At 33.3% G+C, this 57,671-nt stretch carries 55 protein-coding genes and 1 tRNA gene (1 of these 56 running past the window's edge); 14 read left to right on the top strand and 42 right to left on the bottom strand.

All coding sequences use genetic code 11. The features are described 5' to 3' along the window. Positions 1-197 precede the first annotated feature (197 nt). The 17 genes from ACODSB_RS09940 to ACODSB_RS10020 form a co-directional block, all read right to left on the bottom strand. Positions 198-282: transfer RNA gene (locus tag ACODSB_RS09940), tRNA-Ser, on the bottom strand. Positions 283-422: 140 nt separating this feature from the next. Beyond that, the gene (locus ACODSB_RS09945; protein WP_053471131.1) at positions 423-821 is read right to left on the bottom strand and encodes an acyl-CoA thioesterase; all 399 of its coding nucleotides are present in this window, start codon (positions 819-821) and stop codon (positions 423-425) included. 5 nt (positions 822-826) lie between these two features. After that, the gene (ribB, locus tag ACODSB_RS09950; protein ID WP_488936913.1) at positions 827-1,957 is read right to left on the bottom strand and encodes a 3,4-dihydroxy-2-butanone-4-phosphate synthase; all 1,131 of its coding nucleotides are present in this window, start codon (positions 1,955-1,957) and stop codon (positions 827-829) included. Positions 1,958-1,959: 2 nt separating this feature from the next. Then, complete coding sequence (locus tag ACODSB_RS09955; RefSeq protein WP_488936914.1) at positions 1,960-3,417, bottom strand: LptF/LptG family permease; 1,458 nt, start codon at positions 3,415-3,417, stop codon at positions 1,960-1,962. 8 nt (positions 3,418-3,425) lie between these two features. Continuing rightward, positions 3,426-4,052, bottom strand: coding sequence for an outer membrane lipoprotein periplasmic chaperone LolA1 (gene lolA1 / locus ACODSB_RS09960; protein ID WP_488936995.1), 627 nt, complete (start codon positions 4,050-4,052; stop codon positions 3,426-3,428). A gap of 73 nt (positions 4,053-4,125) precedes the next feature. Continuing rightward, the gene (locus tag ACODSB_RS09965; protein ID WP_488936915.1) at positions 4,126-6,573 is read right to left on the bottom strand and encodes a DNA translocase FtsK; all 2,448 of its coding nucleotides are present in this window, start codon (positions 6,571-6,573) and stop codon (positions 4,126-4,128) included. A gap of 13 nt (positions 6,574-6,586) precedes the next feature. Beyond that, entirely contained in the window at positions 6,587-6,961 is a 375-nt protein-coding gene (locus ACODSB_RS09970; RefSeq protein WP_053471127.1) for a diacylglycerol kinase, read from the bottom strand. A gap of 13 nt (positions 6,962-6,974) precedes the next feature. Beyond that, the gene (gene tpx, locus ACODSB_RS09975; protein ID WP_488936916.1) at positions 6,975-7,472 is read right to left on the bottom strand and encodes a thiol peroxidase; all 498 of its coding nucleotides are present in this window, start codon (positions 7,470-7,472) and stop codon (positions 6,975-6,977) included. A 371-nt stretch (positions 7,473-7,843) separates the two neighbouring features. Beyond that, complete coding sequence (locus ACODSB_RS09980; RefSeq protein WP_042566605.1) at positions 7,844-8,101, bottom strand: DUF6952 family protein; 258 nt, start codon at positions 8,099-8,101, stop codon at positions 7,844-7,846. A 105-nt stretch (positions 8,102-8,206) separates the two neighbouring features. Then, positions 8,207-8,515: a thioredoxin family protein gene (locus ACODSB_RS09985; protein WP_007805605.1), complete on the bottom strand. Its 309-nt coding sequence runs from the start codon at positions 8,513-8,515 to the stop codon at positions 8,207-8,209. Positions 8,516-8,677: 162 nt separating this feature from the next. Next, the gene (locus tag ACODSB_RS09990; RefSeq protein WP_053471125.1) at positions 8,678-9,316 is read right to left on the bottom strand and encodes a peroxiredoxin; all 639 of its coding nucleotides are present in this window, start codon (positions 9,314-9,316) and stop codon (positions 8,678-8,680) included. 125 nt (positions 9,317-9,441) lie between these two features. Beyond that, positions 9,442-11,055 (bottom strand): glycoside hydrolase family 3 protein, encoded by a 1,614-nt coding sequence (locus tag ACODSB_RS09995; RefSeq protein ID WP_488936917.1) that lies wholly within the window; start codon positions 11,053-11,055, stop codon positions 9,442-9,444. A gap of 2 nt (positions 11,056-11,057) precedes the next feature. Next, on the bottom strand, positions 11,058-11,504 hold the full coding sequence (locus tag ACODSB_RS10000; protein ID WP_488936918.1) for a GNAT family N-acetyltransferase: 447 nt from the start codon (positions 11,502-11,504) through the stop codon (positions 11,058-11,060). A 193-nt stretch (positions 11,505-11,697) separates the two neighbouring features. Then, a complete protein-coding gene (locus tag ACODSB_RS10005; protein ID WP_053471121.1) occupies positions 11,698-12,039 on the bottom strand; it encodes a tetratricopeptide repeat protein in 342 nt (113 codons plus the stop codon). A 21-nt stretch (positions 12,040-12,060) separates the two neighbouring features. Then, positions 12,061-13,380 carry an MFS transporter gene (locus ACODSB_RS10010; RefSeq protein WP_053471120.1) on the bottom strand — a complete coding sequence of 440 codons (1,320 nt, stop codon included), beginning with the start codon at positions 13,378-13,380 and terminating at the stop codon, positions 12,061-12,063. Continuing rightward, positions 13,367-14,938, bottom strand: a complete 1,572-nt coding sequence (locus ACODSB_RS10015) for a glycoside hydrolase family 10-like protein (RefSeq protein ID WP_488936919.1) — start codon at positions 14,936-14,938, stop codon at positions 13,367-13,369. The genes ACODSB_RS10010 and ACODSB_RS10015 overlap by 14 nt, the downstream gene beginning before the upstream one ends. 255 nt (positions 14,939-15,193) lie before the next feature. Further along, entirely contained in the window at positions 15,194-16,402 is a 1,209-nt protein-coding gene (locus ACODSB_RS10020; RefSeq protein ID WP_488936920.1) for an anhydro-N-acetylmuramic acid kinase, read from the bottom strand. 480 nt (positions 16,403-16,882) lie between these two features. Here ACODSB_RS10020 and ACODSB_RS10025 point away from each other — a divergent pair, with 480 nt between their 5' ends. The 3 genes from ACODSB_RS10025 (at position 16,883) to ACODSB_RS10035 (ending at position 19,920) form a co-directional block, all read left to right on the top strand. Continuing rightward, positions 16,883-17,437: a LemA family protein gene (locus ACODSB_RS10025; protein WP_256637273.1), complete on the top strand. Its 555-nt coding sequence runs from the start codon at positions 16,883-16,885 to the stop codon at positions 17,435-17,437. Continuing rightward, positions 17,437-18,393, top strand: a complete 957-nt coding sequence (locus tag ACODSB_RS10030; RefSeq protein WP_488936921.1) for a DUF3137 domain-containing protein — start codon at positions 17,437-17,439, stop codon at positions 18,391-18,393. The genes ACODSB_RS10025 and ACODSB_RS10030 overlap by 1 nt, the downstream gene beginning before the upstream one ends. Positions 18,394-18,681: 288 nt before the next feature. Further along, on the top strand, positions 18,682-19,920 hold the full coding sequence (locus tag ACODSB_RS10035; RefSeq protein WP_488936922.1) for an AIPR family protein: 1,239 nt from the start codon (positions 18,682-18,684) through the stop codon (positions 19,918-19,920). On the opposite strand, the gene ACODSB_RS10040 is transcribed toward ACODSB_RS10035, so the two are convergent. Both ACODSB_RS10040 and ACODSB_RS10045 read right to left on the bottom strand, forming a co-directional pair. Beyond that, positions 19,867-20,343 carry an REP-associated tyrosine transposase gene (locus ACODSB_RS10040; RefSeq protein WP_488936923.1) on the bottom strand — a complete coding sequence of 159 codons (477 nt, stop codon included), beginning with the start codon at positions 20,341-20,343 and terminating at the stop codon, positions 19,867-19,869. The genes ACODSB_RS10035 and ACODSB_RS10040 overlap by 54 nt on opposite strands. A 188-nt stretch (positions 20,344-20,531) precedes the next feature. Further along, complete coding sequence (locus ACODSB_RS10045) at positions 20,532-20,765, bottom strand: hypothetical protein (protein ID WP_488936924.1); 234 nt, start codon at positions 20,763-20,765, stop codon at positions 20,532-20,534. A gap of 280 nt (positions 20,766-21,045) precedes the next feature. On the opposite strand from ACODSB_RS10045, the gene ACODSB_RS10050 reads away from it, so the two are divergent. Then, positions 21,046-21,297 carry a hypothetical protein gene (locus ACODSB_RS10050; protein WP_073487221.1) on the top strand — a complete coding sequence of 84 codons (252 nt, stop codon included), beginning with the start codon at positions 21,046-21,048 and terminating at the stop codon, positions 21,295-21,297. Between the two features lie 265 nt (positions 21,298-21,562). Here the strand turns inward: ACODSB_RS10050 and ACODSB_RS10055 are convergent, their stop codons facing one another. Beyond that, on the bottom strand, positions 21,563-22,246 hold the full coding sequence (locus ACODSB_RS10055) for a hypothetical protein (protein ID WP_488936925.1): 684 nt from the start codon (positions 22,244-22,246) through the stop codon (positions 21,563-21,565). A 353-nt stretch (positions 22,247-22,599) separates the two neighbouring features. Here ACODSB_RS10055 and ACODSB_RS10060 point away from each other — a divergent pair, with 353 nt between their 5' ends. Together ACODSB_RS10060 and ACODSB_RS10065 are read left to right on the top strand one after the other, a co-directional pair. After that, a complete protein-coding gene (locus ACODSB_RS10060) occupies positions 22,600-25,506 on the top strand; it encodes an FAD-binding and (Fe-S)-binding domain-containing protein (protein ID WP_488936926.1) in 2,907 nt (968 codons plus the stop codon). 324 nt (positions 25,507-25,830) lie between these two features. Further along, positions 25,831-27,762: an amino acid permease gene (locus tag ACODSB_RS10065; RefSeq protein WP_488936927.1), complete on the top strand. Its 1,932-nt coding sequence runs from the start codon at positions 25,831-25,833 to the stop codon at positions 27,760-27,762. A gap of 182 nt (positions 27,763-27,944) precedes the next feature. Here the strand turns inward: ACODSB_RS10065 and ACODSB_RS10070 are convergent, their stop codons facing one another. Next, complete coding sequence (locus ACODSB_RS10070; protein WP_488936928.1) at positions 27,945-29,177, bottom strand: aminotransferase class I/II-fold pyridoxal phosphate-dependent enzyme; 1,233 nt, start codon at positions 29,175-29,177, stop codon at positions 27,945-27,947. A gap of 437 nt (positions 29,178-29,614) precedes the next feature. Here ACODSB_RS10070 and ACODSB_RS10075 point away from each other — a divergent pair, with 437 nt between their 5' ends. The 3 genes from ACODSB_RS10075 (at position 29,615) to ACODSB_RS10085 (ending at position 32,605) form a co-directional block, all read left to right on the top strand. After that, a complete protein-coding gene (locus tag ACODSB_RS10075) occupies positions 29,615-30,073 on the top strand; it encodes an Lrp/AsnC family transcriptional regulator (protein WP_053471104.1) in 459 nt (152 codons plus the stop codon). 423 nt (positions 30,074-30,496) lie between these two features. Then, on the top strand, positions 30,497-31,900 hold the full coding sequence (lpdA, locus tag ACODSB_RS10080) for a dihydrolipoyl dehydrogenase (protein WP_488936929.1): 1,404 nt from the start codon (positions 30,497-30,499) through the stop codon (positions 31,898-31,900). A gap of 162 nt (positions 31,901-32,062) precedes the next feature. Beyond that, positions 32,063-32,605: a lipocalin family protein gene (locus ACODSB_RS10085; protein ID WP_488936930.1), complete on the top strand. Its 543-nt coding sequence runs from the start codon at positions 32,063-32,065 to the stop codon at positions 32,603-32,605. Positions 32,606-32,660: 55 nt separating this feature from the next. On the opposite strand, the gene ACODSB_RS10090 is transcribed toward ACODSB_RS10085, so the two are convergent. Then, entirely contained in the window at positions 32,661-33,035 is a 375-nt protein-coding gene (locus ACODSB_RS10090) for a DoxX family membrane protein (protein ID WP_053471099.1), read from the bottom strand. 211 nt (positions 33,036-33,246) lie between these two features. Beyond that, positions 33,247-34,140 (bottom strand): DUF4349 domain-containing protein, encoded by an 894-nt coding sequence (locus ACODSB_RS10095; RefSeq protein ID WP_488936931.1) that lies wholly within the window; start codon positions 34,138-34,140, stop codon positions 33,247-33,249. 184 nt (positions 34,141-34,324) lie between these two features. Here ACODSB_RS10095 and ACODSB_RS10100 point away from each other — a divergent pair, with 184 nt between their 5' ends. The 3 genes from ACODSB_RS10100 to ACODSB_RS10110 all read left to right on the top strand — a co-directional run bounded on the left by ACODSB_RS10100 (position 34,325) and on the right by ACODSB_RS10110 (position 39,289). Then, positions 34,325-35,611, top strand: a complete 1,287-nt coding sequence (locus ACODSB_RS10100; RefSeq protein WP_488936932.1) for an anthranilate synthase component I family protein — start codon at positions 34,325-34,327, stop codon at positions 35,609-35,611. Between the two features lie 277 nt (positions 35,612-35,888). Further along, a complete protein-coding gene (gene tilS / locus ACODSB_RS10105; protein ID WP_488936933.1) occupies positions 35,889-37,199 on the top strand; it encodes a tRNA lysidine(34) synthetase TilS in 1,311 nt (436 codons plus the stop codon). Between the two features lie 23 nt (positions 37,200-37,222). Beyond that, positions 37,223-39,289 (top strand): protein-disulfide reductase DsbD family protein, encoded by a 2,067-nt coding sequence (locus ACODSB_RS10110; RefSeq protein WP_488936934.1) that lies wholly within the window; start codon positions 37,223-37,225, stop codon positions 39,287-39,289. Positions 39,290-39,669: 380 nt separating this feature from the next. Here the strand turns inward: ACODSB_RS10110 and ACODSB_RS10115 are convergent, their stop codons facing one another. Further along, the gene (locus tag ACODSB_RS10115) at positions 39,670-40,986 is read right to left on the bottom strand and encodes an ammonium transporter (protein WP_053471095.1); all 1,317 of its coding nucleotides are present in this window, start codon (positions 40,984-40,986) and stop codon (positions 39,670-39,672) included. Between the two features lie 316 nt (positions 40,987-41,302). Here ACODSB_RS10115 and ACODSB_RS10120 point away from each other — a divergent pair, with 316 nt between their 5' ends. Together ACODSB_RS10120 and ACODSB_RS10125 are read left to right on the top strand one after the other, a co-directional pair. Next, positions 41,303-42,274 carry a Gfo/Idh/MocA family protein gene (locus ACODSB_RS10120; RefSeq protein WP_488936935.1) on the top strand — a complete coding sequence of 324 codons (972 nt, stop codon included), beginning with the start codon at positions 41,303-41,305 and terminating at the stop codon, positions 42,272-42,274. 80 nt (positions 42,275-42,354) lie between these two features. Beyond that, entirely contained in the window at positions 42,355-43,890 is a 1,536-nt protein-coding gene (locus ACODSB_RS10125; RefSeq protein WP_488936936.1) for a YifB family Mg chelatase-like AAA ATPase, read from the top strand. A 123-nt stretch (positions 43,891-44,013) separates the two neighbouring features. Here ACODSB_RS10125 and abc-f read toward each other — a convergent pair whose 3' ends face one another. The 18 genes from abc-f to ACODSB_RS10215 all read right to left on the bottom strand — a co-directional run. Next, positions 44,014-45,603, bottom strand: a complete 1,590-nt coding sequence (gene abc-f, locus ACODSB_RS10130) for a ribosomal protection-like ABC-F family protein (RefSeq protein ID WP_488936937.1) — start codon at positions 45,601-45,603, stop codon at positions 44,014-44,016. 151 nt (positions 45,604-45,754) lie between these two features. Next, complete coding sequence (locus tag ACODSB_RS10135) at positions 45,755-46,123, bottom strand: nuclear transport factor 2 family protein (RefSeq protein WP_488936938.1); 369 nt, start codon at positions 46,121-46,123, stop codon at positions 45,755-45,757. A 40-nt stretch (positions 46,124-46,163) separates the two neighbouring features. Next, positions 46,164-46,988 (bottom strand): hypothetical protein, encoded by an 825-nt coding sequence (locus ACODSB_RS10140; RefSeq protein WP_488936939.1) that lies wholly within the window; start codon positions 46,986-46,988, stop codon positions 46,164-46,166. 136 nt (positions 46,989-47,124) lie between these two features. After that, positions 47,125-47,811, bottom strand: coding sequence for a GNAT family N-acetyltransferase (locus tag ACODSB_RS10145; protein WP_488936940.1), 687 nt, complete (start codon positions 47,809-47,811; stop codon positions 47,125-47,127). 1 nt (position 47,812) lies between these two features. Beyond that, positions 47,813-48,682 carry an alpha/beta hydrolase gene (locus ACODSB_RS10150; RefSeq protein ID WP_488936941.1) on the bottom strand — a complete coding sequence of 290 codons (870 nt, stop codon included), beginning with the start codon at positions 48,680-48,682 and terminating at the stop codon, positions 47,813-47,815. Between the two features lie 84 nt (positions 48,683-48,766). Next, entirely contained in the window at positions 48,767-49,270 is a 504-nt protein-coding gene (locus ACODSB_RS10155) for an SRPBCC family protein (protein ID WP_488936942.1), read from the bottom strand. Positions 49,271-49,314: 44 nt separating this feature from the next. Next, positions 49,315-49,815 carry an SRPBCC family protein gene (locus ACODSB_RS10160; protein ID WP_488936943.1) on the bottom strand — a complete coding sequence of 167 codons (501 nt, stop codon included), beginning with the start codon at positions 49,813-49,815 and terminating at the stop codon, positions 49,315-49,317. Next, on the bottom strand, positions 49,805-50,131 hold the full coding sequence (locus ACODSB_RS10165) for an ArsR/SmtB family transcription factor (RefSeq protein ID WP_053471085.1): 327 nt from the start codon (positions 50,129-50,131) through the stop codon (positions 49,805-49,807). The genes ACODSB_RS10160 and ACODSB_RS10165 overlap by 11 nt, the downstream gene beginning before the upstream one ends. A gap of 142 nt (positions 50,132-50,273) precedes the next feature. Then, on the bottom strand, positions 50,274-51,461 hold the full coding sequence (locus ACODSB_RS10170) for a hypothetical protein (RefSeq protein WP_488936944.1): 1,188 nt from the start codon (positions 51,459-51,461) through the stop codon (positions 50,274-50,276). 215 nt (positions 51,462-51,676) lie between these two features. Further along, a complete protein-coding gene (locus ACODSB_RS10175; RefSeq protein WP_488936945.1) occupies positions 51,677-52,144 on the bottom strand; it encodes a DUF1572 domain-containing protein in 468 nt (155 codons plus the stop codon). Positions 52,145-52,263: 119 nt separating this feature from the next. Beyond that, on the bottom strand, positions 52,264-53,424 hold the full coding sequence (locus ACODSB_RS10180) for an acetyltransferase domain-containing protein (protein ID WP_488936946.1): 1,161 nt from the start codon (positions 53,422-53,424) through the stop codon (positions 52,264-52,266). 153 nt (positions 53,425-53,577) lie between these two features. Next, a complete protein-coding gene (locus tag ACODSB_RS10185; RefSeq protein WP_488936947.1) occupies positions 53,578-54,033 on the bottom strand; it encodes a hypothetical protein in 456 nt (151 codons plus the stop codon). A gap of 48 nt (positions 54,034-54,081) precedes the next feature. Beyond that, the gene (locus ACODSB_RS10190; RefSeq protein WP_488936948.1) at positions 54,082-55,035 is read right to left on the bottom strand and encodes a hypothetical protein; all 954 of its coding nucleotides are present in this window, start codon (positions 55,033-55,035) and stop codon (positions 54,082-54,084) included. A 5-nt stretch (positions 55,036-55,040) separates the two neighbouring features. Further along, on the bottom strand, positions 55,041-55,403 hold the full coding sequence (locus tag ACODSB_RS10195; protein ID WP_488936949.1) for a hypothetical protein: 363 nt from the start codon (positions 55,401-55,403) through the stop codon (positions 55,041-55,043). A gap of 92 nt (positions 55,404-55,495) precedes the next feature. After that, positions 55,496-55,888 carry a helix-turn-helix domain-containing protein gene (locus ACODSB_RS10200; protein ID WP_180856468.1) on the bottom strand — a complete coding sequence of 131 codons (393 nt, stop codon included), beginning with the start codon at positions 55,886-55,888 and terminating at the stop codon, positions 55,496-55,498. Between the two features lie 387 nt (positions 55,889-56,275). After that, positions 56,276-56,812 (bottom strand): hypothetical protein, encoded by a 537-nt coding sequence (locus ACODSB_RS10205; RefSeq protein WP_488936950.1) that lies wholly within the window; start codon positions 56,810-56,812, stop codon positions 56,276-56,278. Positions 56,813-57,055: 243 nt separating this feature from the next. Continuing rightward, positions 57,056-57,370, bottom strand: coding sequence for a GIY-YIG nuclease family protein (locus tag ACODSB_RS10210; protein WP_488936951.1), 315 nt, complete (start codon positions 57,368-57,370; stop codon positions 57,056-57,058). Positions 57,371-57,600: 230 nt separating this feature from the next. Then, on the bottom strand, positions 57,601-57,671 hold the 3' end of the coding sequence (locus ACODSB_RS10215; protein ID WP_488936952.1) for a T9SS type A sorting domain-containing protein. The gene runs 1,147 nt beyond the window's last position; the window shows 71 of its 1,218 coding nt (coding positions 1,148-1,218); its start codon lies beyond the right edge, outside the window — the gene reads right to left on this strand; the stop codon is at positions 57,601-57,603.

The following is a 57,671-nucleotide window of genomic DNA, read 5'->3' on the forward strand; positions in this document are numbered from 1 at the left end:
GTTACAGTCAACAGTTTTCAAGACTGCCGCATTCGACCGCTCTGCCATTTCTCCAATATGTCGCTATCGTTTCGTGATTGCGAGTGCAAATATAAGGTGTTTTTTCAATTGAGAAAACTTTTTTGAAACTATTTACAAAGAAAATAATATTATAAAAAAGAAAACCCTTAACAAAAGTTAAGGGTTTTGAATTTGTGCGGAGAAAGAGGGATTCGAACCCCCGGACCTGTTACAGTCAACAGTTTTCAAGACTGCCGCATTCGACCGCTCTGCCATTTCTCCAGTATGTTGCTATCATTGCCTGATTGCGGGTGCAAATATAAGACGCTTTTTCGGTTCTGAAAACTTTTTTTGAAACTTTTTTAAAATAATTTACAAGTATCTAGTTATCAGTATTTCCTAAAAAAAGATTTTTGAAAAAATTAATCCAAATTGTCCAAAATTGGCGTTGGTTTCTTGTTTTCATCAACAGCAACAAACGAAAAAGTTCCTGAAACTACTGTTTCGCGAAGCTCGGTATACATTTGTTCCATAAAAATATCAACGTGAATTTTACAGCTTGTTCTTCCCACGCTAACAACTTTTGCAACTAATTCGATTAAAGTCCCTGCCGGAATTGCCTTTTTGAAATCAATTTGACCTGTAGATATTGTAACTACTTTTTTACGGCTGAAACGTGTAGCACAAATAAAAGCCACTTCGTCCATTAAATGAAGCGCAGTTCCTCCAAATAAAGTATCATAATGATTCGTTGTACTCGGGAAAACCGCTTTAAAAATATGTGTTTCAGATTTTAAAATTCTTTCTTCTAATGTACCCATAAAGATTAGTAAGTTACGTATTCAGTGATTTCAAGACCATATCCAATCATTCCGACACGTTTTGTTTGTTCCGTGTTCGAAACTAGTCTAATCTTAGAAATATCAATATCATGAAGGATTTGAGCCCCAATTCCGTAATCTTTACTATCTATGATAACTTTTGGCGCTTTTAATGTTCCTTGAGTTTGTAAAGTTTTAAGTTCAGAAATTCTGTTTAATAAATTTACAGCCGTCATATCTTGGTTAATAAAAATAACTGCACCTTTACCATGTTCATTAATGACTTTAAACATATCGTCTAACTGCTGTTCTGCATTATTAGTCAATGTTCCTAATAAATCATTATTAACCTGCGAAGAGTGGATTCTCGTCAAAATTGGTTCTCCAAGATTCCATGTTCCTTTCGTTAAAGCAATATGAATTTGTTTATTTGTAGTCTGCTCGTAAGCTCTTAATCTAAAAGTCCCAAAACGGGTTTCGATATCAAAATCTTCTTTTTTAATGATAAGACTGTCGTGCTGCATTCTGTAAGCAACTAAATCTTCAATCGAAACTAATTTTAAGTCAAATTTCTTTGCTACTTTTATAAGTTCAGGCAAACGAGACATTGTTCCGTCTTCATTTAAAATTTCACAGATAACACCTGCAGGTTTAAACCCTGCTAACCTTGCAAAATCAATTGCGGCTTCTGTGTGCCCTGTTCTTCTTAAAACTCCACCTTGTTTAGCAATTAAAGGAAAAATATGTCCAGGACGCGCTAAATCATGTGGTTTTGTATTTGGATCAACTAATGATTGTACTGTTTTAGATCTGTCAGCAGCAGAAATTCCGGTTGTAACGCCATTTCCTTTTAAATCTACAGAAACCGTAAAGGCAGTTTCCATATGATCTGTATTATTAGTAACCATAGCGCGTAAATCAAGCTCCTTGCAACGGCTTTCTGTAAGTGGTGTACAGATTAATCCACGTCCGTGTGTAGCCATGAAATTGATCATATCAGGAGTAACTTTTTCGGCAGCAGCTAAAAAGTCACCTTCATTTTCACGATCTTCATCATCAACTACAATGATTACTTTACCTTGACGAATATCTTCTATAGCTTCTTCAATGGTATTAAGTTGAATTTTTGTTGACATAATTATTGTTTGTTTTGAGCTGGTGAAAACCGCTCGGAAATTTTTTGAAATAGTTGTGATATTGGGGTCGTTATTGCATCAAAATTAATCAATCCGTTATCGTTTGTGGCACGATACGTTAATAATACCGCTAATGGAGAAAGAATAAACGACGACATCCATGAACCCATAAAAGGAGTCATTCCGCCTTCCTGCGATAATCTTTTTCCAAAAGTATTAATGAAATGAAAAGTAATAAAAATTAAAACCGCAAAAACAATTGGTAAACCAAGTCCGCCTTTTCTAATAATAGCTCCAAGAGGCGCACCAATAAAGAACATTAAGAAGCATGCAAAAGCAATAACAAACTTTTCATATAATGCTGTTAAGTGCTTGTTGATCTCACGCTGTTTGTCTTTTAAATCTTTTTGGGTTGATTCAATAGAGAAAACGTTGCTGGTAACATTGCTGCTTGCCATTTTTAGAACATCAACTTTTTCTTTGTTATTATATAAAGACAAAAGATCGCTTGGTAAAGCTTTTTTCTTTTTTGCTTTATCAGTAACCAAAGTGCTTGATCTTCTAAATCCAACACGTTGGTTTATATTCTCAGAAAATGAAATAATTTCATTATCCAGATTCTTGTCTAATGAATCTAAAGTATAACGTAATTCATTAACATTAAGCATTGCATTTGTACCTGCAATACTTTCTTTACTGTCGTCAACTTTGTTTAATTCAGATAAATCGATGTTAATGATATGCTTTTTAAAAGCGCCTTTTATAAAAGGAAGTTTAGCACGGTCTTCGTATTTTTTTGGAGTAACATCCTGATAATAATAACCATCATTTAAAACCAGTTTCAAAATACTCGATTTCTCATTACTGATCAATTCACCATCTTTGGCTTTAATAACCGTTTTGTTTTCTCCAAAATTGTTTGCCTTTTCGTGAATAGTAACACCAGTAAGAATATTTCCGTTTTCGCCAGATTTTTTGTTGACTTTAATGTTGTAAGTTCCAACATCGTTAAACTGACCTTCGGCAATTGCCATGGCTGGTTTTGCCTGTGCGATATTTTTACGAAAGTTAACAAACTTATATTCGGCAAAAGGAATAACATTATTGGCAAACCAAAATGCTACAATACTCAAAACGAATATAAAAATAATTAAAACCCGCATTGCTCTTTGAAGTGAGATTCCGGAAGATTTCATGGCAGCAAATTCATAATTCTCGGCTAAATTTCCGAAAGTCATAATCGAAGCCAAAAGAACCGATAACGGTAAAACCAGCGGTATAATACGCGGCATAGAAAAAAGCAGGAATTTCACGACCAATATTAAGTCGAGATCTTTACCTGCTAGTTCTGATATAAATAGCCATACTGTTTGAAGTATGAATATGAAAAAAAGGATTACAAATACCGTGGTAAATGTAACTAAGAATGTTTTTAATAAGTATTTGTCTAGAATTTTCAACCTTCTGATTAATCTAATTTGTTGATGTAGTATTTCGGGTATTTACTCGCTACAAAGGTAAATTGATTTTTTGATAATGGCTGATTGGTTTTAAAAGAATTAACGGTTAAAGTTGTTTTTGTACCATTTTTTCCAGTTTCAATCAAATTATAGATGTGTTTTGTCTGAACATCAATACCTAAAAGAATTTCTTTTCTTTGATCTTTTCCAGTAGTTGGTACTAATTTAATGTATTGAATCTTTCTTCCTTTTACATTTTGTACGATATCCATATTGTATTTGTACCCAGAATTAAAGAAAGTAAGCATTTTTGAAGGCGTGATAGCATTATCATCCTTTTCATTTACTTTAGAAACCGTAACTTCTTCGTCTTCAGGAACAATTGTGTATGTTTTTTGTCCGTCAAAAATTTTAGTAACGCCCATAAAATTCAATACATATTGATTACCTTTCATGGTTACATTTCCTTTACTGTCCTGGTTAATATTCTCTTTTGCATTATTTAGAGAATATTTAAAATCAATAACAATATTATCGTAGCTTTTTATTTTAGCAGTCACTTCGTTCAATAAATCTTTAGCTTTTTTATCCTGAGCTTGAATAGAAGTGAAGCTCAAAAGCAAGATAACTGCCATTTGAAAACACTTTTTAGTCATGTTAGTGATAGAATTGTTTTTGATTTCCTGAATGTTTGTTCTCATGATTGGATTAATTTTGTTCATTATTAAAGAATTGATCAAGAGCACTTAAGTCTAAAATGTTCACACTTCTTGCTTTACTGCCTTCAAACGGTCCAACAATTCCTGCTGCTTCCAGCTGATCGATCAAACGACCGGCCCTGTTGTAACCTAATTTTAATTTTCTTTGCAGTAATGAAGCAGAACCTTGCTGCGCATTAACAATAATCTCGGCAGCTTCTCTAAATAAGGTATCTCTTTCGGAAATATCCATATCAAGATTAATGCCAGTTTCTTCTCCAATAAACTCCGGAAGCAAATATGCTGTGGCATACGCCTTTTGTGAACCAATAAAATCTGTAATTTTTTCAACCTCTGGCGTGTCTATAAAAGCACATTGCACACGCGTTACGTCATTTCCGTTTGTGTACAATAAATCTCCACGTCCAATTAACTGGTCAGCTCCCTGAGTATCTAAAATTGTTCTTGAGTCAATTTTTGAAGTTACCCTAAATGCAATTCTCGCAGGGAAATTGGCCTTAATTAAACCTGTAATAACATTTACAGAAGGTCTTTGTGTTGCAATAATTAAGTGAATACCAATAGCACGCGCCAGCTGAGCCAAACGAGCAATAGGAACTTCGACTTCTTTTCCTGCAGTCATAATTAAATCGGCGAACTCATCGACAACCAAAACGATGTAAGGTAAAAATCGGTGTCCGGCTTCCGGATTTAATTTTCTTGCTTTGAATTTTTCGTTATACTCTTTAATATTACGAACCATCGCATCTTTTAATAAAGAATAGCGATTGTCCATTTCAGTACAAAGTGAATTCAAAGTATTCACCACTTTTGCGTTATCAGTAATAATAGCGTCTTCTGTATCAGGAAGTTTCGCTAAATAATGTCTTTCTATTTTATTGAAAAGTGTAAGTTCTACTTTTTTAGGATCAACCAAAACGAATTTTACTTCTGCCGGATGTTTTTTGTATAAAAGCGAAGTTAAAACTGCATTTAATCCAACCGATTTTCCTTGCCCTGTTGCTCCCGCCATCAATAAGTGAGGCATTTTGGCAAGATCGACCACAAAAGTTTCATTCGAAATAGTTTTTCCTAAAGCGATTGGAAGTTCCATTTCAGCTTCTTGAAATTTAGCCGATCCAATAACACTTTTCATCGAAACCATAGTAGGGTTCTTATTAGGAACCTCAATACCAATTGTTCCTTTTCCAGGAATTGGTGCAATAATACGTATTCCTAATGCCGAAAGTGATAAAGCAATATCATCTTCTAAACTCTTAATTTTAGAAATTCTGATTCCGGCTTCCGGTACAATTTCGTATAAAGTTACCGATGGACCAACGGTTGCTTTAATTTGTGCAATTTCAATTTTGTAGTTACGAAGTGTATCTACAATTTTATTTTTGTTTTCTTCTAATTCTTCCTGATTAATGGTAATTCCTCCTGTCGAATATTCTTTTAATAAATCGATAGTTGGGAATTTATAATTGGATAAATCCAAAGTTGGATCAAATAACCCGAAATCAGCAACAAGGCGAGAAGCAAGGTTTTCTTCAATAATATCTTCTTCTTCCGCTTTTTCAATTACAAATGCTTCATCAGGAGAAACTAATGGAAGTTCTTGTTTTGACTGAATTGGTTTTAAAATCGGATTTAATTCAATTTCTGACGAATGATTGATTGTTGGTTTTAAAGCTTCTTTGTTGATTTCGAATTTAGAATCATCTGTTTTTAAATGAATATTATCCAGTTCAGGATCTTCTTCAATTGCAAATTCTTCTAAATTATAAGCACTTTCAGGTTCTAAATCCTGCTGTGGTTTTTTGATAGAATTTAATTCTGATTTTAATTCGTTTTTAGTAGAATCAAAATAAGACTGGATTTTTTCCGGAGATACTTTTATTTTGAAAATCAAATAAACGATCAGTCCAAAAAGTAAGGTTAATAAAGTTCCGGTTTTCCCGATATAATCCTGAAGGAAAAGATTTAATTCATAACCAATTGTTCCTCCTAATTCTGGTGCCGAAGTAGCAAAAAAACCAAATAAAATAGATACTACGATAATGGCAAATAAATCCCAAAACCAAGTGTTTTTTAATTTTTTGGTCGAAAGTTCTAATGCCAGAAATAATCCGGTTAAAAAGAATAAACGAACAATTATAAAAGAGGCAAGACCGAAACCTCGGTACACAATTAAGTCTGCAAGAAAAGCCCCGAATTTTCCGAGCCAGTTTTGCACCACTTCATCACGATCTCCCAATTGAGAAACCGCACTTTGGTCTGTCTGCCATTGTCCGTTGACATAAAACGAAATAAATGCAACTAATAATGCAATAGAAAAGAGTACCAAAAGGCAGCCCAAAACAAATTTTTGTTGTTTGGATAATGACCAGGATCTAATGCTGGCGACTTTTGATTCGGTTTTTTTGTCTACAGTTTCTTTTTTTGTTTTTGCCATTCTTGCGTTCCGCCTATATAAATTTTGGAATATAAATTATCAAACCAATCGCTATTGCTGTCATGGCGGCAAAAAATACCGCTCCTGCAGCAATATCTTTAATAAACCCAATTCGTCTGCTGTAATCGGGGTGGATAAAATCGGCGATTTTTTCAACAGCCGTATTTAATCCTTCAATGCTTAAAACCAAACCAATGGCTAAGGTTTGACATAGCCATTCAGTTTGAGAAATATGAAAATAGAACCCGGCAATGGTCATAATAATTCCCAGTGAGAATTGAACCATAACGCTGTGTTCTGTTCTTATCAGTTTTACAGCTCCTTTAAAGGCGTAAGTTACACTCTTTAAACGACCTGTAACAAAAGTATTATCTTTTTGAAACTCCATTTAGTGGAAAATATTATAGTGCTGCTAAAGCCGCTTCGTAATTTGGTTCGTTTGCAATTTCAGCAACTTGTTCTGTATGAGTAATTGTTCCGTTTGCATCAACGACAATAATAACTCTTGAGTGTAAACCTGCTAAAGGTCCGTCAGTGATTTCTAAACCATTTGCTTTACCAAAAGATCCTGTTTGAAAATCAGATAAGTTTACTACATTTTCTAAACCTTCGGCACCACAAAAACGTTTTTGAGCGAAAGGTAAATCTCTTGAAATACATAAAACAGTAGTATTATCTAATCCGCTTGCACTTTGATTAAATTTTCTAACAGATGCTGCGCAAGTTCCTGTATCAACACTTGGAAAAATGTTTAAAACTAATTTTTTACCAGCGAAATTGCTCAAAGAAGCAACTGATAAATCGTTTTGCACTAATTTAAAATCAGCAAGTTTAGAACCAACTGCTGGTAATTCGCCTGATGTATGAACTGGATTTCCTCCTAATGTTATTGAAGCCATGATAATTTTTTTTAATGAGGTTCAAAAGTAAGGATTAATATTTGAATCTAAAAGTATTTGTTAAGGGTTTAAGGTGAGATTAAGGCAGAAGTTTATTCGTATTGGTTTGCGTATATATGGCACACAGATGACACAGATTAAACGAATTTTATTCTCATTTTTGTCAGGCTGAGCGAAGTCGAAGCCCACACAAAGTAACTCCATAATCTAAATTGATAATCTTTACGCGGGCTTCGACTTCGCTCAGCCTGACAAAGATTGGATAAACTGAAAACTGCGACAGAAAACTGAAAACAAAAAAAGCGTCTCGCAATACGAAACGCTTTTCTCAGTCATGTTTTTTTGTTTTTTATTTGAAAAAGAGGCCGATATTATTTATCGATAGAACCTAAAACACGTTTCATGAACGCATTTAAAGCTTCTTTTTTATCAGTTCCCTGAGAAACCATTTTGTGTACTTCAAGAGCACCGTACATATTCGAAATCAATTCGCCAATTACATCTAATTCTTCGTCTTTAAGAGAAGGAATTTCGGTCATAGCTTCAAGAACTTCGATTGTTTCAATAATATAATCCTGATCGTTTTCTTCGATGAACTGCGTTAATTGCTTTATTACTGGTAATTTCATGTTTAGATTTCTTAGATTTTTAGACATTCTTAGATTTTAGACCTTTTTAAAGTTTATAGTACTTCTAAGAAGTCTAAAAATCTAAGCCAGTCTAACTATCTAAATTTAAGCAATTGCGTTTACAAGGTCGATTAAAACTTCTTGTTTATTAGTTTGAGTTTCTCCAACTAATTGTCCGTTTACGAAAGTTGCAAATGTTGGCAGGTTGCTTACATTAGCTAATTTTCTTGATTCAGGAGAATTTTCTGCATCAACCAGAACAAAAGTGATAGCTTCATTTTCTGTGGCTAATTTTTTGAATTTTGGTTTCATAATACGGCAGTTTCCACACCATGATGCTGAATATTGTACTACTACTTTTTCGTTTTTAGCAACTAAATCTGCTAACGTATCTTCGTTTAAGTCGATTAACATAATTTTCTGTATTTAAATTCCAAGTTTATAAATTCCAAATTCCAAATCTTACGATTGAATTTAGAAAATCTAAATTTTGAAAATATTATTGATTTTTTGAGAGAGAAAAATTCCAAATCCCAATTGGAATTTGGAATTTTAAAAATTTGGAAATTTTATTTATTAGTTAGCGCTTAAATATTCAGCAGTACTAACTCTGTCTGCAGACATAGCTTCCTTACCAGCTTCCCAGTTTGCAGGACAAACTTCACCTTTAGTCTGAATGTGCGTGTAAGCGTCAACCATTCTTAGGTATTCGTTTACGTTACGCCCTAATGGCATATCGTTTACACTTTCGTGGAAGATTTTTCCAGTTTCGTCAATAAGGTAAGTAGCTCTGTAAGTTACGTTTGAACCTTCGATGATAACTGAATCAGTATCTTCGCTGTAGCTTGTAGATTCGATATCAAGAATACCTAAAATGTTAGCTAAGTTACGGTTTGTATCAGCTAAGATTGGGTAAGTAACACCTTCGATTCCACCATTGTTTTTTGGAGTATTTAACCAAGCAAAGTGAACTTCGTTTGTGTCACAAGAAGCACCAATTACGATAGTATTTCTTTTTTCAAATTCTGGTAATGCAGCTTGAAAGGCGTGTAATTCAGTTGGACATACAAAAGTAAAATCTTTTGGGTACCAAAATAAAAGTACTTTTTTATTGTTGTTTACTGCTTCTTCAAAAATGTTGATTTTTAAATTGTCACCCATTTCTGAGATAGCATCTACTGCAATACTTGGGAATTTTTTTCCTACTAAAGACATATTTTTCGTTTTACGTTAAAAATTTATTTCTGGTGCAAAAGTAGGTGATAAGCATATATTCTTACAATAAGATGTGATTATAAAAACTTATAAGTTGATAAATTTTGACTATTTAACTTTTTAACCTATTGGATATCAATGTTTACCGGAAAAATTCCATTTGAAGAAATTTTATCTAAAAATTGAATTGCTGCCGTTTTTTGAAATTCTTCAAAATCCTGATACGCCTGAACTAATCCTGAAGCCTTTTTCAGATTCGGAATTATGGGTAAAACATACGGATTTCCGAAAACGTAAACAATGCATTTTTTGGTTTGAAGTAAATCAGAAAGTAGTTCTAAAACTTCATCGTTAATTTCGAAATTATTCGCAGGCTTTGCCTTTGGAACAAATAAAGAAATCAAAATAGTTTCGAAATTTTCTAATTGTTTTTTGATAAATGAAATATCCGAAACTTCTAAATTTTCAAAAGCAAAATCAGGAGATTCTAATTTTGAATTTAAAGTTTTGAAGAATGTGTTTTCGGTATTTTTATATAAACTCAGTTTAGCTAATTTGTTGTTTTTCTGAGATTCAAATGCTAATTCAGAATTTGAATTATCTGTAATTGTCGTAATCGCATTTTGAGCAATTTCCAGATTTAATTCAGATGCTTTTTCGAAATTTAATTCGCCCGAAGCAGCAGTATTTCCAGAAAGAATTCCTGCTTTTTCTTTAGCTTTCATGATTCTGCTATAGCTTTGGAAGATGCGATCTGGAGATGCATTCCTAAAGATAGTTTCGATTCCTTCGGGAACATTTTCGGCGAAGCATAAAATATCATTTCCGGCATTAAAAGCTTCCCATTCCAGCTGACCTTTGGTTTCGTATAATTTTGAAACACTGTGCATATTTAAAGCATCAGAAATGACCAAACCATCATAACCTAATTTGTCTCGTAAAAGATCCTGAATCACAGCTTTTGATAATGTTGCCGATGTATCTTTTCCGTCATTTAAACTCGGAACTGCCAAATGCCCAATCATAATCGAATCGACATTATTTTCAATTCCTTTAATGAACGGGTATAATTCGTTCTCTAATAATTCTTCCAGCGTTTCTTTTAAAACCGGTAATCCTAAATGCGAATCGACATTGGTATTTCCGTGTCCGGGAAAGTGTTTCAGACAGCCTAAAACGCCAACTTCCGACATTCCATTTAAATATTCAACGGCAAAATTGGCTACTTTTTCTTTATTTTCACCAAAAGAACGATAACCAATTACTGGATTATTTGGATTATTATTGATATCGGCCAAAGGCGATAAATTATACTGAATTCCGGCAGCTTTTAAATCTAAACCAATTTGTTTTCCAACTTCAAAAACCAAATCAGATTTGTTTTCCGGCAAAGCGCCAAGCGTAATCGCATAAGGATATTGTGGCGTTTTTTCGATACGCATTGCCAATCCCCATTCTGCATCAATACTGATTAAAAGTGGAGTAGAAGCGGCTTTTTGATAACGAACAATAAGTTCTTTTATTTTTTGATAACTGTCATCATTAAAAACAACTTTTTTCTTGCTTTCGTAATTTGTTGCAGCGCTCGCACGACTGTGAAAAAAGGTCAGACCACCAATATTGTGTGCTGCAATTAAACGTTCGGTTTCCTGAATATTTTCTTCGGTATCGTTTATAAAAACGGCAGGAAAAAAGAATTGTCCTATTTTTTGTCGTAATGCTTCGGCTGTAATTTTCATTATTATAAAGTCTTTTTCATGCAGACGCTGTTATCTATCTTTTCGTAAGGCGGATAATTTGGAATGATTGTGTAACCTAATTTTTGGTACAAATTTATGGCTTCGGGCTGGTTTTTCCCAGTTTCGAGAATAGTATAAGTATAGCCGACTTCTTTCGCCCAAATTTCTAATTCGGCTAAAACTTTAGAAGCAATACCTTTTTTGCGATAATCGGGATGAACGTACATTCGTTTGATTTCGGTTTTGTCGCTTTCTTTTTCGCGAAAAGCGCCGCAGCCAACAGGAATGCCGTTTTCATAATAAACAATCGTATGTTTTATTTTATCGGTTTTATTAAACTGATTGTAAAACGCATGATCTTCTCCGTCTCTAATCGCTAAATCCTGATCTAATAAAACAACCAGCTTTATAAAATCTGGATCATCTGAGTTTGTTCGTTTTATGTTCATGATTTAGAATGCTTAGATTGTAGTATCGTTTAATTTTCTAACACATAGAACATAGTATTTAGTTCTTGGAAAAGGCGTTTCACTTTATTTAAATACATCCCGATGCTTCGGGACTACGTGTTGAGAAACGAGTTTCTCTTTTTTATTCTTTTTACACAAAAAATCTATGTTTCTATGTGTTTAAAAGAATGTTTTATTTCAATTTTGCTTTCTTTTGTTTAGCTAATTGTTTTTTGGTTTCAATTGCTTTATCCAATCGGTTTTTAAAACGGAAAAGTTTTGGTAACCCTTCCAGTCGGTCTTCGATTGTAATTTCTTCATAAACCACAATAGCTTTTTCTAAAACCCTGATTTCGTTGTCGAGATCATTTTGGTTTTTGTAGATTGTTGCTAATCTATCGTAAGGGTGATTTCCTTTAAAGCTTTCTGCGACATTTTCCTCATATAATTCAATTGCTTTTTCAAGATTTCCGGTTTTTTCGAACTCAGCTCCTTTTAAGTTGCGTTCGGCCTGCAAATTTTCATTGATTTCCATAAGTAAGAGTTTGATTTGGGGTTAAACTTCTTCAGATTTTTTCCCAAAATCTTTCGGGAAAATTAAAAAACGTGATAAAATAAGACCTGGAATTGTCGCTATAAAAACCCAGATAAAGAAGTTTTGATAGCCTAAAAATTGTTGTATAAAACCGCTCAACATTCCCGGAAGCATCATTCCTAATGCCATAAAACCGGTTGCAAGTGCATAGTGCGCTGTTTTTGATTCTCCCTCTGCAACATGAATTAAAAACATCATAAAACCTGTAAATCCAAAACCATATCCAAATTGTTCCAAAATTACGGTAATACAAGTATACAGATTTAATGGAGAATTTATTTCAAAAAAGTATAAATTTATATGAAGATGAAAAAGTTCCTGCGGCTGAAAATGAGCAAGTCCAATAAAACCAAGAATTGGCAGATGCATTGCCAAAAACATAGGAAGCATCCATTTAGTAAGACCGTGTTTTGAAATGGCAATTCCGCCTAAAATTCCGCCAATTGTTAAGGCAAAAATACCCAAAGTTCCATAAATAATCCCAACAGATTCAGTAGTTAAGCTCATCCCGCCAACTTCTTTTCCGTCTAATAAAAATGGACTTAACATTTTAAGCAATTGTGATTCTCCTAATCTGAAAACCAGAATAAAAGCTAACACTAAACCGATTTGTTTTTTCTTGAAGAAACTTGCAAATATAGAACCGAAATTTTGATGATGATCTTTATTATCTGCTGCAACATTTATTTCATTTCTTGGAGTAAAAACAAAATTATAAATCGTTATAAAAGTCATTAATAAACCAACGCCAATCATTGTATACGACCATGCTTTGGTATTATCACCATATTTTTGTTCCAGATATCCTGCTAAAAGCACAATTAATCCGTTGCCGGCAAGCATTGAAAGCCTATAGAAAGTACTTCTGATTCCGAGGAAAAAAGACTGTTGATTTTCAGGTAAAACCAATAAATAAAATCCATCACTGGCAATATCATTTGAAGCCGAAGCAAAAGCAGCAACCCAGAAAATTGCTAATGTCATCATGAAAAATCCATTGGTAGGAATTGTAAATCCGACTAATAAAAAGGCAATCGAAATCAATAACTGCATCGATAAAAACCATTTTCTTTTGGTTCCGTTTAATTCAATAAAAGGGCTCCAAAGCGGTTTTATAACCCACGGTAAGTATAATAAACTGGTGTAAACGCCAATATCTTCATTTGAAATACCTAAATTTTTGTACATAATTACCGAAACTGAGATAATTACGGCGTAAGGTAATCCAGACGCAAAATTAAGAAGTGGAATCCAGAACCAGGGTTTATTATCTGTTTTCATTAGGCTGAGCAGGTGAATAGATTTTAAAATTCTTTTTTAAGTCGGCAGCAGTTGGGGTGCTTTCGTTTGCAAAATAATCAATAAATGTTACAGCGCAAGCTTTATACATATCGATTTTTTCTGCGGGAATAGAAAATGATATAACGCCGTCTTTTTCAACAGCTCTTACTTTGTCGATGATTTTTTCGGCATCGTTTGTATTTATCTTTGAAATATGCTCTCCGCCATAAATTACAATATAACGCACTTTTGTATTCAGCGGATTTTTGATGCTGAAAGAATATTTTATGGTGTCTTTTGCAAAATCTGTAATAACCGGCGTATCAATAATAATACGTTTTAAATTTGGAACCGCGGCAGGAAGCGCAGGAAAACGGTATTGATTGTCTTCCAGAAGACGAACAAGATCTAAGTTTTTGTTCATGAACCATTTTGCGCTGAAATAAGCACTTCCGGAAACATTTTTAGTACTTCTGGCAAAATCAATCTGGGTTGGGATTTCGCTTATATAATTCCAGCTTTTATCACCGTCGGCTCTAATTTTATAAGAAGCGTGACCAATATAAACAGCTGTGTTATTAGAGTTTTCTGCCCACCATTTTACTAATTTTGAATAAGAAGCTCTTGAGTTATACATGCTCCAATACAATTGCGGAAGTATATAATCGATCCATTTTTGATCCATCCATAAAAGCGGATCGGCATATAAATCATCGTAATTTGCAGTTGACTGCGTTTCTGAACCTTTTGGGTCAACAGATTTATTTCGCCAAACCCCAAAAGGACTAATTCCGAACTGAACCCACGGTTTGCTTTCTTTTATAGTTGTTGAAATGGTGTGTACAAAGTTGCTCACGTTGGCACGACGCCAATCTGCTAGACTTAAACCTGAACCATATTTTTTGTACGAAGCCGAGTCATTAAAAACTTTTCCGGGAACGGCGTATGGATAAAAATAATCATCAAAATGAATCGCATCGATATCGTATTTATCAACGACTTCTTTCACGACTTTTGTTAAATGTGACTGAACTTCTGGCAATGCAGGATCGTAATAATATTTTCCGCCGTATTCAATCATCCATTCCGGATGTTTAAAAACGTCATGATTTGGACTTAAAAGGTTTTTATTTAAATCGAAAGTCGCTCGATACGGATTCAGCCACGCATGAAATTCAAAACCTCTATTGTGTGCTTCTTCAATCATCCACGCCAAAGTATCGTAATATGGACTTGGAGCTACACCTTCTTTTCCTGTTAAGAATCTTGACCAAGGCGCAAATTCTGAAGGATAAAAAGCATCACCAACACTTCTGATCTGAACAATAACAGCGTTGTAATTTAATTGTTTGTATGTTTCAAGAATTTCTAAATAATCAGCTTTTTCTTTTTCAACATTATCTGTGGCTGTTTTTGGCCAGTCAATATTTACTACAGTCGCAATCCAAACACCTCTAAATTCATTTTTAGGATGCATTATTTTTTCTTGTGCGTTAGATTTTAATCCAAAGAAAAATATAAGAATGATTGAGTATAGTAAGTGCTGATTTTTATGCATTTTAATCTTTAATTTTAACAAGAACCAAAAATAGTTTGTTTTGCTAGGAATTCAATGAATTCTGCTAAATTTTATTTTAAATGTTTTTTTGCCACGAATTACACAAATTTCCACCAATTTTTTATTCTCAAAGCATTAAAAAATAATTCGTAAAAATTCGTGTAATTTGTGGCAATCTTTTTTTATAGCCACAGATTAAAAGGATTATTTGGATTAATCTTTTTAATCCTTATAATTTGTGGCAAACTTTATTATTTAGTCTGGAAAAGAAATTTTTCCCATTGTTACGGATGGAATTCCTTTTTTTGAACCAAAATTATAATTTCCTCCCGCTACGGTTTCATTGGCCAAAACGGCAAATAAAACGGCTTCTTTTGCATCGCCAGAAATCCCCAGAACATCGCTTTTTTCAAATTTACAAGACAATAATTCTTGTAACCATTTCACCAATAACGGATTTCGTGCGCCTCCGCCAGACATATAAACTGTAAACTCCTCGATTGGAGTTTTAGTATTTTGTACAACAAACAAAACCGCTTCGGCAATTGTCTCGGCACTTAGGCGTGTTAAAGTCGCAAGCAAATCTGGTGCCGAAATGTTTTCTAATCCTAATTTTACTAAAGCCGAGTTCACAAAATCATGGTTGAATAATTCCTGACCAATTGTTTTTGGGAAGCTTTTTTGGAAGAAAGCATTGCTTTTTAATTCGTTTAAAAGTTCCTTATTTACAGTTCCGTTTTTAGCAATTTCGGCATCTTTATCATAACTTTTTTTAGGGAAATATTGTTTGGTGCAAATATCGATTAACGTATTTGCGGTTCCCGTATCGGTTACAAAAACTTCCTCGGCGTTTTGGGATGCGGGTAAATAAGTAAAATTTGCGATTCCGCCCATGTTGAGCATAATTCGGTTTTCGCCTTTTTTGCTGAATAACAAATAATCGCCATAAACTGCCAAAGGCGCGCCTTCTCCGCCCGCAGCAACGTGTTTTTGCCTGAAATCAGATAAAGTGATAATTCCGGTTTTTACCGCAATATGATCGCCGTCGCCAATTTGCAAAGTCGCATTTGGAAATTTTTCCTGCTGATGCAAAAACTTTGGCGCATGCAAAACTGTTTGTCCGTGCGATGCGATTAGATCCACTTCGTTTGCGGAAATATTCCATTTTGAAAGACAATCATTTATTATTCCTGCATGCAAATCTGCAATCCATTCATTTAGTAAAACCAAATGCTGAAAATCGATTGTTTTTTTAGCAAATATTTTTCTGATTTCGGTTTTAATATCCTCGCTGTAGTCGATGGTTTCAAAGTGTTCGATTTTTACAACCGTGTTTTCGCCTTCGCCAGAAATTGCACAAAGAGCCAAATCGAGTCCGTCGAGCGAAGTTCCAGACATTAAACCTAGTATTTTTCGGGTCTCTTTTTGAGCGATTTCATAAAGAGCACTTACATTTTTATTCATTAAAATGATGTTTTAAAAAGCATTTTATTTGGAAACGCTAAAATGGGATTTTTTACATATAAATATAAGTAAACTTTGAGATTTATTTTTTAAACGCTGCGGGTAATTGTTTTTTAAACACATAGAGACATAGTTTTTCTTTGTGGGTAAAGGCGTTTCACTTTTTTAAAAAACAAACATAGAGAAAGGTGTTTTGAAATTAATATAATGACATTGTATTTAATATAGCTGGTGGTTTCAACCACTTTGACACAGAATAATTCACGATGCGTTTCCAGTGGTTGAAACCACTGGCTATGTTTAAAAAAGGAATGAGAATATTATGCAGCTATGTGTAAAATCTTGATTTTATTTAATTTAATCCTTTTATTCACTCCCAAAAAACTATGTCTCTATGTGTTTAAATAAAAACGCAACGGGTCAAATAAAACTTACTTCTGTTTTTATATATTTGTTTTCAAACTAATTAAAATTTAAACCATGATTATAGTTATTATCCTTTTTGTTTTCATCATAATAGGAGTGTTCATTTACAATTCCCTTATCGAAAAAAGAAACCAGGTTACGAATGCTTTTTCTTCTATTGATGTAATGCTGAAAAAACGTTTTGATTTGATTCCGAATTTGGTTGAGATTGTAAAACAATACACTAATTACGAACAAAGTACCTTAACTAAAATCGTAGAACTTCGTTCAAGAGCAACTTCAGGTTCTTTAACCGAGGCCGAAAAAGCAAGTTTAGATACAGAATTAAGCACCGCTGTAAAAGGTTTAATGGTAACGGTGGAAAACTATCCGGACTTAAAAGCAAATACCAATTTCTTAAACTTACAAAGCACTTGGACAGAAAGCGAAGAACAAATCGCTGCTGCCAGAAGAACCTATAATGCTTCGGTTACGAGTTATAATAACGCTATTATGATGTTTCCGGGAAATTTGTTTGCAGGAATGCTGAATTATACTAAAATTGATGTTTTAGCAACTCCAGAAGAAGAGCGTAAAAATATTAGTGCAAAAGAACTTTTCAATAATTAATGGATTCAGGAATTAGCAACAATTCAGCCTTGCAGGAGGTTTTGAATACATTAGAAGTTGAAAGAAAAAAGATTGCCGAAACCTATAAAACTACCTACATTTTATTTGGTCTTGCCATTGTATTTATGGTAATTGGTTTATTAATTAGGTTTCCGACTTTAGGTTTTCTGGGATTTGCTGTTTCTGCTATTACTGGCATCGTAATGCATTTTAGAATTGGCGACGATGTTAAGAAATACAAAATAGCTTATAAAACCAATGTTGTAGGATCTGCATTAAAAAATATCAACGAAAGCTTGACGATAACGCCGCAAAGCGGACTTCCTGAATATGAGTTTAGAAGTTCGGAACTTTTTACAACCGAATCTGATCGTTATAAAACACAGGATTTAATAAGTGGAACAAACGATAAAACTTCTTTTTGGTTTGCCGAAGTTCACGCCGAATACAAAACCGAAACTAGTACAAAAAATGGAACCCGTACAAACTGGCATACCATTTTTAAAGGAATTGTTTATGTGGCGGATTTTAATAAAAACTTCAATGTTTCGACAGTTGTTCGCCCAAAAGGTTTTGGAGAAGCTTTTGGTTCCTGGTTTTCTAAAAACGTTTTTAGTTTTGGAAACACTGATGTTATCGAATTAGAAAACATTGATTTCAGCAATAAATTTGTAACCTATTCCAGTAATCAAATCGAAGCGCGATATATTTTAACACCTGCCATGATGGAAAGAATTCTGGACTTAAACGGCAAATGCGACGAAACGATTTCGGTTTCGTTTATACATTCTAAAATGTATATTGCTTTTCCGTTGTCTGAAAATTATTTTGAAGCGCCTATTCATTCTTCGCTTTTAGATCCCGACTTACTTTCCGGCGATCTTTCGATTGTAAAATTCATGCATGATATTGTTCATGAACTGGATTTGAATACTAGGATTTGGGGGAAGGAGTAGATTTTTTATATAAAATATTTTTAAACCGTTTAATAGATTTTGATTTGATCGAGATTTATTGAGTGGTTTTTTCTTTTATGTAATTCAGGTATAAATACGTGGCAATTGGGAATAGTTAATTGATATTTTTGAGTCTATAGAAGTTTTAAAATTATGGACTATGGTTTTTCCACAATTTATTATTCTTTATTTGATACAAATTTGTACTGTTATAATTTGAAATTTCTAGAGAATAATGAAAACTATTAATAATAAGTTTTTTAGGATTTTAAACAAAAAATATTAAAAATGGATATAAGACAACAAATTGTTCTAGATCAAATTGAAAAATTAAATGAAACTTTAGTTTTAAAAAATGAAGATAAAGCTTTTCAGATATTTGCACATAGTTTATTTACAGACAATAGTGTATATTCATTTGATCCAAATGACGATGTTGATGGAGGACAAGATAAACAAATTGATAATATAACGATAGATCAAAAAGACGGAGAAGGAACAATATATATAACACAAGTGAAAAATGAAAATTCTTTCTCATCTAATTCCTTAATTCAAATTAGAAATGGACTTAATTGGATTTTTAATCAAAAAAAAGCAAGTATACATAGTTTAACTAATGTAAAATTTAAGGATAAAATATTTGAATGCAAAGATTTAATTAATTTGGTTGGTCCATCAAATATAAATGTTGAGGTCGCATATATATCAAATAGTTTATCAACAAATATTTCAGATGAATGTATTCAAGAGCTTAATAATATTTTGAAACAATTCGATAATGAAACTTTTTCATCTTTTTCTTTTGAGATGATTGGCGCTATAGAAATTGTAGATAGACTTAACTCACAAGAAAAGAAAAATAAAAAGATTAATGCTAACATTAAAATTAAATATGATGCAAATTCACCATCGCTAATTAAATATCATTCTTATGGATTGAAAGGGATTATATGTACAACTACGGCAAAAGAAATTGCGAGAATAGTAAATGATGATGATAAAGGATTTGTTTTTGATTTAAATGTTAGAAAATATCTAGGAAATCTTGGAACGGTTAATAAAGATATAAAAGAAACTTGCTCTGATGAAGAAATGAGTTATCTTTTTTGGTTTTTAAATAATGGAGTAACAATAGTTTGCGATAAAGTCGATCCAGTCACTGATCCAGATAATCCCCATATGAAAATTGAAAATCTTCAAATTGTAAATGGATGTCAAACTTCATCATCTTTAGCAATTGCAGAAAAGGAAGGATTACTTCAAGAAAATGCAAATGTAATTCTTAAAATATTTGAAACATCAGATTTATCTTTAGTTGATAAAGTTGTGTTGACTACAAATAATCAAAATAAAATTACAAATAGAAATTTAAGGGCAAATGATAAAATACAAAGAGATTTTGAAAGAGCCTTTGAAATTCATGATTATTTTTATGAACGCAAACCGAGGCAATATAATGATAAGGATGTTTCAAGAATAATTAACAAAACCAGTTTCAAGAGGATTGTTATGAATATAGTTTAGCTTTTGCTCAAAAACTTTTAGAGACCAAATTTCTATTGGTTGATTATTTTGCTGCCAAAACTGCCTGAATTTCACATTACTATTCTTCTTTCCGGCTCTTTCAAACATCCATAGCATCCATTCTTTTCTGCTTTCTTGCGGATTTTCTTCGATTGTTTTAAGCAGTTTTCTTGAAGTAAATCCTTTAAAGTCTCTTATCAATCCTGAAGGATCTCCACTTCCGGATCTGAAAATTAAATGAATATGACTTGGCATTATACAATATCCATAAATTTCCATTGATTTATGTTTGCGACAATAATCTAGAGATTCGATGATTGCTCCAAAATATTCTTCTCTTGTAAATACATCTATCCAATAAACTGTAGCAAAACTGATAAAATATGCTCCAGTTTTTTCTCCAAATTTATATTTTCTGCTCATTTGTTTTTTATCTAATGCTGGAAATACTTTGCGGGCACGAGCGGGACGCTCGCGCTAGCGTCTTAAAATAGTTCTCAAAATCAAGAACCTCTCTGCTGGCGCGAGCGTCCCGCTCGTGCCTACAAAGTTTATCAATTACTAAAAGAGAAAACCTCGATTTTGAATTCGAGGTTTTACTTTTTTAAAATTTACTCCAAATCCAAATAAGGATTTAAAATTTCAGCTAATTCATTGAGCCAGTAAAAACTATCCCTTAGTTTGTTGATTTCGTTTTGAAGTTCTTCGTGTTCGCTTAAAACACCTAATGCAAGTGTGAAATTTACCTGCCTTAGTGTTTTAGCCATTTCTTCAGGTTCAATTCTTTCATTGAAAAAATTCAAAAGCCTGATTTGGGTTTCTTTTGAAAGTGTGTTTTTACTCATATTGTTGTAGTTTTAGAATAAAAAACCCTTGTAAATTAGTGCTTCTAACGCCTACAACAGCGCTTACGGCCGTTTCCGATACCGCACACATAATACAAGGGCAAATCTTATTTCGTTCTTAATGTTGTAGTTTAAGAATTGTAAATGTATCAAAAAACAACAATAAAAAGTAAGAAAAATAATATATTTTATTAAGGCTTAAAAATGAGCTAAATAGACTAAACAATCTCTACGAGGTAAATATAAAACGTTATTTTTACAAAAGAGAATATTCAAATAAATGAAATATATACAAGACGAAAATATTTTAAAGATAATTGCTGGAATCATCTTTTGTGGTTTTTTAATTTGGTGGATTAGATCAGGAGATATAAAAGAATCTAAAAAACTAGAAGAAGAAGGTTTAGAAATGAATTCAATTACTAAAATGCGAAGTTGGAGAGTTTATATTATTGCAGGAATTGGATTAATTGTTTTTTTATTTGAAGTTTTGAAACGACTTTATTTATATTTCACTAAAATCTTCTTATGAAAACGAGATTTCTAGCCCTAATGGAAGCGGCATCCTTTTGTGGCGGGGTTCGCCACAAAAGATATAGCGGACAGCAGGAAATAGCTCCTAAAAAATAAAATTCCAATTTTTTAAGTATCAAATTCCAAAACGAGAAAATTTACGTTTCCATTAGCCTTCGACTTCGCTCAGGGTGACAATTGTGTTTGTGAAATTGTAAAGTTTTCATAAGCCTTTTCCCGATAGCTATCGGGATGGCTCAGGATGACAATTGGGTTAAAGAGATTTATTTCTTTTTAAATTTATACTCTCGTTTGTTGCTTTTTGGGTTGAGATCGACAAATTCGTATTCTTCAAAATCTTTAAAATTGGTTTTAAAGAAATCTGTTGCTTTTTCGAGCGACCAGGATTTAGGATAATAAAAACCGTCAAATTCAGCATTTTGAAGAAGAAGCTCAAAATCATGTCTGAATTCGTCGGCTCCGGAATAGGTTAAAGCAATTTTTCCAGTCCATTCAATATCATATTTGTTTTGTGCGGTTTCTGTGATTTTTATTCTATGATTGGCGCAAGTATCGTGTCCTAATAAATAAATCCCGAATGCGATTTCATCATAATCAAAATCATCATCAAGAGGAAAAGTGTCTGCCAATAAATCATCTTTTATAAAATCATTGAAAACAGCTTTTTGTGAAGTTTTATTGATTTTAATTCCATAATCTCCCCAATGTGTTGAAGACATAGTACATTGATGAAAATTGCCCCAGACTCCTTTTGAATACCAGTCACCTTTAAATTCTTCATCGTCGTCTTCGGATTGATCTTCGGCATAATAATCATCTGTTTTTAAATGAAAATCAAACCAAATCGATTCATCTTCTTCGATTCTTCCGTTCCATTTAAATTGTTCTAAAGTGTGACCATTTGGATATGGATTTCCTAAAAAATGGATTCTGTTTGGCTGGTTCATATATTGGAGATTTGTAACTCAAATATAAATTTCAATTTTTGAAATACCAAATTCTAAAAGGCTGTATTGAAATATTGGTTTCAAAAGCCTTCGACTTCGCTCAGGGTGACAATTGGGTATAAAATTCCAATCCTGAAGTTTCGGGATAAATTCCAAATTCTAAGGGGGGTATTAAAAATATATGTTTTATGAGTCTTCGATTTCGCTCAGGGTGACAATTGGGTTTATAAAGGCCCAAGAAAAGAAAACCTTTGCTGCTGTGTCAATTTGTGTCTTTGTACCTTATAAAAACACCTAAAAAAGAAGTATTTTTGTAACTCAGGATCATGAATTTTAGACAAAAATAAGTCAGAATGTCAATAAATAAGGAGTTACAAGAATTAGCCGCATCGTTAGAAGGCACACTTTTATACGATGATCTTCATAAAACACTATATTCTACAGATGCATCAGTGTATCGAATTCGGCCAAATGCGGTGGCTTTGCCTAAAACAACCGCAGATATCAGCAAATTAATTCGCTTTGCGGCACAGCATAATATTTCGATTACGCCAAGAACTGCGGGAACTTCACTTGCCGGACAAGCGGTTGGAGACGGACTTGTGGTTGATGTTTCAAAACATTTTACCAAAATATTAGGTTACGATGCTGAGAAAAAAACGGTTACGGTTCAGCCCGGCGTTATTCGCGACGAACTGAATTTGTTTTTAAAACCTCATGGCGTTTTCTTTGCACCAATTACATCAACTTCAAACCGAGCGATGATTGGCGGAATGGTGGGAAATAATTCATCTGGAACAACTTCGATTCGGTATGGTGTTACGCGTGATAAAATTGCTGAGGTAAAAGTGATTTTAAGCGATGGAACAGAAGTGGCTTTTAGCGAATTGACTTCGGCAGAATTTATCGAGAAAACCAAAGGCGATTCTTTAGAAAATAAAATCTACAAAAGCGTTTACGACGAACTTTCGGTAAAAGCAATTCAGGAAGAAATTATAAAAGAGTTTCCGAAACCGGAAATTCACAGACGAAATACAGGTTACGCCGTTGATATTTTGTTAAGATCAGAATTATTTGGCGGAACAGAACCAACAATCAACCTCGGAAAACTACTTTGCGGAAGCGAAGGAACTTTGGCCTTTACAACCGAAATTACTTTAAAAGTCGACGATTTACCGCCAGCGCACAGTATTATGGTCGTTGGACATTATCATACGATTCAGGAATCTTTGGAATCTGTTGTTGTGGCAATGAAACATCATTTGTACACTTGCGAAATGATCGACGACACGATTTTGGATTGTACCAAAACCAATCGGGAACACATCAAAAATCGATTCTTTTTAGTTGGAGAACCAAAAGCAATTATGTTGTTTGAAGTAGCGTCTCACACTTTAGAAGATGCCGAAAATCAGGCCAACGCTTTAATTGCAGATTTAGAAAAAAACAATTTTGGTTACGCGCTCGTGAAAATTTACGGAGCCGATATTGATAAAGCAAACGAACTTAGAAAAGCCGGACTAGGACTTTTAGGAAGTATTGTAGGCGACAATAAAGCAGCAGATTCTATTGAAGACACAGCGGTTGAATTAAGTGATTTGCCAGCGTATATTGCAGAGTTTTCGGCGATGATGTTGCGTCACGGTCAGGAAGCGATTTATTATGCGCATGCCGGAGCGGGAGAATTGCATTTGCGTCCGGTTTTGAATTTGAAGAAAACATCAGACTTAAAATTATTCAGAACCATTGCGACGGAAGTGGCACATTTGGTAAAAAAATACAGAGGTTCCTTAAGCGGTGAACATGGCGACGGAATCGTGCGCGGCGAGTTTATTCCGTTTATGATTGGCGAGAAGAATTACGAATTGCTGAAAAGAATCAAATTAGCATTTGATCCGAACTCGGTTTTAAATATCGGGAAGATTGTCAACGCTTTGAAAATGGATGAAAACCATCGCGTCATTTCAGGAAGGGTAGAACCGGATATTAAAACGTTTCAGGATTTCTCAGACAGTTTGGGAATTTTGCGTGCCGCTGAAAAATGCAACGGTTCTGGCGATTGTAGAAAAATGCCATCGGCGGGAGGAGCGATGTGTCCGAGTTATCGTGCAACACGAAACGAGAAAGAAACTACTCGTGCGAGAGCAAACGCTTTACGCGAATATTTGACGTATTCTGAAAAAGAAAATAAATTTGACCAGAAAGAATTATACGAAGTTTTTGAGTTGTGTGTAAGCTGTAAAGCCTGCGCAAGCGAATGTCCTAGTAATGTTGACGTTGCAACTCTAAAAGCAGAATTTTTATACCAATATCAAAAAGCAAACGGATTTTCGACCCGAAGTAAAATTTTTGCCAACAATGCAAAATTGAACAAAATGGGAAGTTTGTTTCCGTCGATTACGAATTTTATTTCGAATCAGTCGCTTGTTAAAAAATCAATGGGAATTGCACCCGAAAGACAAGTTCCGCTTTTGGCGAAAAAGACTTTTAGAAAATGGTATGAAAATAATAAACCAAAAAGCACAGATTTTCCAAATGGACAATTGTATTTGTTTGTTGATGAATTTACCAATTACTACGACGTAAATATCGGGATTGATGCTTTTGAATTATTAACGAAATTAGGTTACGAAGTTTTAATTGTAAATCACGAAGAAAGCGGAAGAACTTATTTGTCAAAAGGATTTTTGGAAGAAGCTAAAAAGATTACGGATATAAATGTTAATATTTTCAAAGATTTGATTTCGAGTAACACGCCGTTAATTGGAATTGAACCTTCGGCGATTTTGACTTTTAGAGATGAATATTTACGATTGGCATCCGATAAAGAAAGTGCAGAACGTTTGTCTCAAAATGCTTTTACAATCGAAGAATTCTTCAAAAAAGAAATCATCGACGGTAAAATAACGCCGGATTCTTTCTCTGAAGAAACGAAAGAAATTAAAATTCACGGACATTGTCATCAAAAGTCATTAAGTTCTGTTGAAGCGACTTTTGCAATGCTGAACCTTCCTAAAAATAATACGGTTACGATTTATAATTCGGGCTGCTGCGGAATGGCGGGTTCTTTTGGTTATGAAAAAGAACATTATAAAGTGAGTATGCAAATGGGAGAAGACACGCTTTTCCCAAAAGTAAGAAACACCGCCGAAAACGTAAAAATCGCCGCTGCAGGAACCAGCTGCCGCCATCAAATTTATGACGGAACAAAACGAGAAGCACAACATCCGGTTAGTATTTTAAGGAATTGTTTGAAGTGAGAGATGGCCCACTGATTTTACAGATTAAACGGATTAACACGGAAATATTTAAAAAATATTGAACACACACAATGATTAAAAAAAACTGTGCTAACCTGTTTAATCTGTAAAATCAGTTGGCAGAAAAAATAATTCGAGAAATTAGTGTAATTCGTGGCAAAAAAACAATCAGCGTAAACCAGTTAAATCCGTACAATCCGCGGGCAAAAAATATTCACGTAAAACAAAATCGTTTTATATATTTGAAATAAGGATAATTTTTGCATTATTTGCAAAATAAAACCATAACAACTGAATTAAATTAATTTATAATACAAAACATATATGGCATTTTCAAGTTTATTCCGAAAGAAAACAGTACAGGATATTCTGAAGCAAGTTGCTCAGAATGAATCAGATGGTCATAATGCGCTAGGGAAACATTTGACGACCAAAGATTTAACTGCTTTTGGAATAGCGGCTATTGTTGGAGCGGGAATTTTTAGTACAATTGGAAAAGCCAGTGCAGATGGCGGACCAGCTGTTATTTTCTTGTTCTTATTTACGGCTTTGGCTTGTAGTTTTGCTGCTTTTGCTTACGCCGAATTTGCTTCGATGGTTCCGGTTTCAGGAAGTGCTTACACCTATTCTTATGTTGCTTTTGGAGAAATTATTGCCTGGATTATTGGCTGGGCATTGATTATGGAATATGCCGTAGGAAATATAACGGTCGCCATATCGTGGAGTGATTATTTTACGGGACTGCTCCAGAGCGGTGGAATTCATTTACCACAATGGATTCAAATGGATTATTTAACCGCTTCAAACGGTTATAATGACGCCGAAGCTTTAATGCGCGGTGGAAAATCTTTCGAAAATTTAAGTGTCGCTTTACAGCAAGCACACACAGCATGGACAACTGCGCCAACTATTGGATCTTTTCATTTCGTTACCGATATACCTGCATTATTCATTATCATTTTGATTACAGCTTTGGTTTACAGAGGAATGAAAGAATCTCGTAATGCGAGTAACTTAATGGTTGTGGTAAAACTTTGTGTGGTACTTTTAGTAATTGCTGTTGGAGTATTTTATGTAGATACAGCAAACTGGGACCCGTTTGCTCCAAATGGAGTTGGAGGAGTTTTAAAAGGAGTTTCTGCTGTTTTCTTCGCTTATATTGGTTTTGACGCTATTTCGACAACTGCCGAAGAATGTAAAAATCCACAGCGCGATTTACCACGCGGAATGATGTGGGCAATTATCATTTGTACGATTTTATATATTGCTATTGCCTTGGTTTTAACCGGAATGGTAAAATATCACGAATTAAATGTTGGAGATCCTCTTGCATTTGTTTTCGATAAATTAGACTTAAAATGGATGTCGGGAATTATTGCCGTAAGTGCAGTAGTGGCGATGGCGAGCGTTTTATTGGTTTTCCAAATGGGACAGCCACGTATCTGGATGAGTATGAGCCGTGATGGTTTATTACCAAAGAAATTTTCTACCGTTCACCCAAGATTCAAAACCCCATCATTTGCTACAATCGTAACAGGTTTTGTAGTAGCGATTCCGGCTTTATTTTTGAATTTGACAATGGTAACTGATTTATGCAGTATCGGAACTTTATTTGCTTTTGTATTGGTTTGTGCGGGAGTTTTGGTACTACAAAACAAACCTGAAATTCCAAGAGGAAAATTCAAAACGCCTTATGTAAATTCAAAATATATTTTACCGGTTTTAATGATTGCGGGATTGTATTACGCTTTTACTTTCAATAATAAAGCTACAATGGCTTTTATCAATAATGAACCGCAAATTTATGATGCGACTTCAATCGTAACATCTTTAGATAAATCAGAATCTGAAAAAGTTTTCAAATATTTAGAAAGCATCGAAGTAAACAATAAAACTGCCGAAACTTCAGATTTAGAACATTTATTAGGACAATATCAAGACGACGATGCAAAATATGCTGAGGTTGTAAAAGGTTTACCAATTGCAGATTCTGCTAAATATGAATCAGGATTTAGTTTATTCAAACACAAAATCCCTATGTGGATATTCTTATTTGTTTTAGTTGGATTAGCCGTTTGGGCTTTCAGAAGAAACTTGTCTTTAATTCCACTTTTAGGATTAATCTGCTGTCTTTACATGATGGCCGAATTAAGCGTTTGGAACTGGATTTACTTTACAGTTTGGTTGCTAATTGGACTGTTTATTTACTTTACGTATAGTAGAAAAAACAGTAAACTTAATATAGTGAAGATATAAGTTAAGAGTTATAAATTATAAATGAAAAGCCGTTTTTAAAATTATTTAAAAACGGCTTTTTTGAGTTTTTTTGTCATTTCGACGAAGGAGAAATCTCCGCAAGTAACTCCCTAACGAGAATCCAATCTTTGTAGAGCTTCTCGCGGAGATTTCTCCTTCGTCGAAATGACAAACAAGAGTTGTTAAACCTGTAAAACCCGTGGGCTAGATAATTCTAAAATCCCAAGCTCAACCATACACTGTTTCATCATTTCATAAGTACGATCAATATCATTATCCAAACCAATAGAAAAACGAATCAAACCATCCGTTAGTCCCATTTCTTTTTGTTCTTCTAACGGAATTTCACTCGAAGTTGAGGTTCCCGGCGCACTAAATAACGTTTTGTAAAAACCTAAACTTACCGCCAAATAACCCAAATTTCTAGCTTGCATCAACTCCATTAATTCATTGGCTTTTTCCAAAGTACCAACATCAATCGTCATCATTCCCCCAAAACCATATTCCGGATTAATCATTGTTTTATACAATTCATGGCTCGGGTGACTTTTTAATCCTGGATAAACCGTTTTTAAACCGTCTTTTTCAAATTGATCCGCCAGAAAATGCGCGTTGTGACTGTGCTGTTTAATTCTAATATGAAGTGTACGAAGATTTTTCATTACAGAAGCAGAACGTAAACTATCCATTGTAGGTCCCAAAAGCATACTTGCGCCAGAGTTTACATTTTTTAACGAATTAATAAATTCTTTCGACGCACAAGTTACACCGCCAACCGTATCGCTGCTTCCGTTAATGTATTTCGTCAAACTATGAATAACGATATCAGCACCCAATTTAGCAGGAGAAACAGATAATGGCGAAAACGTATTATCGACAACCAATTTCAAATTATGCTTTTTAGCAATTTTAGCCAAACCAGCAATATCAGCAACTTCTAATAACGGATTACTAACCGTTTCGCAATACAAAACTTTTGTATTTGGCGTAATCGCAGCTTCTACAATATCCAGTTTGGTAATATCAACAAAGCTAGTTTCAATCCCGAATCTTGGTGTAAAGTTTTTCAGGAAAGCATAAGTTCCGCCATAAATAGTTCGGCTTGAAACAATGTGATCGCCCGCACCGCAAAGCTGTAATAGGGTAGGCGTAATCGCTCCCATTCCAGAAGCCGAAACGTTTGCTGTTTCTGTTCCTTCCATCGCTGCCAAAGCCTGATCCAAATACAAATTACTTGGCGAAGAATGGCGGGAATACAAATAACAGCCTTCCATATTTCCTTCGAAAGTATCAAACATAGTTTTAGCCGAAAGAAAAGTATAAGTCGAAGAATCAGAAATCGACGGATTCACACCGCCAAATTCACCAAAGTACTGCAAATCCTGAATTTTATCTGCTGGGTTAAAGTTTTTCATATAGTTAGTTTTTGTTTTGTTTCAAGTTTCAGGTTTCAAGTTCCAACAACCTGAAACTTGAAACATGAAACATTTTTTTTAGGAGCTATTCCAGCTTTACGTTTCAAGTCCTCGTAAAAAAGTCAAAGTTTCTAATGTTCTAAAAAGAGCTTCCGTTGGTCGCTTTTTTAAAACAAGAAACTTGTGCCTTTTTTCCTCCGGGCTTTCCACTTCAATCTGGGCTAGGACTCTCGTTTTCAAAAGAAATTCTAGTCAAAGTAAATTGTAATTAGAAAATTAATCAAGTATGTAGTTATTAATTAGATTTTAAATCTATTAAAATGCGTTTATAATGATTTTTAATCTAAATTTGATTTATAAATCATAATTAAATAGATTTTCTTTCATTTCAGTAACTATGAGGATCAGATTGCTTCGTTCCTCGCAATGATACAAACATGACTTTAGACGAAATCGATAAAAAACTCCTGGTTTTACTTCAAACCGACAGTAAAAAAACAAACAAAGAATTATCCTTAAAACTCAATCTTTCGGTAACTGCAGTTTACGAACGAATCAAAAAACTTGAACGAGAAGGCATAATTAAAAACTACGCTGCTTTAGTCGATAAATCAAAAATTGAAAAAGGTTTTGTGGTTTTTTGCCATTTAAAATTAATTCAGCATACTAAAGAATTCCTAACCAAATTTGAAAGCGAAGTCATCAAGTTAAATGAGGTTTTAGAATGCCATCATGTAAGTGGCGATTATGATTATATTTTAAAAGTCTTAGTAAAAGATATGGAAGCTTACAGGGAATTTTTAGTAACCAAACTCACAAGTTTGCAACATATTGGAAGTACACAAAGTATGTTTATGATTAGTGAGGTCAAGAACTCTACGGTGATTTCTTTTTAAGAGGCACAAAGGTTCAGAGTGACAAAGGTTCAAAGGTTTCTTTAAAGGGGCTGAGGTTCTGAGTTGCTAAGGTTCTACGTTTTTATTTTAATTGCCTCCAGCTTTAGCTGGAGGGATGAAATTTAATAGAAAAGGGCTTTAGCCAAATCTACTACAGTTTGGCTAAAGCCCTTTTCAATTTTTACAATTTATCATCCAGCTAAAGCTGGACGCTATTAATTCAATATCAGACATAAAAAACTTTGCGACTCTGCGTCTTTGCGAGACTAAAAAAATAAAAACTTTGCGAACCTTTGCGTAAATCTTAGCGCTCTTTGCGGTAAAACTTCTCCACAAAATTTCACGCAAAAAACATTGAAAATTAAACTTCAAACAGAACTTTATTCCTTAATTTTGTAACCGCTAAAATAAAAACAAAATACTATGAGTTCATTTGACGTAGTCATTATAGGTTCAGGTCCTGGCGGATATGTATCAGCAATTCGTTGCGCACAATTAGGTTTCAAAACTGCAATTGTAGAAAAATATAATTCATTAGGCGGAACTTGCCTTAACGTAGGTTGTATTCCTTCAAAAGCATTATTATCTTCTTCTCATCATTATGCTGAAATTGCTCATTTTGCAGATCACGGAATCGAAGTTTCTGGAGATGTAAAAATCAATTTAGAGAAAATGATCGCGCGCAAACAAGCCGTTGTAGATCAAACCGTAGGTGGAATCAACTACCTAATGGATAAAAATAAAATTACTGTTTTCAATGGTTTAGGTTCTTTCGTAGACGCAACACACATTGCAGTTGCAAAAGCTGACGGAACATCGGAAACTATTGAAGCAAAATATACTGTAATCGCTACAGGATCAAAACCATCTTCTTTACCATTCATTAAAATTGATAAAGAAAGAATCATTACTTCTACTGAAGCTTTAGCTTTAAAAGAAGTTCCAAAACACTTAGTAATTATTGGTGGAGGAGTTATCGGAATCGAGCTTGGACAAGTTTATCTTCGTTTAGGAGCTCAGGTTTCTGTAGTGGAATTCATGGACAGAATCATTCCTGGAATGGACGGTTCTCTTTCAAAAGAATTAACTAAAGTATTGAAAAAACAAGGAATGAAATTCTACGTTTCTCACAAAGTAAAATCAGTAGAAAGAAACGGCGACGCTGTTACCGTTCAGGCTGAAAATGCAAAAGGAGAAACAATTACTCTTGAAGGAGATTATTCATTAGTTTCTGTTGGTCGTCGTCCTTACACAGACGGATTAAACGCTGACAAAGCCGGAGTTAAAATTTCAGACAGAGGACAAGTTGAAGTAAACGATCATTTACAAACTAATGTTCCAAATATTTATGCAATTGGTGATGTTGTTCGTGGAGCAATGTTGGCACACAAAGCGGAAGAGGAAGGAACAATGGTTGCTGAAATCTTAGCAGGTCAAAAACCACATATCGATTATAACTTAATTCCTGGTGTAGTTTACACTTGGCCAGAGGTTGCTGCAGTTGGACAAACTGAAGAGCAATTGAAAGCTGCAGGAATTGCTTATAAATCTGGAAGTTTCCCTTTCAAAGCGTTAGGACGTGCAAGAGCAAGTGCTGACTTAGACGGATTCGTAAAAATCCTTGCTGACGAAAAAACAGATGAGGTTTTGGGAGTTCACATGATTGGAGCGCGTACAGCTGATTTAATTGCTGAAGCGGTTACTGCAATGGAATTTAAAGCTTCTGCTGAAGATATTTCAAGAATGAGCCATGCGCATCCAACTTTCGCGGAAGCGGTAAAAGAAGCAGCATTGGCAGCTACTGAAAATAGAGCTATACACGTATAATTTTTTACGTAAATCATATTTTAAACCCGTCTCGTTTTTTAACGAGACGGGTTTTTATTTGGGTTTAAATTTTAGCCTGAAAAAATATAAACTTCAAGAAAAATTTTGTAAATTAGATGTGTAATTCAGATGGTATCTTTATGATAATAAAAAGATTACATCATGAAAAACAAATATATTGCTCCGGTACTATTAGGAGCAGGAATTGCATTCGTTCTTTATTCTTGTGGTTCGACTATTCCTAAAAAAGCGGCTGCTGTTACCAATTTTGATAAGGCAAAGTATTTAGGGAAATGGTTTGAAATTGCACGATTAGATTACAAATGGGAAAGAAACTTAGATAATGTTACCGCCGAATATTCTCTTAACGATAACGGTACCATTAGAGTCGATAATAAGGGCTATGATGTCAAAAAAGACAGATGGGAACAGAGCATCGGGAAAGCCAAGTTTGTCAAAAAAGACAATGTTGGTATGCTCAAGGTCTCATTTTTTGGTCCTTTTTATTCAGGATACAATATTATTGCAGTAGACAGCGATTACAAATATGCACTTGTCGCAGGCGAGAGCCTAAAATACATGTGGATACTTTCCAGAGAAACTACAATGCCAGAAAGCATTAAGGCAGATTTTTTGATCAAAGCCCAGGAAATAGGATATAACATATCTGACTTGGTTTGGGTAAACCACGATAAATCCAATTAAATAAAAAACCCGGCATTTTAAATGTCGGGTTTTATTTGTTTTATACTTTACAAAATCAAGGTGTAAATACAGTTTTATAATTATCCCAATATCTGTAAATCAAAAATAAATTAGCCAGAAAAAGCAAGGCAGCAATTGGCAGGCCTTCAGGAGCTAAAAAATAATTGATAAATAAGATGTTGATCGTAATTGGTAAAATCAAAATATTTGCCAAGGTCACAAAACGACCTGTTACAAATGAAAGACCACAAAGCAATTCAACTGTTTTTGCAAGGGGAAGCAAATAAGTTGAAGCAACTAAACCCATATTAAAAGCCTTAAAATTTCCTGTTGTTTCTGGTTCCGGCGCAAGTTTAAAAAAGAACGAAATAGAAGCAAACAGCAAAAGAAGGCCGATTAAAACGCGGACAATAATAGTAGCAATTTTCATAATACTTAGAATTTGAATAGGTTAAAAATGATATAATTAGTGTGCTGATAATTCAAATCAATATTCTTCAAATAAAACGCTGAAATCTATTTTAAGCTTTGTTTTATTGAGAATTTAACAATCAATAATATTCTATTTTGGGATTAGTTTAATGCTATATCAAATATAATGAATTTTTTATTATGAAATTGTTGTTTTATTAACACTTTTCTTATTTTTTATAATATTTTTTATAAAGAAAGAATCCGCTGATTATCAGTAATATAATTGGCCAAAGATTAACAAAGAATACTAATATTGCCTGCAAAATATACCATCCGCTTTTTAAAGCATCAATAATTTGAATACCTAAATTAGGCTTATAAGCAGCACTATCTTTTTCACCCGCCATTATTTCTTGTTTGATGGTTTCGTTTTGATAAAGCTGTAAAGTAATGGTGCTGAAATTAATTTGATCCTGCATCGATAAATTCTCAATAATGCGATCATCGTTTTCTTCTTTTTGATTAGCCAGCGTATTTTCAGCATCTATAATATCATTTATTTTTTTGCCTTTAGAATCAATTGCTTTTTCGACTCTTTTTTCGTTTACAACGCCTCTTTTTTGTGAAAGCTGATTAGCAAGTAATTTTATAGAAACATCATCGGCCTTTATGATTCTGTAATCTAAAAAGGCAATTTGTTTGGCAATAGTCTTAATTATAGTATCGAGCTTTGTATTAGGAACGCGAATGGTAATATTATTTTCTACAGAATATTTAGTGGTTTCAAGTGTACTATCCTGACTGATTTTAGTTTTAATCTGATCGTGAATGTTGCTTTGTAAATTGGTATAAGTAACAAAACCTCCAAATTTTTGAACAGCGTTTTCAATTGCATAAGTAGATTTGACGACGTTTTTAACTTTGAATTTAATATCAGCAGTTCGAATAAATTTCTGTTTGCTGTCTTTTTGTTCTACGGCAGCAGAAGATGAAATAGCAGTAGTATCTGCGGCCATTTTAGCATCTGCTAATTCCCCAGAATCGTAATCTGCTTTTTTGCAGGAAAATAATAAAGTAATAATAGTTAAGGCGGTCAAACCTAATTTTGCAGTTGTTTTCATAAAGGTTTAAAAATTTGATTAATAAATAAAATAATGGGCTGATATTAATTCGGTTGATTTGTTAAAAACGTTTGAGAATTAATATAAAAGCGATGTACTAAAAAGTGTGCCAATAATTTTTATGGAATCTTTTATCGAAGGTCTTTTTTTGTTGTAATTTTGAAATTTAAAAATCCATTCATTTTTGAGAGTTTCTATTACCAAGCCTATTTCAAACCCAGAGCAGTTTAAACAACAGCTTTTAACCTGGGCACAGCAATTTCGTGAAGTCATTTTTTTAGACAGTAATTCTTATCCGCAGCAATATTCAAGTTTTGATTGTTTACTGGCTGTTGATGCTTTTACCTCATTAAAAACTGATTTTCACAACGCTTTTGATGACTTAAAACAATACCAGCAAACCACAAAAGACTGGCTGTTTGGCTATTTATCTTATGATTTAAAAAATGATACTGAAGACTTAAAATCAAATAATTTTGACGGATTAGAATTTCCGGATTTGTTCTTTTTTCAACCCAAAAAAATATTTGTATTGAAAGGAAATCAGCTTGAAATACAATATTTAATGCTTTGTGATGATGAGGTTGAAGATGATTTTAATGAGATTGCAACTAGCCATTTCAAACCGTTTGTCACACTGAGCGAAGTCGAAGTGAAGCAGCGTATTTCTAAAGAATTATATATCGAAAAAGTAACTAAAATGCTCGAACATATTCATAAAGGCGATATGTATGAAGCAAACTTTTGTATGGAATTTTTTGCCGAGAATGCTGTAATTAATCCGTTAGAAAAATTTGAGAAGCTGAATGAAATTTCACAAGCACCATTTTCAGTTTTCTTTAAAAATTACAAACAATATTTACTTTCTGCTTCACCAGAACGTTATCTTAAAAAAGTAGGAGATAAAATTATTTCTCAGCCTATAAAAGGAACTTCAAAACGATTTTCAGATTCGGCAGAAGATCAAAAATCAAAAGAATTCCTTGAATCTGACGCAAAAGAACGTGCTGAAAATATCATGATTACAGATTTGGTCCGCAATGATTTATCGCATACGGCACAAAAAGGCTCTGTTGAGGTTGAAGAACTCTGCAAAATCTATTCTTTCCTTCAGGTTCATCAAATGATTTCGACCGTAACATCAAAATTAGATCCTCAATATTCTCCGTTAGATGTTTTGAAAACAACTTTCCCAATGGGAAGTATGACGGGAGCGCCAAAAATTTCGGTTATGAAAATTATCGAAAGCCTGGAAGAAACCAAACGCGGACTTTACAGCGGTGCCGTTGGTTATTTTACCCCCGAAGGTGATTTTGATTTCAATGTCGTTATTCGTAGTATTTTATACAATCAGGAAAAACAATACGCCTCATTTTCGGTAGGAAGCGCCATAACATCTCTTTCAATTCCCAAAAAAGAATACGAAGAATGTCTGCTAAAAGCTAAAGCAATGCACGAAGTTTTGCGGTAAAGTTGGTTTGCCACGAATTGCACGAATTTCCACTAATTTTTTTCTTCAATTTGATGTGAAAAGTATAGCCACAGATTAAAAGGATTAAAAGGATTTTTTTTGTTTCACGCAGATTTTGCAGATTTAACTTACAGTTTAGAAATAAATCATTTTAATCCTTTAAATCTGTGGCAAAAAAATAATTCGTGAAAATTAGTGTAATTCGTGGCAAACAAAAAAATCACTGCTTAACATTTCATTTAAAAATAGATAAAATTTAATTTGTTACTTTTATCAAATGCTTTCAAAATTCCAAAACCATATCAAATCCAGATTTCCATTTTTAGCCGGGAAAAAGCTCTTTCTCGCTGTCAGCGGGGGCTTAGACAGTATGGTTTTATTGCATTTACTAAAACAATTACCGTATAAAATTGCCGTTTTACATTGTAATTTCCAGCTTCGCGGCTTAGAAAGTTTCGGTGATCAGAATTTTATTCAGGAATATTGCGACCAAAATAACATTCCTGTTTTTATAACGCAGTTTGATACTGAGGCTTTTGCAAAAGATTATAAACTTTCGACTCAGGTTGCGGCGCGAGAACTTCGTTACAGCTGGTTTTATGAACTTCTGGAAGAAAAAAACTTCGATTATATCTTAACAGCGCATCATGCTGATGATAACTTGGAAACCTTTATTATCAATTTAACCCGTGGAACAGGATTAGAAGGATTAACCGGAATTCCGGAAGAAAACGATAAAATAATACGTCCGCTTCTGCCATTTTCAAGAGAAGAAATTCTGAAATATGCCGAAGAAAACAATATCAAATGGAGAGAAGACAGCAGCAATGCTTCAAATAAATATTTGCGAAATAAAATTCGTCACGATTTAGTTCCCATTCTAAAAGAAATCAATCCCAATTTTTTAAACGCATTTCAAAAAACACAATCGTATTTGCAGGAATCACATGTTATGGTTGAAGATGCGTCAATTATGATTTATCAGCAAGTTGCAAAAGAAGCTGGCGACGATATTCATTTCGATTTGAATCAATTGAAAAAACTTCCCAATTATAAATCGTATTTATACCAATGGCTGAATGAATTTGGTTTTTCGGCGTGGAATGATATTTACGATTTAGTTGAAGGGCAATCCGGAAAACAAGTTCTTTCAGATGAATTTCGATTATTGAAAAACAGAGAAACTTTGATTTTAAGCCCGGTTTCAGAAATATCAGAAAAAGAAGAATTTAAAATTGCTGCAAACGATACAGAAGTTAATTTTCCCTTAAAATTGAAGCTTTGTCAGGTAGACGACATTACAATAGATTCAAATAAAGCTATCTTTGTGGACGCCGAAAAAATCCGGTTTCCTTTGATTTTACGTAGATGGAATGAGGGAGATGTTTTTCAGCCTTTTGGAATGCATGGAAAATCTAAAAAAGTAAGCAAGCTTTTTAAAGACGAAAAATTATCGCTGATCGAAAAGGAAAAAACATGGATTTTAGCATCTGATAATCAAATTGTTTGGATTGTTGGAATTCGGCAAGATGAACGTTTTAAAATAAAAAACACCACAAATAAAATACTTAAAATAGAATTGCAATAATGAACTTTAATCAAAACCATCAAATGATACTTTCTAGGAGTATCTGGAATAAAATCACTGTCTTTTTTCTGTTTTTCTTTTTTGCTTTAGCAAGTAATGCTCAAATTTTAGAGCCGGTAAAATGGACTTCTAAAATTGAAAAAAAAGGAAATAATGCTGTTTTAATTTTCGACGGAACGATCGAAAAAGACTGGCATATGTATTCGCAATTCACTCCGGAAGGTGGACCGCTTGCATTAGAAATTGCTTTTAAAAACCAAAAAGGAAACTACGAGTTAGTAGGAAAAGCAAAAGAAGGTAAAACCAGAACCGCTTTTAATGATGTTTTTGGCGTAAATGAAACTTTTTTTGAAGGAAAAGCGCATATCGAACAGGAAATAAAAATCATTAACCCGAATTTAAAAACGGTTGATGTTGATTTTGATTTTCAGGTTTGTAAAGAAGTTTGTATCAATTCAAATAAGAAATTTTCTATTGCAGTTCCTTCAACCTTTAAAATGGATGAAGTTCCGGTTGTAGCACCAGCACAATTAGATGAAACTAAAAGAGTTGGTTTAGCAATTGATACGGTTGCAAAAGCTCCTGCTTCTGAGATAAAGCAAGTAATAGAAACAGATAAAAAGTTAGCTCAGGCTAAAGAAGAAATTCCTGCTCCGGCACCTACAAGAAGTTTATGGTCAATCTTTTTTGTTGCTTTCTTGTTTGGATTCACTGCATTATTGACGCCGTGTGTTTTTCCAATGATTCCAATGACAGTAAGCTTTTTTACAAAACAAAGTAAAACAAGAGCTGCTGGAATAAGAAATGCTATTATTTATGGTATTGCTATTATTGTAATTTATGTTGGTTTAGGATTGATTGTTACTAAAATATTTGGTGCAGATGCCCTAAATGCATTGTCAACAGATGTTTGGTTTAATCTTATCTTCTTTGTGATCTTAGTTATTTTTGCTACTTCGTTTTTAGGTGCTTTTGAAATTATGCTTCCAAATTCGTGGGCAAACAAAGCTGATCAGCAAGCCGATAGAGGAGGAATAATAGGAATATTATTTATGGCATTAGCGTTAGCAATTGTATCTTTTTCATGTACAGGACCAATTGTAGGTACGATTTTAGTTGAAGCAGCGACAAATGGAGGTATTGCTCCAGCTGTTGGAATGTTAGGATTTTCTTCTGCATTAGCACTTCCGTTTATGTTGTTCGCTATGTTCCCGGGATGGTTAAATTCATTACCAAAATCTGGAGGCTGGTTAAATACCGTAAAAGTAGTTTTAGGCTTTTTAGAATTAGCATTTGCATTTAAATTTTTATCAAACGCCGATTTAGTTTTACAATTACATTTCTTAGAAAGGGAAGTATTCTTAGCGATTTGGATCGCAATTTTCGCAGCAATGACATTATATTTATTTGGAAAAATTACCTTACCTCATGATAGCCCGTTAGAACGTATTTCTGTTGGAAGATTGTATATGGGATTACTTACTTTGGTATTTACAGTTTATTTAATTCCGGGACTTTGGGGAGCACCATTAAAATTAATCAGTGCATTTCCGCCACCGCCGCAATACAGCGAAAGTCCGTTTGGAGTAGGAGGATCTGGTAATTCAGGTTTGAGTACCGATGTAAAAGGCCTTCCTGAAGGTGCAGAATTAGGCCCACACGGAATTATGGTTTTCCACGACTACGAAGATGGATTAGCGTATGCAAAAGAAATCCATAAGCCAATTATGCTTGATTTTACGGGTTATGCTTGCGTAAACTGCAGAAAAATGGAAAACAACGTTTGGTCTGAACCAACGGTTTTACCAATCCTGAAAAATGATGTTGTTTTGATTTCTCTTTATGTTGATGATAAACGCGAATTGCCAAAAGAGGAACAATTTGTAACCGCTGCCGGAGACAAAATCATTACAGTTGGCGATAAATGGACAGATTTTATGATCTCAAAATATAAAACCAATACACAGCCTTTATATGTTATTACTGACTTAGAAGGAAATAATTTACATACTTCTAAACCAACAATTAGCTATGTAAGTGCAGATGAATATTTAAATTGGTTAAAAGAGGGAATTGCTAACTTTAAATAAGTTATGAATTGTGAGTTAGGAATTATGAATTAAGAGATATCCTAATTCTTAATCTATCTAAAGATTTAAAATCTTAGCACCTTAAGAAATATAGCCCGCGGTTTCAACCGCGGGAACACAATCAATATCAAATCTCGATTTTATGATGTGTTCCACGATTGAAATCGCGGGAAGAATATAATCAATATCAAATCTCTATTCTATGCGTCCCACGGTTGAAACCGGGGACTATGTTTTAAGAAGTTTATGTTTTAGATCTGTTTTTAATCTAAAATCTACACTCTAAAATCTAAAATATAAAAGGTTAATTCAAACAAAAAAGCACTCTAAATAATATAGAGTGCTTTTTTTATCAGCAAGTAGTATATAAAAATTATTTTCTATAAGAATTCTCCGTGTTGAGAGATATCTAAACCTAATTCTTCTTTTTCTTCAGTAACTCTTAGAGGAGTAATTTTATTTACAATAAAGAATAAAATATAAGAACCTACAAAAGCGAAGATTGAAACGATAACTAAAGCAGTTAATTGGTTGATAAATAAAGTTGGAGTTCCGAAGATTAAACCTTGGTTATCACCAACAACCGGATTAATAGCTTTTGAAGCGAAAACACCAGTTAATAGCATACCTACCATACCACCAACACCGTGACAAGCAAATACATCAAGAGCATCATCGATTTTTCCTTTAGGGAATTTGCTTACTACTAGGTTACTTACAATTGCAGCAAATAAACCAATGAAGATTGCGTGAGAAATACTAACGAAACCAGCAGCAGGAGTAATGGCAACAAGACCTACAACAGCTCCAATACAAGCTCCAAGTGCAGATAATTTGTGTCCTAAAATTTTATCAAGGAAAACCCAAGCCATTGCAGCAGCGGCAGCAGCAACAGTAGTTGTTCCTAAAGCCTGTACAGCTAAACCATTTGATCCTAATGCAGATCCTGCATTGAAACCAAACCATCCAAACCATAATAAACCTGTTCCTAATAATACATACGTAATTCTCGCAGGATTAACTTTTTGAATTTTTCTTTTTCCTAAAAAGATAGCTCCGGCTAATGCAGCCCAACCAGCACTCATGTGTACTACAGTTCCGCCAGCGAAGTCAAGAACTCCCATTTTAAAGAAAACTCCATCAGGATGCCAGGTCATGTGAGCCAAAGGAGCATATATAACAATTATAAATAAAACCATGAATAACAAATAAGCCCAGAAACGTACACGTTCTGCAAAAGCACCTGTAATTAACGCAGGAGTAATGATGGCAAATTTGGCCTGAAATAATGCGAATAACATAAACGGAATCGTTGGTGCAAGACTCCATGCAGTGTTTGTTCCAACACCTTCAAAGAATAAATTAGAAGATGGATTTCCGATGATTCCTCCAATTGTAGGACCAAAAGCCAATCCAAAAGCAACAACAACCCATAAAATTGTAACAATTACCATTGCCATAAAACTTTGAAGCATAGTACTGATAACGTTTTTCTTACCTACCATACCTCCGTAGAAAAATCCTAATCCTGGAGTCATTAACAATACAAAAGCAGTTGCAACGATCATCCAAGCCGTATCTCCCGTATCAAACTTTACAGCTTCTGCCGGAATTGGGTTATCGGCGATGATGAAATTCGATATAAAGGTTAGTACCAAAATAGTGATAAGAATCACACTTAAAATAATTTTTCGCATAGTTATTTAGTTTTAAAATTTTTGATAAAAGTATAAAATGATTTAATACCCCCTAATAAAATAGAGTCTAATGTTTAATTTTTGTTAATTTTTAAATTTAACCCCTTCAATTTTGAATGTATTTGTTAAAACAGACTTAAAATTTACATTTTAGCAGCTTTTTTTTTTACTTAGTTATGAAATCGAATATTTTTCCTATTTTTTTAATACACTTTTTTGAGTTAAACTTGTTGTTTGTTATCTAAAAACATCTAATTAGATTTATTGTTGAATTATATTTAATGTTTTTAACACTTTTTGTAATTAAAATTTAAGAATGAAAAATCAGAAAATAAAGTGGGGAATAATTGGTCTGGGAAACATTGCACATCAATTTGCAGCAGATTTATTATTGGTTGAAGATGCAGAATTACTTGCTGTTGCTTCACGGGATATTTTGAAAGCAGAAGAATTTGGAGCAAAATTCAATGCTATGAGAATGTATAATTCTTATGATTTAATTTTTGAGGACAAAGAAATTGATATTGTATATATCGCAACACCTCACGATTCGCACGCTGAATTATCTATAAAAGCACTTGAAAGTGGTAAACATGTTTTATGCGAAAAACCAATTGCACTTTCGTACAAAGATGCCGAGCTTATGATTGAAGCTTCTAAAAAACATAACAAGTTTTTTATGGAAGCTTTCTGGACACGATTTATTCCGGCTGTTCAGGATGTTTTGTCAAAAGTTGAAAGTGGAATTATTGGCGAACCCAATTACATAAAAGCCGATTTTGCTTTTATAGGAAATGATATAGAAGGAAGCCGACTTTTTGATAAAAACCGCGGAGGCGGGGCATTATTTGATATTGGCGTTTATCCATTATTTCTCTCCTATATAGTATTCGGGATTCCGAAAGAGATAATTGCAAAAGCGGTTTATCATAAAAACGGAATGGATTTACAGACTTCGATGATTTTGCAATATGAAAAAGCACAATCAGTTTTACATTCTTCTATATTTTCAGAATCTGATATGAAAGCTTTAATTAGTGGAACACAAGGCCGAATCGAATTGAATTCGCCGTGGTTTATGGCTGATGGATATTCTGTTTTTAAAGAGGAACAAGAATCAGTTTATAATTTGCCGACTCTTGGGAAAGGATATACTCATGAAATTATGGAATGCAATAATTGTATCAGAAATAATCAAATTGAAAGTAAACTTTGGTCACATCAAAATAGTTTGGATTTGAGTAAGATTGTTGAGGAGATTAAAACACAGATTAGACTTCCATTTTAAAATTCTTTATTTGTAATAAAATATTTACAATTTAATATTTTTTTTCATTAGTTTTAAAAACAATTAATGAAAGGAATATTATGTTAGTAAAAGTTTACGGAAGTGCCGTTTTTGGAGTAGAAGCTACAACGATTACGATCGAGGTTCATATGGATAAAGGAATTGGTTATCATTTAGTTGGTCTTCCGGATAATGCCATAAAAGAAAGCAGTTACCGAATCGCGGCAGCCCTCAAAAATAATAATTTAAGTTTTCCCGGGAAAAAAATCACGATAAATATGGCGCCCGCCGACCTTAGAAAAGAAGGTTCTGCGTATGATTTGCCTCTTGCAATGGGAATTTTGGTTGGTTCAGATCAGATAAAAGCACCGGAAATTGAACAATATGTTATTATGGGTGAACTTTCTCTTGACGGAAGTTTACAGCCTATTCGTGGCGCATTACCCATTGCCATAAAAGCAAAAGAAGAAGGCTATAAAGGTTTTTTTCTGCCGATTCAAAATGTAAAAGAAGCTGCAATTGTTGCCGGTTTAGATGTTTACGGCGTTTCGAATCTGCAAGAAGTAATTGATTTTTTCGCAGGAAAAGGAACTCTTGAACCAACCGTAATTGATACAAGAGCCGAATTTTACAAAACCCTGGATTTCCCAGAATTTGATTTCTCAGACGTTCGCGGACAGGAAAGTATAAAACGTTGTATGGAAATTGCGGCTGCAGGCGGACATAATATTATTTTAATTGGCCCGCCCGGAGCCGGAAAAACAATGTTGGCAAAACGTGTTCCGAGTATTTTGCCTCCAATGACTTTGCGCGAAGCACTCGAAACCACTAAAATTCATAGTGTTGCAGGAAAATTAAAAGAAGTTGGGTTAATGAATCAGCGTCCGTTTCGAAGTCCGCATCATACTATTTCTAATGTTGCTTTAGTGGGTGGCGGAAGTTATCCGCAGCCGGGAGAAATCTCTATGGCGCACAACGGCGTTTTGTTTTTAGATGAATTACCGGAATTTAAACGTGATGTTTTAGAAGTTATGCGTCAGCCGCTTGAAGATCGTGAAGTTACAATTTCGCGTGCTAAATTTACGGTAACTTATCCGTCATCGTTTATGCTTGTGGCGAGTATGAATCCAAGTCCGAGTGGATTTTTCAACGATCCAAGTATGCCCAATACTTCTTCGCCACACGAAATGCAGCGTTACATGAGTAAAATCTCAGGTCCGCTTTTAGATCGAATCGATATTCATATTGAAGTTACCCCGGTTCCGTTTGATAAACTGGCAGACGACCGAAAAGCCGAAAGCAGTGTAGAAATTCGTAAGCGTGTAACCGCCGCACGCGAAATCCAGACAATACGTTTTGCAGAGATAGAAAATATCCATTACAATGCGCAAATGAGTAGTAAATTAATTCGTGATTTTTGCGCTTTAGACGAAAAATCAAAAGAACTTTTAAAAAATGCCATGGAACGTTTAAACCTTTCTGCAAGAGCGTATGACAGAATTTTAAAAGTTGCCAGAACGATTGCTGATTTAGATAATGCTCCGGTTGTAATTTCGCAGCATATCGCCGAAGCGATTCAATATCGAAGTTTGGATCGTGAGGGATGGCTGGGATAATTGATTTTAGATTGTAAGGCTTTGAGGTGAAAACTTTGTCAAAGTTTCAAACTTTGACAAAGTTCTGCGCAGTCTTGTCATTCCTCGTTCCTCGGAATGACAAATTATACGCTTAATTTCAACTCAACTCAACTCAATAAAATCTTCAATATGTATTTCATCCAAAAAATGAACATCATGCGAAACCACAATTAAAGTCCCTTTGTATTCATTGATGGCAGCCGTCAGGATTTCGATATTCTGAATGTCAAGATTATTTGTTGGTTCATCCAGAATAATAATATCCGGTGCTTGATTATTGATTGTTAAACAACAAAGCATCAAGCGCATTTTTTCTCCTCCGCTTAAAGCGAAACAAGGTTTGTTCCAGTCATTTTGCGAAAACAGAAATTTATTCAGTTTCATTTTTATATCATGTTCCTGTAAACCAGAAACATTAAACTTCTGAGCTTGTTCATAAACCGAAATTTCATTTTCAATAAGCGAATAATCCTGATCAATGTAAATTATTTTAGAATTAGCTTTGTAGACAGTTCCTGTTTTAGGTCGTAATTCGCCCATGATTATTTTAATCAAAGTCGTTTTTCCGGAGCCATTTAAACCTTTTAAGGCAATACGCTGTCCGCTTAGAATTTGAAAATTGAGTGGATTTTTCCATAACAATTGATTTTCGTAACCATGATTAATTTCAGTCGCTGTAAAAAGTATTTTCCCTTTATGAAGATTGGTTTTGTCAAAGCCAAATTTCATTTGATCAATATCTGGTAAAGCCGAACGTAATTCTTGTAAATCCTTTGAGATTCCGCCGATTTTTTCTGCATGAACACCTTTCGTTTTTGCTGTGCTGTTTTCGGCATTGTTTCGTAAAGTATTCATCATAATTCTCGAAACTCCGGCTTTCTTCTGTTTCTTTTCGCCACGGGAATCCAGTTTGTTTTGACGTTCCAGCGTTTCACGTTCTTTTTCTTTAGCTTTACGCAAAGCCTTTTCTTTACTCTGAATATCCTGACTCAAAGCATTATTTTCAATTTGTTTTTGCTCGGCATAAAAATCATAGTTACCGCCGTAAACCGTAATTCCGTGTTTAGATAATTCGTAAACAGAATTTAGCAAATTCAATAGTTTTCGATCGTGACTTACTATGATTAAAGTTGAACAAGTGTTTTTTATAAATCCATATAATAATTCTCTTCCCGAAATGTCCAAATGATTACTCGGTTCATCGAGTAAAACCAGTTCAGGTTCATGAATTGAAATTCCGGCCAGAAAAACTTTTGTTTTTTGTCCGCCGCTTAACGTTTCCAGTTTTTGATCTAAACTTAAATCTTGTAATTGCCAATACTGCAACGCTTCATTACAGCGATCTTCAATTGTCCAGTCGTCGTTTAAAGTGTTGAGATTTTGTTCAGAAACATTTTCGTTAAGAATTTCCTGAAGCGCATTCAACTTATCTTCAACCTGCAAGGCTTGTGCAATTGTAAGATGGTTAAACTGCCCAAATATCTGCGGCAGATAATAAGGTTTAGAATCTGTTTTTAATAAACCGTCGGCAGGCTGTAATTCGCCAGCAATAATTTTTAATAATGTTGATTTTCCAACGCCGTTATTGCCAATTAAAGCAATCTTTTCATGACGGTTAACTGTAAAAGTAATTTTATCAAACAATAAATCTTTGTTTGAATGCAGGTATGAGATATTCTGTAAAATAACCATAATTTCTTTCTTTAAGGAATAAACAAATGAGCAAACCGTTTTTGGGCTTACCTTAAAATTGTCCGAAAGAAATTTTTATTCACATAGAGTTTGTGCGGTTTATTAGTGTTGCAAAGATATAAAAAATATTTTTTAAGATTTGAATATCAGATTATTCAAACTTTAAATTGGCATTTTTCGACATTAAATAGGAGGTAAGCTTTTTAATTTTTCCATTTTCCATTTCAAAAACATCGCAAAAAACGGCATCCAGTTTATTTCCGTTTTTCATGTTTCCCTGAACAGCACCTTCGGCAATTACGATATCATTTTCTTCAATTAATTTTATAATCTGAATCGTTGGACTGCCTACAAAGTTCTCATTTTCAATTTCTTTATCAAATGCTTCTTTTCCCACATGCTGATAAATTCCGGGCATTTCCCAAATTACATCATCAGTAAGGCAAGCAAGAACTCTGTCATGATCGCTTACCATAAAAGCAGCCATGTATTCGTTTACGGTTTGTTTATTTGGTGTCATGATTAAAATTTCAAACTAAATTAATAATTTTTTAATCGTATTATTTGATCTTTATTTGCCCATTTGATTCATAAGTAAAAACCCAGGTTCTGCTGCTTTCATAGCTCAAAGCAGCATCATAGTATTTGGTTTCTGTATATTTTCTGTAATTATTTTTTGAAAGAGAACGATAGAAACATTCGTCTAATAATTGTAATTTTCTGAAAGGATTTGTTGAGTTGTCATAATCTTCAAAAGTTCTGATGATTTTTTCTCCCTTACTTACTCCCTTATGCAATTCAAGATATTCGGTTTTTGTCAAATTACCATTTGCATCATAATAAAAATTCTCCTCATAAGATCTAACATAATCATTTGGATCTGAAGCATCATAAGGGACATTAGGATAAGTTGTAGTTATTTTTACAAGCTTATTTTCGCTATATGTAAAAATCTGTTTTTTAGCCAAATAAGGACTGGATGTATTTGGGATTTCTTTCGCAATAATTTGATTTGCAGAATTTAAAGTAATTAGTTTGGTGTTTTTTCCTACTTGAAAATCTGGAGAAGTCGAAAAATCTTCGATAGTTACTGTATTGTTTGAATAAACGAAAGAAGTGTAAACATCTTTTGTGTACACTCTGTTGTAACCAGTTGAACCTGCAACAGCAAAAAAGCCACCATTTTTTTTCGTTAACCTTTGGTTTGAATCATATTCTAAAGTAAACTTCATTACTCCCGGATTAACAGGTACAAAGTCAGAGTAAAATAAATCTGGGTTTATTTCTTTAAGTAAAGATTCATTATCTGGATTATTTACAGGTTCATCATCATTAGAGCAAGAAATTATAAACAATGCAAGAAATAAAAATTTAAGTAGTTTCATTTGTTTCAAAATTGTGGTTTTTGGTAATGTTTAATTTTGGATAAATATAGAAATTTTTAATAATCTGCTATTTCTTTTCAAGTGAAATTTCTTATTATTTTTTAGACCTTAATCTGTTCTTAAATGAAAGTAAATTTTAGATTTTTTTAGAAATATTCCAAAAACTCATTTTTCTTCGGGTAACAAAACCTAATTTTTCATATAGTTTGACAGCTCCAATATTACTTTCAACAACATGCAAAAACGGAATTTTACCTTCATCAAAAATATTATTTACAACATGCGAAGTCAGTTGTTTAGCGTAGCCTTTTCCAGTATGATCCGGATGCGTAATAATGGCGCTGACTTCTGTAAAATTATTCATTTTCATGCGTTCACCAGCAATTGCAGCTAATTTTCCATCATTGAAAATTCCGTAATAATTACCTAACAAAGGTGTTTTGGTTTTAAAATATCCAGGCTGAACTAAATTTACTAAATCAAATAATTCTGCTGAATGCTCTTCATTCAGCTTAATGATTTCATTATCAAATGTTATTTGAATTTTTTGATGGATAATCATTTGAAGACAAACTAGTTCTTTTACCAATTTTAAAGTGTCAGCTATTTTAGGTTTTTCGCCAACAATAAAGAAATTTTCACATAACGAAGCATATTTTTCTGCTGATTCTAAAGTGCTCTCAAGGTCTAAAAATCCTCCAAACGGACAATAATCCGGATTATAAAATTTGGTTCCGTTATAGTCAAAAGCAAATTTAGCATGGCTTTCAGACAACGAATTCCAAACGGGATTATCTAATTTATTTTCTTCTGTATTGTTCATTTTATTCTTTGCTTTGCGGGTAAAAGAATTTAAAAGAATTCGAAACTGCCGGATGTAAAATCGTACTGTGATTCTCTGCAGGGAAATAATCAAAATAACTTTTAATGTTTTTGCTTTTTGATGCCTTTATTTTTTCGGCCAATAAATTAGCATCAACTTCCATAACTCTCGGCATTTGGGTTGGCGCAAGTCCTTCTTTGCCTACAGCAATATAAATCTCAATATTTTGTTTGAAATTCTCCTGAAAAATTTCAGAATCCAGATTTAAAATAGAACCATTATCCCACCATAAACTCGGGCTTACAATTACATATTTATTAAAAAGAGACGGTTTTTTAAATAAGATTTCGGTTTCCAGCAATCCGCCTAAAGATTGACCAATAATGGTTTTAGAATTGTTGGTTTTGTATTTTTTATCAATAAAAGGCTGTAATTCTTTTTCGATAAAAGCAATAAATTTATCTGAATGTCCGGTTGTTGGAAATCGGCTTTTATCCTTTTCAACAGTTGTTGGAAAAGTAAAATCCCTTCTTCTGTCGACAGTTGCAATACCTACAACAATCGATTTTGGAACCTGATTAATCCATTCAAAACTATTAAACTGTACTAAACCCGAAATATGAATAAAATCTTCATCGGCAGAACCATCTAATAAATAAATTACGGGATATTTTTCCTGATCTTTAGGATTATAACCTTCAGGAAGATAAATGTTTAGAATTCTATTTTCGCCTAATTCTTTAGATTGAATTTCATCTATAACACCTAAAACAAAAGGTTTAGTCGTTTCTGTAGTTTTAGATTTACTGTTTTGGCTGAAAATTAGAGTTGAAGAAAGAAGTAAAAAAGTGAGGATAAAAAACTTGTTCATTATGGAAGTAAAAATGATTTATAAAAGACGAAAGTTACAATTTTTATTTTTTGCAGCTTTCGTCTTTCCTATCATTTGAACAGATTATTTTGCCTTCTCTGCAAAAATTTTGTCTAAACCTTCCATTGCAATTGTAAATCCTTCTTTGAAACCCATTTCGATAATTTTTTCTAAATCAGATAAATTTTCATGTTTGATGGCAATATCAACAATAGTTGAATTTCCTTTTTCAGAAAAATTTACATTCCAGTTTGATCTCGGAAAATCAGTATTTAAGTTTCCTTCGCTGTCGCTAAAAGCGTCCAGATATTTAAAGTTAGTTTTCGGACTAATCGAAGTAAAATCGGCAATTGCCCAATGTTCTTCGCCTTGCGGGCCAACCATAGCGTATATTCTGCGTCCGCCTTCTTTAAAATCCATACTTTTAGTTTTAGATTTCCACGGAGCCGGCGCCCACCATTGATCTAAAATTTCAGGTTCTGTCCATGCAGACCAAACATTTGCTAATGATGCGTCAAACTCACGTTTTACATTTACGGTACTATTTTCTTTATCTACAGTAAAATTCATTAAAAGATTTGATTTCATAATTCTCTAGATTTTAAATTCATTCTTACTTTATTGAAACTATTTTATTTTCGTGCTTCAAAGATTTTATCCAGACTTTGCATAGTGGCTGTAATTCCTTCTTTGAAACCCATTTCGATTATTTTTTCTAATTCTTCAAAGCTGTATCGTCTTATTGCAATATCAACAACTGTCAAATCGCCTTGCTCAGAAAACGTTAAATCCCAATAAGAACTTCCAAAAGCTGAATTTGGATTTCCTTCCGCATCGCAAAAAGTGGTAGCATGTTTAAAGTTTGTTTTAGGAGAAATCGAAGAATATTCAAAAATACTCCAGCGTTCATCACCTTCCGGACCAACCATGGCATACAATCTTTTTCCGCCTTCTTTAAATTCCATAACTGTTGTTTTAGATTTATACGGCGCCGGTGCCCACCATTGGTCTAAAATTTCAGCTTCTGTCCAGGCAGACCAAACATCTGAAAGTGATGCGTCGAATTCACGTTTTATATTTACGGTTTTATTTTCTTTGTCAACTTCAAAATTCATTACTAGATTAGATTTCATTTTTTTTAGATTTTAGATTAATTAATACTTGATCTAATTGACTAAATCTGCTTTCCCAAATCTTTTTGAATTGTTCCAGCCATTGATCAACTTCTTTCATTTTTTCAATTTTGAGCTGATAATAAATTTCTCTGCCCACTTTTTTTTCGTCGAGTAATTCACATTCATTTAAAATTTTAATGTGTTTTGAAACCGCCTGTCTTGTCGTATTAAATTGATCTGCAATAGCATTTGGTGTTAATGCATTGGCAGAAACCAAAACTAAAATTGCTCTTCGTGTAGGATCTGCAATGGCCTGAAATATATCTCGTTTCATTTTAAATATAATTTACGCAACTAATCAGTTGCAAATATAAGCAACTTTTTGGTTGCGCAATTATTTTTTTTCAATTTTTTTTATGTGAGAGGTTTATAAAAGAAAAAAAACGCATAAAATGCGCCTTTTGTGTAGTATTAAATTATCCTCTAAATTTATTTCGAACAATAATATCTTTTAGTCTTGCTTTTAGATCTTCGCCAGTATCATAAACCATTTGTTCGTTGTTTGGAAACGGAACGGCACGTTTATTAAAATACGAAATGTAGTTATCGTCGCAGGCATTTCGGTCACCTTTATAAGTCGAATAAATATTCTCAAAAATAACCTCGCTGCTTACGGGGAAAGTCTGCAGTAACTGATTCGTTTTTAAATCAACATAATCTACTTTTGCCGTTACCTGACAAGATTTATATTGTCTGAACTCGTAAATATTGGCACGAAGCGTTCTGTAATTGTCTACTTTTATTTCTTTTCCTAAACTGTCTTTTACAGGTCTTCCGCGACTGTCAAGAAGTGTTTTTACACCATCTTTAATTTGCCTTTCTTTAATAAATTCCTTCTCTTTAATCTGCTCTGGCGAAATAAAAATATCTTTGAAATTGATGATCAAACTATAATCATAATTTACATTTTTTTGTCGCGCACTGTGGTAAACGGTCCATTTATCGTTAAGTCCGTAAGTTTTAAAATCCAGTAAATCGTCCTGAAGCAGTTTCGGAATCACCATATTAGTTTCGTTTTTTGCATAAACATCCACAAAATCAGTTCCTTTAAACTGAGCGTCGTCCATCAGTTTTTTGGTGTTTTTGTAATTCGGATTTATGCTTTCCAGATAGAAAAAATCATCATACGCTTTTCTAAAATCCAGTTTATTGTTTGATTTTAAAAGCGCCGAAGCATTTTCGTATAAATATTTTGAAAGCGCATTTCTGCTGCTCACAATTTGATCTGAGTAATTATCAAACGGAAAACTGGCATTTTTTCCTTGTTTCAATAAACGAAGAGGCAGTAAAGGACGAATTTTTTCCTGACGGTTATTTAGCTGTAAATAAGTATTATAAATGCGTTCTGCATTTGCCGGATTGGCTTCTTTTGACATCATATCAAGATCGCGTAAATCTCGGTCTTTTGCCTTTGCATACGCTTCTTCAAGCAAATACACATAATCTTGTTTTCCTTTAGAATCTTTATTGGTTCTCAAAGTTTCGACAGCGCGATCAATTGCGCCGTCGTAGTTACCATCGCTTATTAAAGCTTGAGTTGTTTTAACGCCGCATGAAGAAAAGGCTAAAAATAATATAGAAAATAAAAAAGTAATTTTTTGCATGATATTCATTTTGAAGGTGTAAATATATCTTTTTTAACTTTCAACAACTATGCCTTTTTTAAATTTTTTAGAAGCAGAGGATTCCGTTTTCCAGAATTACTTTTAGTCCCGCTTTCGCCTTTATCTCTCCATTTCATTACGAGGATACCGGCTCTATCGGGGCTAGGCAAGAACAATAATTTTTCATAAGAAATTAGAAAGATTCTGCCTTTTTCTTACTCAGTTAAAAACTTTTTAATCAAAACAATCTGTCCTAAATGATAATAACTATGTTCAATCATGGCTTCGATATTTCTTTTATACGTTCCGTATTTTTCATCTACAAAAACCTGATCTAATTTTTCGTCGGGCATTTGTTCTATAAAAGAGGCAAATTCTTCGGCAGCATTCCAGAATTTATATAAAAAAGTCTTCCAGTCTTCCTGCGAAGTAATGGGAGGGAAGTCAAAACTAAATTTGTCTTTTATATCCAGAGGTCCGCCTTTAAAAACATTATTAATTCCGTTGATGTAATAATGAATGTGCTGCGCCAAAATTGAAATGGTATTGAGGTTTTTTACCGGAGTTACAGCAATTTTCCAGTCTAAATTTTCGAGCTGGTGTTTGTAATTGGTATTGGCAATCCAGGTTCCGTTTAAAATAGTTTCTCTAAAACGATTGGCAATTTCTACAGTGTTTTTCATATTTCAATATTTTAGAATCTATAATGAGAATTGATTTATTCCTGCTGAACCCATTCGTATTTACCGTTGTTTTTTTGAGTTCTTAAGTCCTTTAAGATGTTATTTTTTTCATTAATTATTTAAATATATTTCAGCCACCAAAAATTATTTTCGGCCTTATATTTTCCAAACCATTGACTAGGTTTGTAAAGCAATCCAACAACAAAAATCCAAATCAAATAAATAGCCCAAAGTGGTAACCCGCTTTCTACGCCTTTAGGTCTTCCGAAAGTTCCAGAAGCAAATTCAAATTGTGACCAATCAAAACCTTGTATAATAAGCATGCCTAAGGTTAAAATATGAATAACATAAAAATGAATGACAAAATAAAATAAAGGTACTTTTCCGTAAACTAAAGTCACCTTTTTAACTTTGCTGTGAAATTGATCTGCAAAAGCAAGAAGTAAAAAAGTAATGCCCAAAGTAACCAAACAGAATAGGAGTGAAGGCGGATATTTGGTCACATTAATAAAAGACAAAAATGTAAAAACAGCATTTTTTTGTATTGTCCATAAAGCGGGGTCGCCATAAATATTTATAAAGCGAATTATTGTAAATAGGACTAAAGTACTTAAACCAATTTTTGTGAATAGTTTTTTCCTTTTCTCTTCTGCCAATTCAAAGAATTTTCCTGCTGCAAAACCAACAAGCATAATTCCGAGCCAAGGAATCGGCGGATATCCCATGATGAAAGCTCTTCCTGAAAACGGAAACACAACCGGACTAAAAAAAGGTGCTAAAACAGTTTTTATAACTGAATTTTCTGCAAATGGAATAAGCGGTAAAAGATTGTGAAAAACGAGAATCAGCAATCCTATTATTCCAAGTGTTTTAGAACGGATTTTGAGTAATAAACTTAAAGCTATAAACCCAAAACCTATTGCAGCTATCACTTCAAATAATAGTGTGTGAAAACCAATATCGAAGAACAATCCAAAATTGACGATTGTAAATTCAAGCAGAATGAGCCAAAGACCTCTTTTTAATAAAAGCTGTCTGGTTTCGGTAAAATTATTTTTGTTTTGAAGTGAAAGATAAACCGAAGTTCCTGCCAGGAAAACAAAAGTGGGTGCACATAAATGTGTAATAAAACGGGTAAAAAATAATACAGGTGAAGTAGTCGCTAAATCGGTGGGACTTTGCGTGATCGAATTGACATGCATCAAATCACGCACATGATCAAGAGCCATAATAATCATTACAATTCCGCGAACAATGTCTATTGATGGATGTCGTTTCATGATTTTGATTTTTAAATACTTAAAAGTAAATCTAATGATTTTTTGTAAAAGTATTCCCAGTAAAAAATAATCGAAATTTAGGGCATCATAAATTTTTATTTTCGGGCTCTAAAGCAATTAAAATTGCCCATTTAAAATAACTCAGATTAGGTTTTATATCTTATTCAAAATCGCTTCTATTTTGGCTTCAGATTTTTCTTTGATTGGGCTGTCGGGATGAAAACTCCAAATGATTAGAAATTTTCCTTTTGCCAGATATTCTTCCGGATGTTCATCTGTTGGCTGACCGTCTTTTCCCCATAATAAGCCTTGTAGAAAACGGTCGCCTTTAAAAACGTGATCAAATTCAAAATACATGATAGAACCGCTGTCTGCTCTGTTTTTAAAACTCTGAATTAGTTTGCTTTTTACGGTTCCCACAATGTTGCTGTACGTTTCAATATCTGTATAAAAATTACAAGCCTGCGGAGTAACACAAATCTGACCGTCGTTAGGTGCGTAGCCTTTTGGAATTTCTTTGGCTTTTAGTTTTAAATCTGCGAGAGTTTGGCTGAATACGTTTGCCGTAAATAATAAGAATAATGCCGATAGGGGAATCGTAATTTTCATAGGTTTTTGGTTTAGGTTAAGTTTTTATAGTTTTAATTTGATATTAATTTAGGAGTTTATAAAGTTCAGAATAATATCATAAACACTGTTCCAATTTATAAGCAGTCCGATTGAAAATGAGACTACATTACAGACTATAGAAGCTAAAAGTGCCTTTTTAAAATCTATTTTAAGTAATTTATAAATTATAACTGATTCGATAATAATTGCAAAACATTCGCTAAATGCGATATAAGGAAATCTTGATGATATAAAGGCCGGAAAAACAAACCAAACATAAGGCAAAGTTGAAAATGAAGTTATGAATCCTGTAATTAATAACAGCTTATTTGTTATGCTTAGTTTCTTGTATTTGGTTTTAAATAGAAGAAATAAAATAAGGGTTTCGATGAAAATTGTAACCAGCAATGCGAGTAAAAAATGAAATATTTTAGTGTTTGCATAAATTTCAATTACTCTGTCATCATTTTTAAAAGGATAAACATCGCTTTTGCTTTGTTCTTCATAAGCATATTCTTTTACCGAAAACGGTTCTCCATTACTATACTCAAATAATTCTTTGCATTTATATAATATAATTCTTGTCTTGGTAAGTTTCACAATTTTATACTGTTCTTCGAGAAAAGACATTGGGTCATCATTATCAGTGTATCCGCCCTCGCTGCCAATAGAAATATTAGCTTTCAGAACATTTTTATCCTCCAGCCAATTAATAGTATCTAAATTTTTATTTAAAAGATAACTTTTCTTGGCAGCCACGATATAAAACATGTTGAATTTATATCCTTTGTGAATACAATCTTTAGAATTTATAATATACGATTCAGTAGAATGGTCTCCTGATACTTGCTTTATATAGCCAATAAAAGAATAATCCGGAAACTCATCAATGTTTATTATTTTGACGCATTTTCCATAATAATGTGTGTTTTCGGGGACAACATCGCAGTAAGATGTTTGGAAGAAGAATAAAAAGAGTACTAAGAAAAGTAGGTTTTTCATATTTTTTATCCTCTTCTAATTTTCACCTGATAAACAATTTCCCAAAAAATAATTGAAAACACAGCATTAGCAAATATTGCCGTTTTAACCTGATACGGATCGTAATTTAAAAGCAAATGTAAATTTGTAAACTTCAAGGCCAGAAATAAAGCCAAAGCAGCAATCCCAACAGCGAAAAGTATATTTAATAAAGGTTTCCATTTTAAAGCTAAAAATGCATATATAAGATTAAGAACCGCAAACCCGCAACCTAAAGTGATGTATGGATCTGTTTTTAATTTTTCGCCCAGCAATAACAAAGGGGAAGTTGCAGTAAGATATAAAAAAAAGAGAATTGAATAAAGTAGGATTCGTATTTGTGGTTTCATTTTGTTTGTTTTTGATAGTTTGTTTTTCGTTTACAAAAAAAGCACAAAATCATAAGATAGTTGTGCTTTTGTAGAATTTTATTGTTGAGGAATTATTTTCCTTTTAGTAATTTTTCTAAATATTCGTTTTTGTCTTTTTCAGCCTGAACTAAACGTTCGTAAAGTTCAACAACTTTATCAAGAGGATTGAAATTACAAATATTATTATGACCAAAATTGCTATTTGAAACTGATTCATTAAAAGTATTAAAATAGTTAAATACATTTTCTTCCGAAAAACTTTCAATCGCTTCTACTGTAACGCCAAGTGCTTTTGCAATATTTGCAAGTCTTTCTTCATCTACAGTTTCACTGTTTTCAATAATGGATATTGCCTGTTGGTTTGAACCAATTGCCTGTGCAAGTGCTTCCTGCTTCATACCTTTAAGTTCTCTGATTCGGCTAATGTTTCTGCCAATGTGTTTTGGTTTTGTCGCTGTGCTCATAATTCAAAGGTATTTAATTTTTTCTTTACATGAATGAAATGAAAATATGTTTTTTCTGATATTTTGAATTTACATTTTGATGATTTAATTCTTTTTCTCATTGAAAACTTTTAGTTTTTCAATAATAATTTTAATCTGTTTTTTACTTAAATCAAAATCTTGTATTCCCCATAATTCTTTTTCAACTTTATAATAATCATTGGTTTCATTAAATTTCCATAAAGCAAAAGCTAAAATTTCATTTTGGAATTGTGATGAATTGAATGTTTAGTCATTTACTTTTTTTGTTTTTAAGAAGTCAAATATTCCCATAAGTTTTTATAATTCAAAATGATTATTTATAAGTAAATTATACTCTTGTTTTTTCCTCTGGTTAGCAGGAGTAATTTATTTCCAAAAATTTTTTATTGTATTAAATTGTTCTTCATTATCACCTCCATTTTCATATTTATATAAGTTATCCCAATAAATTATTCCTCCAATTTTAATGAATACTTTGTAATATCCTTTTGCAAGAGTACTGATATTCACGCTAAAATTCTTTGAAGATTGTTTGTTAAGAGAAAAATTTGAATGCGAGATAATTGATTGTTCGCTGTATAAATTTGTATTCAAAATATTGTTGAAATTTACATCTTGATAATTTTTTTCAGGATTTGCTGATACTAACCATACATCTGTAACATTTTCTTGTGCTAAAATATAAACGGATTCACTTGCGGGATTAGGATAAATTAAAAACTTGTTATTTGTTAAAATATTGGGGTTCCCGAATTGTAATTGTAACTCTGAATCGTCAGAGGTTTTTCTAAGATTAATTCCTGTTATTAAATTTATAGAAGTTTTTTCGGTTTGAGTATCTGTTTTGTCATTGCTGCAACTTATTGCCAAAATAGAGATAAGAATAAAAAGTTTTTTCTTCATAATTGATTCATTTCAAGATTATACAAAGAACATACTTTTACTTTTTATAATCAATAAACATCATTATGTTTTTGGGTGATAATAAAAACTATTGAATTTCTATTTTAAGCATTAATTATTAACAAGATTGCATAGAAATTTGTTAAAGGTTTAACCACAAAGTATGTCATTTCGACGAAGGAGAAATCTTCGCAAGTAACTCTACAAAGCATGGAAATCCTATGCAGAGATTTACTTATAAAATCATGCAAATAAATAATTCAAAAATTCGAGATTTGGATTAATCGTCTTTATCAAATCAATTTTCTTTTCCCTACGCCAGTCTTTTACTTCTTTTTCACGAGCAATTGCTTCTTGAATCCAAGTGAGTTTTTCGTAATATAATAAGAATGTAACATTATATTTTGATGCAAAGGTTTTGTTTCCGTTTATACTATTATGTGTATGTTGACTTAAACGAATTCTCAAATTATTGGTAACTCCAGTGTAGAAAACGGTTTTTGATTTGTTTGTTATTATGTAGAGGTAATAAGTATGATAACCGTCTTGTAAATGCATTTTCTTTTGCTAAAGATAAAAATAATTTTAAGAATTTTCTTTCTTTGTGTTTTATCTGCTTTGTAGAGTTACTTGCGGAGATTTCTCCTTCGTCGAAATGACAAACTTGGCGGTTACTTTGTGTAGGCTTCGACTTCGCTCAGCCTGACAGGCGTTTACAAATCTAAAACCTGCAATAAAAAAATCCCGCCTTAATTAAGGAGCGGGATTTAATTTCATATTTGGATTTCTTAGTTTATAAGAACCTTTCTACTTATAACATTTTGGTTGTGAGTTATTTTTACAAGATAAACTCCGGTAT

It is taken from the genome of Flavobacterium sp. FG68, assembly GCF_057808895.1.

Bases quoted from the DNA above. Each gene is read 5' to 3' on its own strand.
- ACODSB_RS10125 (WP_488936936.1), top strand. From the start codon at position 42,355: ATGTTAGTAAAAGTTTACGGAAGTGCCGTTTTTGGAGTAGAAGCTACA.
- ACODSB_RS10155 (WP_488936942.1), bottom strand. From the start codon at position 49,270: ATGAAATCAAATCTTTTAATGAATTTTACTGTAGATAAAGAAAATAGT.
- ACODSB_RS10150 (WP_488936941.1), bottom strand. From the start codon at position 48,682: ATGAACAAGTTTTTTATCCTCACTTTTTTACTTCTTTCTTCAACTCTA.
- ACODSB_RS10210 (WP_488936951.1), bottom strand. From the start codon at position 57,370: ATGCATTTACAAGACGGTTATCATACTTATTACCTCTACATAATAACA.
- ACODSB_RS10085 (WP_488936930.1), top strand. From the start codon at position 32,063: ATGAAAAACAAATATATTGCTCCGGTACTATTAGGAGCAGGAATTGCA.
- ACODSB_RS10060 (WP_488936926.1), top strand. From the start codon at position 22,600: ATGTCAATAAATAAGGAGTTACAAGAATTAGCCGCATCGTTAGAAGGC.
- ACODSB_RS10160 (WP_488936943.1), bottom strand. From the start codon at position 49,815: ATGAAATCTAATCTAGTAATGAATTTTGAAGTTGACAAAGAAAATAAA.
- ACODSB_RS09995 (WP_488936917.1), bottom strand. From the start codon at position 11,055: ATGAAAATTACAGCCGAAGCATTACGACAAAAAATAGGACAATTCTTT.
- lolA1 (WP_488936995.1), bottom strand. From the start codon at position 4,052: ATGGCAGTTATCTTGCTTTTGAGCTTCACTTCTATTCAAGCTCAGGAT.
- ACODSB_RS10195 (WP_488936949.1), bottom strand. From the start codon at position 55,403: ATGAAACCACAAATACGAATCCTACTTTATTCAATTCTCTTTTTTTTA.
- ACODSB_RS10075 (WP_053471104.1), top strand. From the start codon at position 29,615: ATGACTTTAGACGAAATCGATAAAAAACTCCTGGTTTTACTTCAAACC.
- ACODSB_RS10035 (WP_488936922.1), top strand. From the start codon at position 18,682: ATGGATATAAGACAACAAATTGTTCTAGATCAAATTGAAAAATTAAAT.
- ACODSB_RS10070 (WP_488936928.1), bottom strand. From the start codon at position 29,177: ATGAAAAACTTTAACCCAGCAGATAAAATTCAGGATTTGCAGTACTTT.
- ACODSB_RS10170 (WP_488936944.1), bottom strand. From the start codon at position 51,461: ATGCAAAAAATTACTTTTTTATTTTCTATATTATTTTTAGCCTTTTCT.
- ACODSB_RS10120 (WP_488936935.1), top strand. From the start codon at position 41,303: ATGAAAAATCAGAAAATAAAGTGGGGAATAATTGGTCTGGGAAACATT.
- lpdA (WP_488936929.1), top strand. From the start codon at position 30,497: ATGAGTTCATTTGACGTAGTCATTATAGGTTCAGGTCCTGGCGGATAT.
- ACODSB_RS10010 (WP_053471120.1), bottom strand. From the start codon at position 13,380: ATGAAAACAGATAATAAACCCTGGTTCTGGATTCCACTTCTTAATTTT.
- ACODSB_RS09945 (WP_053471131.1), bottom strand. From the start codon at position 821: ATGGGTACATTAGAAGAAAGAATTTTAAAATCTGAAACACATATTTTT.
- ACODSB_RS10190 (WP_488936948.1), bottom strand. From the start codon at position 55,035: ATGAAAAACCTACTTTTCTTAGTACTCTTTTTATTCTTCTTCCAAACA.
- ACODSB_RS10140 (WP_488936939.1), bottom strand. From the start codon at position 46,988: ATGAAACTACTTAAATTTTTATTTCTTGCATTGTTTATAATTTCTTGC.
- ACODSB_RS10065 (WP_488936927.1), top strand. From the start codon at position 25,831: ATGGCATTTTCAAGTTTATTCCGAAAGAAAACAGTACAGGATATTCTG.
- ACODSB_RS10045 (WP_488936924.1), bottom strand. From the start codon at position 20,765: ATGAGTAAAAACACACTTTCAAAAGAAACCCAAATCAGGCTTTTGAAT.
- ACODSB_RS09970 (WP_053471127.1), bottom strand. From the start codon at position 6,961: ATGGAGTTTCAAAAAGATAATACTTTTGTTACAGGTCGTTTAAAGAGT.
- ACODSB_RS10110 (WP_488936934.1), top strand. From the start codon at position 37,223: ATGATACTTTCTAGGAGTATCTGGAATAAAATCACTGTCTTTTTTCTG.
- ACODSB_RS10050 (WP_073487221.1), top strand. From the start codon at position 21,046: ATGAAATATATACAAGACGAAAATATTTTAAAGATAATTGCTGGAATC.
- ACODSB_RS09965 (WP_488936915.1), bottom strand. From the start codon at position 6,573: ATGGCAAAAACAAAAAAAGAAACTGTAGACAAAAAAACCGAATCAAAA.
- abc-f (WP_488936937.1), bottom strand. From the start codon at position 45,603: ATGGTTATTTTACAGAATATCTCATACCTGCATTCAAACAAAGATTTA.
- tpx (WP_488936916.1), bottom strand. From the start codon at position 7,472: ATGGCTTCAATAACATTAGGAGGAAATCCAGTTCATACATCAGGCGAA.
- ribB (WP_488936913.1), bottom strand. From the start codon at position 1,957: ATGTCAACAAAAATTCAACTTAATACCATTGAAGAAGCTATAGAAGAT.
- ACODSB_RS10095 (WP_488936931.1), bottom strand. From the start codon at position 34,140: ATGAAAACAACTGCAAAATTAGGTTTGACCGCCTTAACTATTATTACT.
- ACODSB_RS10005 (WP_053471121.1), bottom strand. From the start codon at position 12,039: ATGGAAATCAATGAAAATTTGCAGGCCGAACGCAACTTAAAAGGAGCT.
- ACODSB_RS09990 (WP_053471125.1), bottom strand. From the start codon at position 9,316: ATGTCTTTAGTAGGAAAAAAATTCCCAAGTATTGCAGTAGATGCTATC.
- ACODSB_RS10165 (WP_053471085.1), bottom strand. From the start codon at position 50,131: ATGAAACGAGATATATTTCAGGCCATTGCAGATCCTACACGAAGAGCA.
- ACODSB_RS10145 (WP_488936940.1), bottom strand. From the start codon at position 47,811: ATGAACAATACAGAAGAAAATAAATTAGATAATCCCGTTTGGAATTCG.
- ACODSB_RS10040 (WP_488936923.1), bottom strand. From the start codon at position 20,343: ATGAGCAGAAAATATAAATTTGGAGAAAAAACTGGAGCATATTTTATC.
- ACODSB_RS10175 (WP_488936945.1), bottom strand. From the start codon at position 52,144: ATGAAAAACACTGTAGAAATTGCCAATCGTTTTAGAGAAACTATTTTA.
- ACODSB_RS10030 (WP_488936921.1), top strand. From the start codon at position 17,437: ATGGATTCAGGAATTAGCAACAATTCAGCCTTGCAGGAGGTTTTGAAT.
- ACODSB_RS10180 (WP_488936946.1), bottom strand. From the start codon at position 53,424: ATGAAACGACATCCATCAATAGACATTGTTCGCGGAATTGTAATGATT.
- ACODSB_RS10185 (WP_488936947.1), bottom strand. From the start codon at position 54,033: ATGAAAATTACGATTCCCCTATCGGCATTATTCTTATTATTTACGGCA.
- ACODSB_RS09980 (WP_042566605.1), bottom strand. From the start codon at position 8,101: ATGAAATTACCAGTAATAAAGCAATTAACGCAGTTCATCGAAGAAAAC.
- ACODSB_RS10000 (WP_488936918.1), bottom strand. From the start codon at position 11,504: ATGAACATAAAACGAACAAACTCAGATGATCCAGATTTTATAAAGCTG.
- ACODSB_RS10055 (WP_488936925.1), bottom strand. From the start codon at position 22,246: ATGAACCAGCCAAACAGAATCCATTTTTTAGGAAATCCATATCCAAAT.
- tilS (WP_488936933.1), top strand. From the start codon at position 35,889: ATGCTTTCAAAATTCCAAAACCATATCAAATCCAGATTTCCATTTTTA.
- ACODSB_RS10200 (WP_180856468.1), bottom strand. From the start codon at position 55,888: ATGAGCACAGCGACAAAACCAAAACACATTGGCAGAAACATTAGCCGA.
- ACODSB_RS10020 (WP_488936920.1), bottom strand. From the start codon at position 16,402: ATGAATAAAAATGTAAGTGCTCTTTATGAAATCGCTCAAAAAGAGACC.
- ACODSB_RS09985 (WP_007805605.1), bottom strand. From the start codon at position 8,515: ATGTTAATCGACTTAAACGAAGATACGTTAGCAGATTTAGTTGCTAAA.
- ACODSB_RS10025 (WP_256637273.1), top strand. From the start codon at position 16,883: ATGATTATAGTTATTATCCTTTTTGTTTTCATCATAATAGGAGTGTTC.
- ACODSB_RS10135 (WP_488936938.1), bottom strand. From the start codon at position 46,123: ATGACACCAAATAAACAAACCGTAAACGAATACATGGCTGCTTTTATG.
- ACODSB_RS10015 (WP_488936919.1), bottom strand. From the start codon at position 14,938: ATGCATAAAAATCAGCACTTACTATACTCAATCATTCTTATATTTTTC.
- ACODSB_RS10205 (WP_488936950.1), bottom strand. From the start codon at position 56,812: ATGAAGAAAAAACTTTTTATTCTTATCTCTATTTTGGCAATAAGTTGC.
- ACODSB_RS10090 (WP_053471099.1), bottom strand. From the start codon at position 33,035: ATGAAAATTGCTACTATTATTGTCCGCGTTTTAATCGGCCTTCTTTTG.
- ACODSB_RS10115 (WP_053471095.1), bottom strand. From the start codon at position 40,986: ATGCGAAAAATTATTTTAAGTGTGATTCTTATCACTATTTTGGTACTA.